Here is a 55,502-nt window from a genome sequence, read left to right as displayed (position 1 = left end):
CCTGGTTCCCCCGCTTCCCCTTTGAGCCCCGACCCCGCCGATCCCCGCACCGTGTCAGAACGGCACGTCCCCCGATCGCCCGCCTTCGGGCGCCGACACCCTGTCGTCCGCGTGGAAAGCGGTCGGCACCACGTACTCCCATCCCTCTCGCCAGTCGAACGGCGCGTCCACCAGTTCCTCCAGCTCGCGGCCGCCGAGGAGGTGGTCCAGCGCCCATCTGTTGGCGGAGTGGGAGATCACCAGGACACGATGACCGTCCCAGGCGGCCGCGAGGTCACCGAGGAAGTCACGGGTCTGCTCCACCACCTGGCGGTAGCTCTGCCCACCCGGCCACGGGATGTCGATGTGACGTGACCGCTCGTCGGCGAGCCGGATGACCGGCATGCCGTTGAGTTCGCCGTAATCGCACTCGCGGAGCCGCGCGTCTTGATGGATCGGGATGTCGGAGCCACCGAGGGCGATCTCGGCGGTCTCGACGGCGCGCCCCAGATCGGAGACGAACACGACCGAGATCGCGTCATCACGACGGCGTTCCCCGAGTTCACGGGCGAATTCACGACCGCGCGGCGAGAGCGCGCCGGGAAGCCAGCCGGTGGCGATTCCCGCCTCGTTGTCGGTGCTGATCGAGTGCGTCTCGTAGACGAGCTCCACCGCCATCGCGAGACCTCCAAGATCTCCCGTCCGCCACACCGCCGGCGACGGACCAACTGATCACGACTTCACACACCACGAAATCATCCGGGCAAGGACCGGCGAGAGACCTTCCGGGCGTCCGTTTCCGGACACTTCCATATCCGGCGCCGCGCCCGTACGACCGATCCGAGCGACGTGTCCGAGCCGCCCTCCAGCGCTTCTTGACATCTTATATGCCAACTTGGCTATATTGCTGAAGTGGCAACCACATTCGAAGTACTTGCCGAGCCCCGGCGCAGGGAGATCCTCGATCTGCTCCGTACCGGCGAGCGTCCCGTGGGCGACCTGGTGGAGCGGCTCGCGCTGACCCAACCGACGGTGTCGAAACACCTGAGGATCCTGCGCGAGGCGGGCCTGGTCGAGGTCAGGCACGACGCGCAGCGCCGGTGGTATCGGCTGCGGCCCGAACCGCTCGCCGAGATGGCCGCCTGGCTTGAGCCCTACCGGAGCATGTGGAACGAGAGCCTGGACTCGCTCGAACGCCGCCTCGACGCCATGCCGGAAGAGATCTAACGAGACCCAAGAAAGGGCGACATAGTGGAAGAGCGATTGGCGACCCTGCAAACCGTCGGCGACCAGCCGGTGCTGCGCTTCGAACGACGGCTGGCCCACTCCCCCGGGAAGGTCTGGAAAGCCGTCACCGACCCGGCCGAGATGGCCCACTGGTTTCCGGCGGCGGTGGAGAGCGAACCGTCCGTCGGTGCGGCGATGCGCTTCACCTTCGAGGGCGAGGGCGACCCCACTCACGGCCGGGTCCTGGAGTTCGACCCTCCGAAGGTGTACGCGTTCCGCTGGAACCAGGACGTGCTGCGCTTCGAGCTTCTCCCCGACGGGCCCGGCTGCCTGCTCGTCCTCACCCACACGCTGGGGGGCGGCTGGACCGGCAGGCTGACCGCGGGCCGCACCGCGGCGGGCTGGGACCTCTGCCTGGCCGCGCTGCTGTCCAGGCTGGACGACGAGCCCTTCGAGCGGCCTCCGGGCTGGAGGAGCCGGATCGCGGACTACGTCGAGATCTTCGGCCTGGCCGAGGGGGAGACAAGAAAGAGCGGAGACGACCACCTCGTCAGGTTCGCGCGCGACCTGATCTGGAAGCCCGTCGAGGAGGTGTGGAACATCCTCGTCGCGGGGGAGACACCCCGCCCTGGCGCGGAGCCCCCGGCGTGGTTCACGAACCCGCATGTGCCCGCGGGTTCTGTCACGCAGGTCGGAGCGCCGCGCGCCCTGGAGTACGAGTGGCTCCATGAGGGCGAGTCCGCGGGACGGGTGCGCTGGGAGTTGGCGCACGACCCCGCGCAAGGCACCCGGGTCGAGCTGACACAGACGCTTCCCGCCCGACTGGCCGATCTCCGCGCGACGGCGCTCGCCGCCTGGCAGGCGCACCTGGAGGCGTTCTTCGCCACCGTCCAGGGCGAGACCCCCCACCCGCCGCAGGGCCGCGTCGAGGAGCTGCGGAAACTGTACGAGCACCGCCTGGGCTGACATCCGGACGTGGCACGGGACACCGGAGGCGGGGGGAACCGCCGCCGCGCCGTGGTGAGGCGTCCAAGCTCATGGACCGTCTTCGAGCCCGGGACCCCTCACGGGAACCCACCCGCACCCGGCGTCCCGCGTCGAGCGCCCGACGCCGGGCGGTTCACAACAGCCGTCTCTGCACGACGTCGGCGATGACCGTGGTCACGACCTTGCCGACCTCTCCCTCCTCGGGCGGGGCGCCCGCCCGCCCGGCGAACATCAGGTGCCCGGCCCCGACCAGTGAGAGCGCGAGCGAGTCGACGTCCGCGTCGGCCGCGATGCGGCCCAGCTCGCACTCGTCGGCGAGGTAGGAGGCGATCATGGCCACGGCCTCCGCCATGACCGGGACTCCGTTGGGTGGCCCGGCCTGGCGCAGCCGGGCGCGCAGTTCGTCGCGGAAGACGACGAGGCCGACGATCGACACGGCGACCGGGTCGAACAGTTCCCTCAGCGCGCCGGTGAGGTTGCCGGCCACGGTGCCGGTCCCGGCGGAGTCGCGCAGAGCGGCGGCCTGGGCGCCGATCCTGGCGATGCGCTCTCGCACGAGTTCGGCGAGGAAGTCGTCGAAGTCGGCGAAGTGCCGGTGCAGGACCCCCTTGGCGACGTCCGCCTCTGTGGTGACCGCGCGGCTGGTCAGCGCGTTCGGCCCGTCCCTGAGCAGGACGCGCTCGGCGGCGTCGAACAGGTGCCTGCGCGCGTCGCGGATGTGCACCCCGGTCGGCACAGCGTGCCCCTCCCTCTCTTGACGGCCTTCACCCGATTGACGAGTGGGCATGTGCCCACTAAAGTGGGCGCATGCCCATTTTATCGCGGGAACAGCCCCGCCCTTCCGGTAAAGAGTCCCACAAGGCCAGGCGGATGGCGGAGTCGTTCGGAGTGGACGCCGAACGCTACGACCGGACCCGGCCCCGCTACCCCGACGCCCTGGTGGAGCGGATCGTCGCCGCCGGCCCCGGACCCGACGTCCTCGACGTCGGCTGCGGCACCGGTATCGCGGCCCGGCAGTTCCAGGCCGCGGGCTGCCGGGTGCTCGGGGTCGAGCCCGACGCGCGGATGGCCGAATTCGCCCGGGGCACCGGGGTCGAGGTGGAGGTGTCGACGTTCGAGGCCTGGGAAGACGTCGGCCGGACGTTCGACGCGGTGGTCGCGGGCCAGACCTGGCACTGGGTGGACCCGGTAGCCGGCGCGGCCAAGGCGGCGCGGGTGCTGCGGCCCGGGGGCAGGCTGACGGTGTTCTCCCACGTGTTCGATCTCCCGCCCGCTCTCGCGAAGGCCTTCGCCACGGCCTACCGGCGGGTGGCACCCGACTCGCCGCTCGACCTCCAGTCGCAGAAGCGCCCCTCGGACCCCTACCAGGCGCTGTTCCCCAGGTTCGCCGACGGGGTGAGGGAGGCGGGCGGGTTCGGCGAGCCGGAACGGTGGCGATTCGAGGAGGAGCACTCCTACACGCGCGACGAGTGGCTGGACCTGGCGCCCACCAGCGGCGCCCTCACGGTGCTTCCGGCGGACAGTCTGGCCGAGGTGCTGGAGGCCGTCGGAGCCGCCATCGACGCGATCGGGGGCGGCTTCTCCGTGCCCTACACCACGCTGGCGATCACCGTGACGCGCACCGGCGCTGCCTGATCCGGCTTGCAGGACGGGCCGGGACGCTGCCCGGCCGCCGGAGCCGGCACGGGATTGACACGAAAACCAGGAAAAATTAGGAAAATGGGGAACGCCCCGGCTCTCTCTCCCCCCCCGAAGCCGCCTGTGAACGCGTTCGCCGAAGCACATTCACCGGCGGGGCGAGGTGTCAGCGTCCGGAACCCTCGGCGATCCTCGGCAGATCCCGCCAGGCGGCGCCCGGGGGCGGGGCGGTCGCGCAGACGACGTAGCGGTGCGGGGTCAGGGCCGACATGCGGCCGGGCAGCAGGCTCAGGCAGGCCGAGTGCAGCGCCTCCGGAGTGGTCTTCGCCGACGTGAAGCACACCAGCCGATGCCCGAACCGTTCGTCGGCTTCCGCGGTGACGACCGTTTCCGCGAGGCGGGCCGCCGCGTCGCCGCCGGCCGTCCGCGCGAGCGCGTCCCTCACCAGGCGTTCGACCTCGGGGAGGTGGATCCAGCATCCGTCGGCCAAGAGCCAGCCTTCGTCCCGGGAAACCGGGACGACGCCGGTGAGGGCGGTCAGCTCGGTCAGCGGCACGTCCCGATCGCCCGCCTCGATGAGCAGCCGTGCGATCCCCTCGCCGAGGGCCCGCGCGTCGTCGCGGGGCAGACAGCGCGGGTCGGCCCACAGGGTGACGTCGAGTTCGCCGTGCAGCCGGTGGACCCAGAGCGAGGCGCGTGTGGGCAGGGTGGCCGGTGGAAGCCAGACCGAGTGAACATCCTGACCGGTACGGCCGACCCGCGCCCCCCTGCCGGGGACGCTCATGTCGTTGAACACGAGATCCCTGGCGAAGAAGAGACCGCGCTCCCGCTGGACGTCCTCCATCACCCGGATGAGGGCGTCCGAGTCGAAGCGGCTGTTCCGGTACGCGGCCATCGTCGCCGAGCGCGCGCCGCGCAACACGGCGTCGAAGCCGTCCTCGCCGATATCCACCGGGATCAGCGCGTCCTGGGCGAGCGGTCCGACGTACTCTCGCAACTCCGGCCGGAAGCGGTTCGCCGAGATGGACAGCACGACGACAGTCCGCAGGCGGGCCCGCACTCCGGCGAGTGCCGCCAGGGCCGCGAGCACCGCCGCCGACGGGCTCGCCCCGGTACGCGCGGAGATCCGCCCCAGCGCCCCGGCCGCCGGGACCGAGCGCACCCGCAGCCGGGGAAGCAACCAGTCCGTCTCGCCGTCCACGGCGACCGTGAGCGTGGACCGGGGCACCTCGCGCAGGTGGCCCTCCCAGTAGCGCAGCGCCGCCTGTGCCCGCCGTAGACCGGCCGGGGTGCGCTCGGCCGCCGCGACGTCGAGCGGCTGCGGCGCGGTCACCGGCGCGAGCGGTTTGCCGAGGAGGAGTTCGTCCCACTCTGTGAGCAGTACCGCCAGCCCGGCCGCGTCCGTCGCGCTGTGCGTGGTCACCAGGACGACCTGCCGGGGCACGCCGCCGGAGGTGATCACGGCGATCCGGAGCGGGATCTCCTCGGCCGGCGCGAAGCGCGTCCCGTGCAGCCGGCGCGCGACCTCCTCCGCGAGGTCGGCGTCGGGCGTCTCGGCGCGGATCCGAGCCGGTCCCCCGCCCTCGGCTCTCGCCGCACCATGCGCTCTCCCGTCCTGTGCTCCCTTCGTACCCCGTGCCCCTCCGCTCTCCGCGCCCTCCGGCCCGCCGGCCCATCCGCTCTCCGCGTCCTTCTCGCTCACCGGAGCGTCCGCCCGGTTTCCGGCGGCGTCCGCTCCGGCCGAGGGGGCGCCGGTCTCGTGGACCTCGACGGTCACGCCTCCCTCGGCCAGAACCCGCTGGAGGCCGTCATGGAAGGTCGTGCGCAGGGACTCGTGCCGGGTCACCAGCCCGATCACCGCCTTGGTGATCGCGGCGAGCGTCGTACCCGGCTGGAGCGCCCGCACGACGCGGTAGTTCATGTGCTCGGGCGGGTCGGTGAGCATGCAGCGGACCATGTTGGCCTGCCCCGTCGTCAACGGACCGTGGCGCGCCCTCAAGCCGGAGAAACGTACGGCGAAGGAGTGCTCCGGGAGGTCGGGCCGGCGCGGGAGCCTGAACCGTTCCTGCCCGGACGAGAGCGGTCGTGCCACGGGGAGCCGCCAAACCGGAAAGTCCGTTATTGAAAAGTTTACTTACAGTTGCGGAGGTGACGTCAGTGAATCATGTCCGCGGGAAAGGCGGCAACCCCCCGCGGGTCGCCACCGGCCCCCCCGTTCCACGCCCGCGACGAGCGAACGGAGGTTCCGCCGCCCCTCACTGTCACGCCGGAAACATGAATGTCAGGGAAGGATCTCGGCCAGCCACGCCGACTGCGCGGCCAGGTGGTGCGCCTGGCCGCCCTCGTGGCCGTTCCACTCGTACACCAGGACCTCCTTCGTGCCGCCGTAGTGGTTCACGCAGGCGTAGACGCCGGAGGACGGGCAGATCTCGTCGCGCAGGGCGACCCCGAAGTGCGCCGGGCAGCGCGCGTCCCTGGCGAGGATCGCGACGTCGAAGTAGGCGAGCGTGGCGAAGGCCTGGTCGACGAGACGGTGATGCGTGTGGCACCACGTCACCAGCTCCGGGAACGGCCCGTCCGTGGCGACCTGCGTCGATCGCTTGATGTGACACAGGAACGGCACGTTGGGCATGGTGGCCGCCACGTCCGTGCGCAGCGAGGCGGCGACGAGGGCGAGCGCGCCTCCCTGGCTCGTGCCGGTGGTCACCAGTCGGGCCGGGTCGGCGCCGGGCAACTGGGCCGCGGCCTCCACCGCGCGGACCGCGTCGGCGAACAGCCGCCGGTAGTAGTAGTGGTCCCGGTCGGGCAGCCCGTCGGTGAGGAAGCCCGGTACGTGCGGTCGCCCGGAAGCCCCCAGGTCGGCGGTGTCACCCGTCCGCCACGCGCTGCCCTGGCCCCGGGTGTCCATGATCAGGTGCGGGTGCCCGGCCGATGACCAGTACAGCCACTCGTGCGGCAGTCCCCGGCCACCGCCGTAGCCGACGTACTCGACGATGGTCGGCAGGAGCTCCACCCGGTCGCGCGGAACCAGGTACCACGCTTTGATCGGGTGCCCGCCGAATCCCGCGAAGGTGACGTCGTAGACGTCGACCGTGCGCAGCGGGGTGTCCCGCACGAGTTTCGCCTCCACGTTCAGCGGAAACTCCTGCGCGGCGGCCAGCGTGGCCGCCCAGAAATCATGGAGATCCGCCGGGGGGACGAGCTTCGGGCGGTAGTTTTCGAGTTGCTCCACAGCTATCTCGGTGAACATCTCGGGGTTGCTCAAGGTCGGCTCCGGGTGGCTTGGATCACATCGATTCGGGCGGCCGTCGAGAAACGCGTCCTCCGACGAGCCGCAGGCCCAGCCACCATAGCGGCCGGACGAGAAAGCCCGGCAGGTGGCGTCGAACAGGGGTCGCGCCGGATTCGTCGTGGAACGGGATCAGCAGGAGCGCGAGCGCGGGGAGGGTGAGGACGGAGGTCATGATCACCGGGTCCATACCCGGATGCTGCCCGCCCCAGCCCTGCGGTCATGAACGTCGGCAGGGCGGCGAACCGCCGTTGGATGGCCATGCCATCATGAGCAAATATGAAAAATGCGTCATTTTGGAATGATGTTGACCGTCACCTGATCCGCTACGGCGCGACGTTCACCCCGAAGGTCATCGAACGGGCGGCGGGATCGTACGTCTACGACGACGCCGGGACGGCGATCCTCGACTTCACCTCGGGTCAGATGAGCTCGATCCTCGGGCACTCCCACCCCGACGTGGTCGCGGCGGTCTCACGGTCGATCTCCTCGCTGGATCACCTGTACAGCGGCATGCTGAGCCCGCCCGTCGTCGACCTGGCCGGCCGTCTCGCGTCGACGCTTCCCGAAGGCCTGAGCAAGACCCTGCTGCTGAGCACCGGCGCGGAGGCCAACGAGGCCGCGATCAAGATGGCCAAGCTCTACACCGGCGGGTACGAGATCGTCTCCTTCGACCGGTCGTGGCACGGCATGACCTCGGGTGCCTCCTCCGCCACCTTCTCCGCCGGTCGCCGGGGATACGGCCCGCCCATGCCGGGCAACCTCACGCTCCCCACGCCGAACGCGTACCGATCCCCCTTCCGTCACGCGGACGGGTCGTACGACTGGGAGGCCGAGCTCGAGTACGGGTTCGCCCTCGTCGACCAGCAGTCGTCGGGAAGCCTGGCCGCGTGCCTGGTCGAGCCGATCCTGTCCTCCGGCGGGATCATCGAGCTCCCTGCCGGATATCTGCGGCGGCTGAAGGAGATGTGCGCAGAACGCGGGATGCTGCTGATCGCGGACGAGGCCCAGACCGGACTCGGACGCACCGGCGAGATGTACGCCTTCGAACGCGACGGCGTCGTCCCGGATCTCCTGACGCTCTCCAAGACCTTGGGGGCGGGCCTGCCGGTGGCGGTCGTCGTCACGTCGGCGCGGATCGAGGAGGTCTGTCACGAACGCGGGTTCCTGTTCTTCACCACCCACGTCTCGGACCCGCTCGCGGCGACCGTCGCGCTGACCGTGCTCGACGTCATCGAACGCGACGGCCTCGTGGCGCGGGCAGCGGTCCTGGGCAAGCAGCTCAACGAGCGGTTGCTGGACCTGCGTGACCGCTTCGAGGTGGTCGGCGACGTCCGCGGCCGCGGGCTTCTGCAGGGCCTGGAGCTGGTGACGGACCGGCCGAGCAAAACCCCGGCGGAGGCGCTCGGAAAAGTCGTGACCACGGCGTGCCTGGAGCGCGGGCTGCACGTCAACATCGTCCAGCTGCCGGGGATGGGGGGAATCTTCCGGCTCGCACCACCGCTCACGATCAGCGACTCGGAACTGCACGCCGGACTGGACATCCTCCAGGCGGCCCTGAAAGCGGTCGTCTCAGAAAACGGCGGGTGACCACAGATCACAACATATCTGGATAGGCGCTGATTCGCCGATGTGCCAGGGCTCACCGGAGACGACCGTGCCCGACGAGCACGACGGGCGCGTCCCCCGCCCCGGGGTGTGGATAACGTGACGCCCATGAGTCGGGGGCATCATGGATGAGCTGAGGGCCGAGGAGATCGCGCCGGTGGATGCCGTGCTCTCGGGCGACGATCGGGCGTTCACCGAGCTTGTCGAGCGTCATCGGCGGGAACTGCGGGTGCACTGCTATCGGATGCTCGGCTCCTTCGAGGAGTCGGAAGATCTGGTGCAGGAGACGTTTCTGCGGGCGTGGCGCGGACGCGGGACCTTCCGCGGCCGTTCCACCGTCCGCGCGTGGCTCTACCGGATCGCGACGAACGCGTGCCTGGACTTCCTCGACCGGCACCCCCGCCGTCCGCGACCTCGGGACGCGGGACCGGCACGGCCGCCGCAGCCGGGCTCGCCGCCGTCCGAGGTCCGATGGTTGCAGCCCTACCCGGATGAGCTACTGGAGCCGGCCGCGTCCGACGGCATGGAGCCGGACGCGGCCGCGGTCGGCAAGGAGACCGTCGAGCTGGCGTTCCTCGCCGCCATCCAGCATCTGCCGCCCAGGCAGCGGGCCGCGCTGATCCTGCGCGACGTGCTCGGCTGGTCCGCGAAAGAGACCGCCGCGCAGCTTGAGATGAGTGTCGACTCGGTCAAGAGCGCCCTGAAACGAGCACGATCGACCCTGAGGACCCACCTTCCGGAGCGACGTCTCGAATGGGCGCCGTCGACGGCTCCGACCGCTCGGGAACGAGAACTGCTGCGACGCTTCATGGACGCCCACGACAAGGCCGACCCCGCCGCCCTGGCGAAGCTGCTGAGCGAGGACGCGCGGATGACGATGCCTCCGCTCCCGTTCTGGTTCTCCGGCCGCGACGCGATCGAGTCCTTCGCCGCACACGCCTTCGGCCCGGATTCACCGCTGTATCGAGGACGGTGGCGCAGCATCCCCACGCGGGCGAACCGGCAGCCGGCTGTGGCGGGCTACATCCGGCTGCCGGGTGAGTCCGTCTACCGGGCTCAGGCGCTCAATGTGCTGAGGATCGCGAACGGTGAGATCTCCGAGATCACCGTCTTCGAACCGCACCTGCTGGCCGCGTTCGGACTGCCGCCGACGCTGCCCCCGACGCCGCCTCCCGGCGGCGCGCCCTCGGACGGTGACCCCTTTTGGGAGCCTCACCCGTCTTAACGGTGGACGACCTCGATGAGCGGGGTCGACCACCGTTGGGGAGCACACTCGATGACGATCGACGAAGACGTGACGCGTTTCTCGGAGGGACCGTCCGGCATGACCACCTACGTGTTGATACCCGGCGCCGCGGCCGACCCGTGGTACTGGCACCTGACGGCCGCCGAACTGCGGGCGCGCGGTCATGACGTGGTCACGCCCGACCTCCCCTGCGACGATGATTCGGCCGGGTTCTCCGAGTACGCCGACGCGGTGGTCGATGCCGTCGGCGACCGTACCGACCTCGTCGTGGTCGCCCACTCCTTCGGCGGATTCACCGCGCCGCTGGTGTGTGAGCGGATACCGGTCGAACTGCTGGTGCTGGTCTCGGCCATGATCCCGGTGCCGGGCGAGCCGCCGGGTGACTGGTGGGGCAGCACCGGCTGGGAGCAGGCAAGGCGAGAGCAGGACGAACAGGACGGCCGGGCACCGGACGACGAGATCGCCCTGTTCCTTCACGACGTCCCGCCCGATCTGGCCGCGGAGGCCCTGAGAAGGAGGCGCGACCAGTCGGCCACCCCCTTCGACGCCCCGTGGCCGCTCGCCGCCTGGCCGGCGGTGCGGACGGTGTTCCTCCTGTGCCGTGACGACCGCTATCTGCCCGCCGATTTCATGCGCCGCGTCGTCAAGGAGCGCCTCGGCCTGGTCCCCGACGAGATCGACGGGGGCCACAACGTCGCGCTCAGCCGCCCCGCGGAACTCGCCGACAGGCTGGCGGACTATCGCCGGACGTGAGCCGTGCCGGTGTCACCGTGACACCGGCACGGTAGCGAAGGCCACGGTGTCCGATCACGCGGCCGGCGCCCGCCCGGGGCAGGTCGCCTTCCCCCGAATCCGGAAAGGGACAGGCTCTCAGCGGCGGACCGCGGTGAACAGGGCGTAGCTGATCTGCGGGATCCGCCCGAAGCGCCGGTAGATCTCCCCGCAGACGGTGAGCTGCTCGGCGATCTCGCCCCCGAGCCGCATCGCGGAGGCCGGGAGGAGGTCGTCCACGAGCCGGAAAGACCTCCCGACGTTTACCCCTATGTCATGGAATATCTCGATCTTCAACCCGGCCCGGTCCATCTCCTCGTAGAACTCCTCGATGGTGGGCACGAAGTGCACGTGGAAGCCGCGGGAGAGGTCCTCCATGGCCTCGGCGGCGTCGCCGGTGAGAGAGTCGAGCAGATACCACTCCCCTACCACGAACCGCCCGCCGGGACGCAGCACCCGGGCGATCTCGCCGAGGGCCGCCGCCGGGTTCTCCATGTGGAGAAGCGACTCGATGGCGTACGCGGCGTCGAAGGAGGCGTCGTCGAAGGGGAGCCACATCGCGTCGGCGAGCTGGAAGTCCGCCCGCCCCTGCCCCTGACCCGCCTCGGGGCGGGCCTCGGCCAGGTGCACCTGGTACTCGCTCAGGGTGACCCCGGTGACGTGCACGTCGCGCGCGGTGGCGATGCGTACGGCGGGCCTGCCGGTGCCGGACCCCACGTCCAGGACGCGCTCCCCGGGAACGACCTCCAGGCGCTCGGCCACCAGGTCGGTGAGGTGATCCGTCGCCTGGGCGGCGGGCGCCTCGTCGTGCTCGTCCATCCAGTAACCGACGTGCAGATTGCCGCCGAACGCGTCGGCGCGGGAGTCGGTGAGCGGGTCGCGCGTCTCGCCGGTCACCTCGGGCGAGAATTTTTCCTGACGGGTCAATGGCCAACCTGTCTCTCGGGGACGGTCTGCGTGAAACTCCGTACCGGGAAGGCTCCACGAAAGACGCGCCTGCCCGGGAACATGCCGCCGGGTGAGACCGCACGGTCACCCGCGACATTTCCTGGAAATCCAGGACTAACGTGCACCATGCGATGTTCTCGGCTCCACCGCACTTCACTTCGTGCGGTCGCCAGATTACTCAGGCCGCACTTCGGCGGGCGCCGGGCCGCCACCGCCTTTTCGGTAAACCTTCGGCCAGGAGACACCTACCTCGCGCGGACGCCGAGGAGACTCCCTTCGACGCCCCTCGCACCGGGAAGCCCACCCCTCCCACCCGGCCGGTTCTTCCCGCGACACCGGCCACCGTCCCCGTCCGGCCGGCTCTCCCGGGACACCGGCGTCGGGCTCAACCGGCCTTGCCGTCCGTTCCCGCCGCCTCCAGGAGCACCAGTGCCAGCCTGTCGGCGGCGTCGACGCGGCCGAGGGCTCCGGCGGCCCCGGCCATCGCGGCGCGGGCCCCGGGGTCGCGCAGCAGGGCGTCGAGCTCGGCCAGGAGGTGGTCGGCGGTGGGACCGTCCTCCAGGAGAGCACGGGCGGCGCCCGCCTCGGCGAGGTAGCGGGCGTTCTGGCGCTGCTCGTCGGCGGCCGAGGGCACCAGGGGGATGAGAACGGACGGCTTGCCCACCGCGGTCAGCTCGGCGACCGTGCCCGCCCCGCTGCGGGAGACCACGACATCGGCCGCGGCGAACACGTCGGCCAGCTCGGCGCCGACGTAGGGCACCGGACGGTAGCGGTCGCGCAACCCCACGGGAAGCCCCGCGGCGGTCCGGGTGAGCTGCGCGATCCAGCCGGGGCCGCACTGGTGGATCACCTGCGCGCGGGCGAGCAGGTCGGGCAGGATCGCCTCGACCATGGTGTTGATCTGGCGGCTCCCCTGGGCGCCGCCGGTCACGTAGACCAGGGGCAGGTCGGAGGAGAGCCCGAAGTGGCGCCGTCCCGCGTCGACGTTGCCACGCAGCAGGTGCGGACGGACCGGGTTGCCGGTGACGACGGCCCGGTCGCGCACCCCCGCGGGCAGGTGCTCGATCGAGGAGGGATGGGTCAACGCGATCCGCCGCGCGAAACGCGACAGGATGCGGTTGGCCAGGCCGAGGGAGGTGATCTGCTCGTGCATGACCAACGGCCGGCCCAGCACCCGCGAGGCGACTCCCAGCGGCACGCACACGTACCCGCCGGTCGACAGCACCACGTCGGGGCGATGGCGGGCGGCGATACCGAACGCCTGGAACACGCCGACCGGGATCCGGAACATGTCCGCGAGGTTGGTCGCCAGCTCTCGCGGGTTGGGCGAGCGCCTGAGCTTCCCCGCCGTGATGGCGCGGAACGGGATGCCGTGCTCCGCCGCGACGCGGGACTCCAGGCCGGCCTCCGTACCGACCCAGAGCACGTCCAGGTCGAGCCCTCGCGCGGCGGCGTGGTCGCGCAGGGCCTCGACGGTGGTCAGCGCGGGGTAGGTGTGACCACCGGTCCCGCCTCCGGTGACGAGCAACCGCAGGGTCCGGCGATTTCCGGCCTCCATATGTGTATCCATCCTTCCGATGTCACGATGTTCCGTGCCCGCCCCTGCCCGGTACCCTCTCAGGTCCGTGCTCGATCCGCGCCCGGTCCACGTTCAGGGCCGCGCCGGAGTGCTCAGGGGCCCCGGGCACGGTACCCGAGGTCCCCGCGAAGATCCACTTTGCCCTTCGTCACCGCACGGTCGCGCCCCGTGGTTTCCGACACGCCCGTCATCCGGGAGCGTCGCCCGAACGGCCATCAGAATTCGTGGTGATGAGTACGGTATGTGACATGGATCTGACGGGTGAGCATTTCTCCGGGGCGTCGGAGCGTCTCGGTGACGCGTTGAAGGTGCTCCGGCAACAGGCCGGGGCCGGCGCGGAGGCACTGAACTATTTCGGCGACCTCACGGAGGAGTTGCACCCGATCGGATCCTGGTTACGTCGACCGGCCCAGGCCGGAGAGTGGCCGCACCACATCATGCCTCCCGTCTACGGTCTGCTGTTCGCGCAGGCGTGGTCGCTGGCGTTTCCCGGCGAGACGCCCTCGGTCTTCCCCGACGGGGCGGAGCGCACGGAGTCGGGGTGGATCGTGCACCGGGCCACGATCTGGTTCGGCGACACGTACGTTCCCGGCGGGCTCGACGTGAAGGCTCCGCTGATCGTGATCGGCGGGCTGGCGGTGGAAGGGCTTCTCGACGACGGCGACGCCTCGGAGAGCTACCTCGCGGTCACCGGCGACCTGCGTGCCCGCGCGATCCACAGCGCGGCCGACCACCTGGTGCTCGGCACGGTCGCGGCGGGAGTGATCTTCTGCTCGGGCAACGACGGGGTCCTCGTCGTGGGCGGGGACATCGTGACGGACCTGTTCGTTCCCGCCGAGCACGCGTACGAGCACTACGGCCTGCTGCGGGCCGGAGTCATCGGTGCCGGTGACCGTGCCGACATCGTGGCCGAACGGCTCGCGCCGTGGCTGCCCTCGGGGTACGTCCGTCTCGGCGGGTACGGTGCGCCGGTGGACGGATGGCGTGTGCTGCAGGAGGCGGCCGCCGGGCGCTCGCCGGTGCTCGCCCAGCCCCGGCCGGTGATACTCCCGCCCCCGGCGCTCCTTCTTTCCGCCCTGGCCGCGCCCACCGGGGTGGAGGAGCTCGACCTGTCGGGCAGCCGTCTGCACCGCATCCCCGAGGACATCTCGGCCCTCACCTCTCTGACCCGGCTGGACCTGGAGCACACACCGCTGACCGGCCTGGACGGCATCGAGGGCCTCCGCACCCTGGAACACCTGTCGATCAGGAACACGCCCGTGCGGTCGCTCGCCCCGCTTCAGGCGCTGAAGGACCTCCGCCACCTCGACGTCTCCTACTGCGACGACGTCCAGGACTGGGGTGTGCTCCTCGACCTGCCCGCGCTCGGCACCCTTGTCGCGCACGGCTGCGCCCTCCCCTCCCACGTACGCGCCCAGCTCGTCACCAGGCTCGGAGAGCGGATCATCGGGCAGGGGCCGGGCCCGATCGGCTGACCGGCGCCCGGCCCGGGAGCGGAGCCGTGCGCGGACGCGCCGGCGGCCGCCACCGGCTCGCGGCGTGCGGCGGGACGGGCGAATCCGCCCCGGGGAACAGCGGGAAGTGTCCCGTCGATTGAATTTCCCCGTGAGGAACGGGGATCCAGGTCTTGCATGACAGGCTCCGTCCACCTAACGTCACGTGTCACGTTAGGAAACTTTCCTAATAAAGAGCCACGATCTGCCCCTGTCCCCCCACGCAAGGAGCGATGATGCGGCGCACCACCCCAGCCCTGGTGCTGACCGGGCTACTGACGTTACTGTTCACCCTGATCGTCCCCTCCGTCGCCCACGCGGACACCGCGACGTTCACCAAGGCGCAGGATTGGGGCAGCGGCTACAGCGGCCAGTACACGGTCAAGAACACCGGAACCGCCACACTGAACGGCTGGACGGTCTCCTTCGACCTCCCGTCGGGCACGAGTCTCGGAACATACTGGGACTCCCTGATGACCAGCAGCGGCAGCCGGTACACCTTCAAGAACCGGGAGTACAACGGCACCCTCGCCCCAGGGGCGAGCACCACCTTCGGCTTCATCGCCTCCGGTTCCGGCTCGCCGGTCAACTGCACACTCAACGGCGCCCCCTGCGGCGGCGGGCAGAACCCCGGTGACACCACGCCGCCGAGCGTGCCGTCCTCCCTTCGCAGCACCGGCACGACCTCCTCCTCCATCAGCCTGGCCTGGAACGCCTCGACCGACAACAGCGGCACGGTCAAGGACTACCGGGTCTACGAGGGTTCCGCCGTGGTCGCCACCGTGACCGGCACGACCGCCACGATCTCCGGACTGGCGGCCTCGACGACCCACACCTACACCGTCACCGCCCGCGACGCCGCGAACAACGAGTCGGCGAAGAGCGCGTCCGTCACGGCGACGACCCAGGCGGGCGGCGGTGGCGGCACGCCGGTCGCGGCCAACGGGCAACTGCGCGTCTGCGGCACCAAACTGTGCAACAAGAACGGCAAGCAGATCCAGCTGCGCGGCATGAGCACCCACGGCCTGCAGTGGTACCGCCAGTGCGTCACCACCGGCTCGCTGACCGCGCTGGCGACCGACTGGAAGGCCGACGTCGTCCGTCTGTCCACGTACGTGCAGGAGGACGGCTACGAGACGAACCCGCGGGCGTTCACCGACCTCGCGCACACGCTCATCGAGCAGGTCAGCGCGCAGGGCATGTACGTCATCGTGGACTGGCACATCCTCACTCCCGGAGACCCCAACTACAACCTCGCCCGAGCCAGGACCTTCTTCACCGAGATCGCCCAGCGGCACGCCGCCAAGCCGAACGTCATCTACGAGGTCGCCAACGAGCCGAACGGCGTGAGCTGGGGCGCCATCAAGAGCTACGCCGAGCAGATCATCCCGGTGATCCGGGCGCAGGACCCCGACGGGATCGTCCTGGTCGGCACCCGCGCCTGGTCGTCGCTCGGGGTGTCCGAGGGCGCCTCGGAGACCGAGGTGACGGGCAACCCGGTCAACGCCACGAACATCATGTACACCTTCCACTTCTACGCGGCCTCGCACGGCACCGAGTACCTCAACACGCTCTCCCGCGCGGCCGACCGCATCCCCATGTTCGTCACCGAGTTCGGCACGCAGAACTACGCCGGGGAGGACGCCAACGACTTCACCATGTCCCAGCGCTATCTCGACCTCATGGCGAGCAAGAAGATCAGCTGGGTGAACTGGAACTTCTCCGACGACCACCGCTCCGGCGCGGTCTTCAAGACCGGTACGTGCAACGCCGGAGGCCCCTGGACCGGCACCGCCCCCTTGAAGGAGGCCGGCGTCTGGATCCGTGACCGGATCCGCACCGCCGACGACTTCTGACCGGACAGGACCAGGAGGAACCCGCGGGAACCCGGATGTTCGGAGGGAGGCCGACCCCGAGCCGGTCTCCCTTCTCACGGACGGGCGACGAGCTTCTCACGGACGGGCGACGAGGGTGAGCGCCTACGCGACCCCGGCGGGTGAGCGGTCGGTGGCGATGCGCAGGGCGAGTCCGCCGAGCACGGCGCCCATCAGGTAGCGCTGCACGCGCATCCAGGTGGGCCGCCCGCCGAGGAAGCTCGCGACCGAGCCCGCGGTCAGCACGATCAGCGCGTTGACCGAGAGAGCGACGACGATCTGGGTGGCTCCCAGCAGCAGGCTCTGCGTGCCGACGTCACCGCGTGCGGGATCGACGAACTGCGGCAGCAGGGACACGTACAGGATGGCGATCTTGGGGTTGAGCAGGTTGGTGACCAGCCCCATGGAGAACAGTCGTCGCGGCGGATCCGCGGGAAGGGCGCCGGGCGCGAAGACCGGCCGGGCGCCGGGCCGGATCGTCCTCCAGGCCAGCCACAGCAGGTACGCGGCGCCCGCGAGCTTGATCCCGGCGTAGAGGGCGGGCACCATCGCGAAGATCGCGGTGATCCCGGCCACCGCCGCGAGCAGGTAGACCAGGAAGCCCGCCGCGACACCCGCCAGCGAGATCATTCCGGCCAGACGCCCCTGCGTCACCGACCGCGACACCAGATAGATCATGTTGGGGCCGGGGGTGAGCACCAGGCCGAGGGCGACCGCGGCGATGCCCGCGAGGGCACTGACAGAGATCATGACCCCATCATCGAGGACCTTCACCGCCAAAAGAATGGCCAATTCCCGCAATTGGCATCAAGACGGCGTTGCGAGCCCATCCTTGACGCACAAAGCTATTTGCAATAGCTTAAAAGCTATGGGAAATAGCAACGGGGCGGGCACGGAATTCCTGGACGTGGCGGGCGGACGGCTTGCCTACGAGGTCGGCGGACCGCAGGACGGGCCGCTGGTGGTGTGCGCGCACGGGATGGGCGACACCCGCCGGGCGTTCCGGTTCCTGGCGCCACGACTGGCGGAGGCGGGTTACCGGGTCGCCGCGGTCGACGTACGCGGCCACGGCGAGTCCAGCACGGGCTGGCCCGACTACAGCCCTCAGTCGGTCGGCGCCGACCTGCTGGCTCTGGTCCGTCACCTGGGCGGCCCCGCCGTCCTGGTCGGCAGCTCCTCCAGCGCGGGAGCGGTGGCGTGGACCACGGCGACCGCCGCCGAGGGTGAGGTGAGCGCCGTGGTCATGCTCGCGCCCTTCGTCGGGCGGCCACAGCTCAGCCTGATACTGCGGCTGGTGCAGGACCTCGTCATGGCGAGCCCGCTCCTGTGGGGGATGTACTACCGCTCGCTCTACCCCACGGCCAGGCCCGCCGACTTCTCCGGCTACCTGCGCGATCTGAGGGCCACGCTGCGCGAGCCCGGCAGGATGGCCGCCGTCTCGGGGGTGGTCGCCCCCTCCGAGGGCCACTGGACCGACTGCGCCCCCCGCATGACCTGCCCGGCGCTGATCGTCATGGGATCGAAGGACCCCGACTTCCCCGACCCCGCCACCGAGGCGCACCTGGCGCAGGAGGTGCTGCGGCCGTACGCCGCCACCGCCGAGGTCGCGATGATCGAGGGTGCCGGCCACTACCCGCACGCTGAGATGCCGGAGGCCACCTTCGCCGCCCTGGCGGGCTTCCTGACCGGAGCGGTCCGTGCCTAGGGCCGGCCTGACCTCCGGCGCGGTGGTGGACGCGGCGCTGGCCCTGATCGACGAGGAGGGACCCGGCGCGCTGACGCTCGCCGCGGTCGCCGCCCGCACGGGAGTGGCCGCCCCCTCGCTCTACAAGCACATCCGGGGCCTGCCCGAGCTGCGCAAGCTCGTCGGCCTGCGCGTGATGGACGACATGACGGAAAGGCTCGGCGCGGCGGCCATGGGCCGGAGCCGCGACGAGGCGACGGCGGCCCTGATGCGCGCCTGGCGGAGTTACGTGGTCGACTTCCCGCACCGCTACGCGGTCTTCCCCGACAACCCGCTGATCGATCCCGAACTCGTCGACACCGGGACCCGCCTGATGGAGGTGATCCTCGCCGTGCTGCGCGGCTACGGCCTGGAGGGGGCGGAGGCGATCCACGCCACCCGCTGTCTGCGCGCGGCCGTGCACGGCTTCGCCTCCGTCGAGGCGGCCGGCGGTTTCGGCCTGGGGGAGAACCTGGACACCAGCTACGAGATGCTGATCGCCATGGTCGTCTCGGGCCTGCCCCGGCCGCCCACGCCCTGAACGCCGCGCGAGACCGCCATGACCCGCTCCGGCCGCGCGAAGAGCGATGCCCCCGGGCCCCGGCCTCGCGGAAACCCTCCTGCTCAGGCCGCGCGGAAACCCGCACACCCGGACCTCCACCTCGCGGAGGCGACGCCTCCCGCTCCGGCCGTCGCGGGAACGACGGGCTCAGGCTTCGAGGAGGCGGATGTCGCGGGACGTCGCCTCAGGGGCGACGAAGTCGAGCATGCGCGCCCCCTCCACCTCCAGATCCGCCCGCTCCCGCTCGCTCACCGGTGCGAAGAGCTCGACCTCCATGATCGCCTCGCCCCGTTTTCGCGTCACCTTCCACATGCCCCGTACGAAACCGTCGACCAGCACCGTCGCCTTGATGATGCCGTTGACGGTGAAGATCCGCCCGCGGTACTCCTCCTCCGCGATCCGGGTCCTGGTCCGCTGGGCGAACGACAGCAGCGTGTTGTCGAACTCCGACAGGTAACGCACCGGGGCGGGAGTTTCGGGGTCCGGGCGCGACGCCTCCGGCAGGTCGAACACCTCCGCGCCGTCCTCGGTCGTGAAGGTCCGCAGGCCCATTCCCCGGACGATCTCCCCCAGCCGGGTCATGCCCGACCACTGCTGGACGTCCATCACCGTGGCGGGACCGTAGGCGGCGAGGTAACGGCGGATCGCCTCCTCCGCGGAGACACGGCTGGGCCGCTCGTCCTGGGAACGGCCCAGCCACGCCTCGGCGGTGGTGTGGGCGGCCTGCCCGCCCACCCCCCAGATCCCCCTCGGCGGGACCTGGACCAGAGCCAGTGTGTTGCGCACCCCGGCGACCAGGTCGGAGGCGGGAGCCTCCGGCCACCGCTCCCGCAGGAGCGCGCCGAGCTCGCGGAAGGTGAGGGGGCGCTCCTCCACCAGCTTCCTCCCCGCGGCGGCGAGCTCGTCCAGGTCCACCTCCGCCAGGCCCCTGCCGTGCGCGGGACCGCGCAGGCCCCGCGCCAACATGGGGCCGAGCAGCGGGCGCAACGCCAGGCAGTCGTCGGCGGTGACCAGGTGGATGGTGGAACGCATCAGCGACAGCCGCACCACCAGGCGCTCGTTGATCAGCCGGGCGAGATCGTCGTGGGCGAACCCCGACAGGCGGGTCCACAACCCGATGTAGGGAGGATTCGGCGCCTGGGCCTGCATGCCGTACAGATGCCGGACCGCCTCCAGTGCGGACAGCTCCGCACGGGCCAGCAGCAACTGCCGCTCCAGCGTGGCCCGGTTGAGCGCGCGCCGGCTGAGCACCTCGGGCATGCGTGTCCTCTCGTGACGCGTCACGATGTCGCGGCCCCGGGGTCCGGCGACCCGTGGCGACCCGTGATGTCCGTTCGCGGATCCGCGCCAGGATATCGCCGGCATCCGACAAAACATCCCGGGTGATCAGAGGGTCGGCGGCACCCACACGTACGGCGTCGTCGTCGTGATCGCCTCCAGGCCCAGCCTGGCGAGGATCGGGCAGCTGTCGCCGGAGGCGTCCACCTGCACCAGACGGAAGCCCCGCGCCACCGCCAGCTCCGCCCGGTACGACACCATCGCCCGGTAAACGCCCCTGCCCCGCCACTCCTTCAGGGTCGAGCCGCCCCAGAGCGAGGCGAAGTCGGTGCCCTCGTGAAAGCGCGCCCACGCCGCGCACACCACCTGTCCGTCCGCCTCGGCGACCACCACCGCGCACGGATCCCCGGGCCCGGCGAGGTCGCGCTCCAGCATGCCGGGCAGCCAGCCGTGGTCCGCGTCCCAGACCGTCTCCTCCAGCTCGCGGATGCGCTCCAGGTCGTCCCGCCCCGTCACCTCGCGCAGCCGTATCCCCGCGGGCGCCGCCTTGGTGTCGGCCAGCTCACCGGCCTCGCCGACGAACACCGTCTCCCGTTCCCCCGGCTCGAACCCGGCCGCCGCGAGCCGCTCGGGCAGGTCCGCGGGCAGGTCGTAGCCGTGGTACTTCCACTCGACCTCGCGTCCGACCCGGGTGAAGAAGTCCCGCTGCCTCGCGATGAAGGCGTCCAGTTCGGCGCCCGCCAGACCACCCAGGTCCCGATATGTCAGGAAACCCTGGCCGTGACCGTTCGACACGGTCCTCAGCAGCGGCCCGATCCGCTCGGCAGTGCGACCCGGCATCGGCCTGGCCCGCAGCTGCTCGTCGTACGCCCTGAGATAGGCGGAAGCCCGTGATGAAATGTTCATTGCGAACAGCCAACCACACACTCATCGCCCTCGACATGCCCATGGGCCTGGACACGGTCTGCGGGTTCCTGTTTCATCTCGACTCCTTTACAGCGTAGATTCCGACAGGCGGCCGCTAGGATCCGCATGGTGAGCGTGCCAGCCGTCCCCGCCTCGCCCGGCCCGTCCATCGAGCCCGCGCGAGATCCCTATCGGGTGTATCTCGACTCCCTGACCAGCGCGGAGTCCCGCCGCACCATGCGCGGCTGCCTCGACAGGCTCGCCGCGCTCGTCTCCGGCGACGAGGTCTCCTCGGGCGCCGGTCAGCCCTGGCACCTGCTGCGCTACGAGCACACCGTGCGCATCCGCGCCCTGATGACCGAGCGCGGCTGGTCTCCGTCGTACGTCAACAAGCACCTGGTCGCGCTGCGCAGGGTGCTGCGCGAGGCCTGGCGGCTCGGCCTGATGACCGCCGAGGAATACCAGCGCGCCGCCGACCTGCCGACCGTCGAGCACACCCGCCTGCCCGCGGGCCGGCACGTGCCGCCCGAGGTGGTGGGCGCCGCGCTCGCCGCGTGCGACCGCGACGACTCACCGGCGGGGGTCCGCGACGCCGCCCTGCTCGCGGCGCTCTACTCCACCGGTTGCCGCCGCGCCGAGATCGCCGGGCTCGCGCTCACCGACTACGACCCCGGGTCGCGCTCGCTGCGGGTGCGCGGCAAGCGCGACAAGGAGCGGCTGGTCTACCTGACCACGGAGGCCCTCGCCAGGATGGAACGCTGGCTCGCGGTGCGAGGCCGCCCCGCCGGCGCCCTGTTCTGCCCCATCAGCAGGCTCGGGCGACTGCGGACCAGGAACGGCGGGCCCGCCCCCATGACGGGGCAGGCCGTCGCCGACATCCTGGCCAGGCGCCTGGCCGAGGCGGGGGCCTCGGCGCGCACCCCGCACGACTTCCGGCGCACCTTCATCGGCGAGTTGCTCGACGCCGGGGTGGACCTGGCCACCGCGCAGGCTCTCGTCGGCCACTCCTCCCCCGCCACCACCGCGCGCTACGACCGCCGCCCGGAACGGCGTCGCCGCGAGGCCGTCGACAGGATCACCCTTCCCGCGCCCAAGCCTCTCTGACCACCGGCGAAGGTCCGCCTCCGGAGAACGGCCCCCCTCGTCCGGCCCTCGGCCACGGACCGGGCGAAAGCCGGTCCGCACCGGTTCTCGCCCGGTCGAAGGCCCGTCGAAGACCGGTCCGCGTCCGTCCGGGGGCCGGCACGGCCGCCGCCGGCACCCCCTCTCACGGCACCGTGGCCGAGATCTGATCCCGACACGTTTCACCGGGCGCGCCGTAACTGTCGGTGGCGACCCCTACTATGAGCCACCTCAAGGAGGGATAGCCGCTCATGGTGGACGCACTGCGGGTTTCGCTGCTGGTCACGACCGATCTGCCGCCCGATACCGACCTGAAGGAGTTCGGGCGCCTGCTGGCTGATTCCGTGCTCACGCTCCAGCGGGACGAGGCGACATATCCCGCGCTCCTGCGTGGCGGGGTGTTCTGGCTGGACCGGCCGCTGCCGCCGTCCGACGACGGGCTCCCCCACGCGGCGGCCGAGGAGTTGCGGTTCGCGGCGCTGCTGGGCCATCTGTCGGTGGCGCGCCCACCGGGTTCGGCGAGGGAGACGGTCGCCGACGCGGGCCGGGCGATCACCGCGGCCGTCGCCGCCCGGTACGGCGACCTGGGCAGCCCGCCCGCCGTGATGGCGATCCGCAGCGAGGACGTGCGTGAGCGGACCCCCCGTTCGGCCATCCTCGTGGGATCGGAGACGGCCGTGGCTCCCTTGCCCGAGGCGGTGCCGTCCCTGAGCGCCCCCGCCTGAGCGGAGTGCCCGGCAGGCCGTCCGGCCGGGAAAGTATCACCCCGCTCAGGAAGAGCCTCGAGGAGCTTTGACCTGCGGATCTTCGAGGCCCGCGGCCGCGTGGGACACGCCGGTGGCCTCAAAGCGGAATAACCAGCGGCAGACGTCGGTTAGAGTGATCGTGCCGATGTGGTTTGTGTCCCCCGGGCCGCAAATTACCGCCTTCACGGAATACCGTTCGGCTGGAGCCGTGTTGTGCCTCTCGCCGAGGAGGCGACCGCCACATCGGCACCAAACGTCACGCCCCGCGGGCCCCTCCGGCCCGCGGGGCGTTTCTTTTCCCGCCTGCTCCCTTCGCGCCTGGTGAGCGGTTTCGTCGGACTCGTCACGGAAAGGCACGACGGTGTTGGAGGAGGGCTACAAACCTGTGAGCTCCGCTTGTGTGGGTGCGTACAACCGTTGACCGTCGGGCCACCGCCTAGTGTTGGGTAACCCGTCCCATGAGGAGAGCCCGTGCTCTATCGCCTGACCAAGATCGTCAGCGCTCCGATGCTGCACCTGCTCTGGCCGACCACGGTCACCGGACACGAGCACGTCCCCGTCTCGGGTCCGGCCATCATGGCCTCCAACCATCTGTCGATCCTCGACTCGACCTTCCTGCCGCTGGTGCTCAAGCGCCAGGTGCGCTTCGTCGCCAAGGCCGAGTACTTCACCGGCAATCCCGTCACCGCCATGTGGATGCGCGCCACCGGCCAGATCAGCATCGACCGGCAGAGCCCCACCTCGGCCCAGGACATGCTGGACGCGGCGGCGGAGGTGCTCAGGAAGGGTGAGCTGTTCGGCATCTATCCGGAGGGCACCCGCTCCCCCGACGGACGCCTCTACCGGGGCAAGGTCGGCGTCGCCTGGCTGGCCCTGGCCACCGGCGCGCCGGTGGTCCCGGTGGCGATGGAGGGCACCGGGGAGGTTCTGCCGATCGGAGCGGCCAGACCCAGGCTGGGCCGGGTGAAGGTACGCATCGGCAAGCCGATGACCTTCAGCGGCTCGGAGACGAGCGCGCGTGACCGGCGCAGGGTGACCGACGAGATCATGTTCGCGATCCAGGAGCTTTCCGGCCAAGAGTACGCGGCAAGCTACGCACCCAGCCGTTCACAGACCAAATGATCTTTTATGGGTATATGTCGCGTTAGCGCACGCTAGGCTGCGGCCCTTGGGCGAAAAGATCTGGGGGGATCAGGTGGCACGGGGCAGAACGATCGCGATCACGTCGGCAGCCGTCGTCCTGGTGGCGGGGGCCGCGGGGGGCGGCGCCTGGTGGTACCTGCACACCAGGGGAACCCCCCAGGAGACCGCGGAGCGGTTCGTCGGCGCCTGGCAGCGCGGCGACCTGGCGGGCATGCGCGCCGAGCTGGGAGCGCCGGACCCGGCGTTCCCCGCGGTGTACGAGAACATGCGCAAGGCCCTGGCGGTGCAGAGCACCGCGGTGCGGCTCGACGGGGTACGCGAGACCGGGGACGGCACGGGACAGGCCGCATACACCGCCACCCTGAAGCTCAAGGACATCGGCGAGTGGAGTTACTCCGGCAGCGTCGACCTCGCGGTCGTCGACCGGCACTGGCGGGTCAGGTGGTCGCCCAAGGCCGTCCACCCCGACCTGACCGCGAACACCGCCTTCGCGCTGAAGACGAAGTGGCCGGAGCGAGCCGCGATCACCTCGGCGAACGGCGGGCGCATCGACGGCTCCGACGCGGGCGGCTCGGTGCAGCAGATCGTCGGCTACCTGGAGAAGGCCACCGCGAAGAGCGTCGCGAAGCTGGGCGTGCCCTACAAGGTGGGCGACGCGGTCGGCGCGAGCGGACTGCAGCACACCTTCCAGAAGCGCCTGGCCGGCACCCCGGACACCGAGATCGAACTCGTCGGCCCGGACAAGAAGACGGTCAAGGCGCTCGACACGATCAAGGGCGAGGCGGGCGAGGATCTGGAGACCAGCCTGGACACGCGGGTCCAGCGGGCCGCCGTCGAAGCGGTCCGCGACCTGAAGAAGACCGCCGCGCTGGTCGCGATCAGACCCTCCTCCGGCGAGATCCTCGCGGTGGTGAACAACGTGGGCGGCTTCAACCGTGCCCTGGACGGCAACTACCCTCCCGGCTCGACGTTCAAGGCGGTCACCGCCGTGGGACTGCTGGCCGAGGGAATGAGCCCTCGCGACCGGGTCACCTGCCCCAAGGACGTCACGGTCGGCGGTCTGCCGATCCGCAACTCCAACCACGCCGCCTACGGTTCGGTGTCGCTGTCCGACTCCTTCGCCTACTCCTGCAACACCACCATCGCCCCGCTGACCAAGGAGCGGCTGAGCGCCGACAAGTTGCTGAGCACCGCGGAGCTGTTCGGTTTCAACAAGCCGCTCAACATCGGCGTCGCGGCCGCCAAGGGCAGCTTTCCCAAGGCCGAGAGCGACGCCGAACTGGCCGCGGAGTCGTTCGGCCAGGGCCGGATCACCGCCAGCCCGCTGATGATGGCCTCGGTCGCCGCCGCGCTCGCCGACGGCACCTGGCGTCCGCCGACCCTGGTCCCCTCGATCAAGCAGGAAGTGCAGCCGCAGGCCCTTCCCGAGGAGGTCATGCCGAGCATGCATCAGATGATGTCCGCGGTCGTCACCAAGGGCACCGCCAAGGACGCGGGCCTGCCCCGGGGCACCCGGGGAAAGACCGGGACCGCCGAGTACGGCGAGCGGGGCGACCTGAAGACGCATGCCTGGTTCATGGGTTTCCGCGGCGAGGTCGCCTTCGCGGTGATCGTCGAGGAGGGCTCGGGCGGCGGCGCGGTCGCCGCCCCGGTGGCCGCCGACTTCCTGCGCGCTCTCGGCTGATCTCGCGCGAGCCGTCCGTTGCCGGACCTCCGGCCGCACCCCGCCCGGCAGCGCCGCCGATCCGGCCGTTCGCGCCTACCCGCCGGAGCCGTACTCCGCCTTCGCGAACCCGCCGCTTGAGCACACGCCGCGACCGGCCGCCGACCGGGCCTACGCGCCGCCCGCCGTCTTCGCTCCGAACGCCCGGAGTGCTCCGAGCGTTCGGGCGATCGCGACATCGACCGGCGGACGAAGGTGGCGACCACCATCACAACGGGAGCGCCGCGACCGCCTCGTGACGTAGCACCATGATGAGAAGCGTGGCGATCAGTGTCGCGATCAGCAGCCAGCTGAACATGATGATCACCGTCGAGCGGCGGAGACGCCAGGAGGACCGCCTCCGCCCTTTCCTCGCGCCACGCCTGCGGCCGCCGCCCTCCTTGCGCTGGACGCGCTCGTTGAACGACTCCAGCCGCGCGGCGAGTCGTGGATCCTCGTCGATGAGGTGCCGCTCGATCTGCAGCAGCATGCGCTCCTCGTCTTGTGACCAGGCCATGCATCACCTCCCCGGAACGCAAGCCGTGTGCGGACGTTCTGCCCAATCGTGAAGATCATTATCCTTTCCGAGAGCTTCGATTTACCCGTTCTTTTCGTGGACGCAATCTGAGCACGCGATCATGCCCTCTCACGGGGGCGATACGGCGCCCGCAGAGGTGTCGGGCGATTCCCAGCCTTCTCCGCGATCTCGACATTCCACCGCCCTGACCTTCTCCTTCGCATCACCCGGCGGGCCGCTTGACGCCGCGTCCACGTCCCCGGCGGCGAGGATGGTGCGCCGGTGAGCGAGAGCGCTTGGCCGGGCCTCCCACCGACCTCGCGAGAAGGGTGGCGATCTTCGTGCCGGATCGTCACGCGGTGCGGGGACATCACCGGCACGGCCCGCGTCGAACGGCCGCCCGACGCGGGCCGTGCCGGATCGCGCCGAGCCCGGTTCAGTCGAGCGGGGCCGTCACCGTTCCCGCGCCGACCGTCTTGCCGCCCTCACGGATCGCGAAGCCGAGACCGGCCTCCAGCGCCACCGGCCTGCCGAGCTCCACGGTCACCTCGACCGTCTCACCGGGCAGCGCGAGGCCGGCGTCCCCCAGGTCCATCCGGCCCGGTACGTCGGTCGTCCGCAGGTAGAACTGCGGCCGGTAACCCGTCGCCACGGCGCCACTGCGCCCGCCCTCCTGCCCGGTCAGGAGGTAGACGCGGGCGGTGAAGGCGCGGTGGGCGCTCTGGGAGCCGGGTGCGGCCAGCACCTGACCGCGCCGTACCTGCTCGCGCCGGACCCCGCGCAGCAGAAGCGCGGCGTTGTCACCGGCCTCGCCCCGCTCCATGGTCTTGCCGAAGGTCTCGACCCCGGTGACGACGGCGGTGAAACCCTCGCCGAGCCCGACGGCCTGGACGCTGTCGCCGACCTTGACCGTTCCGCGCTCGATCGCCCCGGTGACGACCGTGCCCCGCCCGGTGACGGTGAGCACGTTCTCCACCGGGAGCAGGAACGGGGCGTCGGTGTAGCGGACCGGCAGCGGGACGTGGTCGTCGACCGCCTGGAGCAGTGCCTCGACCGACGCCGTCCACTCCGGGTCTCCCTCCAGTGCCCGCAGCCCGGAGACCCTGACGACGGGCACGTCCAGGTAGCCGTGCTCGGCGAGCAGGTCCCGCAGCTCCAGCTCGACGAGGTCGGCCAGCTCCGGGTCGGCCCCGTCGGACTTGTTGAGCGCGACCACGACGTGCTCGACACCCACCCGCCGCGCGAGCAGCACGTGCTCGCGGGTCTGCGGCATGATTCCGTCCAGCGCGGACACCACCAGGATCGCCCCGTCGAGCTGCGCCGCTCCCGTGATCATGTTCTTCACGTAGTCGGCGTGGCCCGGCATGTCCACGTGCGCGTAGTGCCGCGTGGCCGTCTCGTACTCGACGTGGGAGATGTTGATCGTGATGCCCCGCGTCGCCTCCTCGGGAGCGCGGTCGATCCGGTCGAACGGCACGTACCTCGCGCCGCCCCGCTCGCTGAGCACCTTGGTGATGGCCGCGGTGAGCGTGGTCTTGCCGTGGTCGACGTGTCCCATCGTGCCGATGTTGAGGTGCGGCTTGTTCCGCACGTAGGCCTGCTTGGCCATGACTGTTCTTTCCCTTGATGCTCGCCTGTGGTGGCGACCCGTGCTCGGCCGACCCCTCCCCGCCGGGTCACCCGGGACTCACGGGAAGGGGTCAGCGCTCCGCGCCGTCGAGCCGCGGTGCGGCGGACATCGGGGCACGCTCCGGCGCGCCCGCGGTGGCGGGCGTCGCGAGGGTGGCGTGCCGGAACATGCGTTCATGGTCGGGTACGGCCGGATGGGACCGCAACCGGATTTCCGGCCCGGTGCGCGGCGAGCGGGCACGGCGGCCGGAGCACGGGACTTCGACATACGACCCGGCATCCCGCGGGCCCCACCACGACATCCGGACACGCTCCGTGTCCGGTGGGACACCGAACGTGGATGATTGATGCCGGTAAAGGGTATTAAACCGCCTTGAATGCCTAATCGAAGGCATCGTCCATCAAGCACAACGGGGGAAACGATGACGGACGCCAAGGAAGCCAAGGATTCCAGGAACAAGGCCGCGAAGAGCTCGGGGAAGAGCAAGAAGGCCACGATCAAGGCGACACGAGCGGCGAAGGAGGCGAGGAAACACTCCGGGCAGCCCGAGGTCAGGGTGCCGGAGGCGGAGCCCGCCCACCCGGGTGGGCGGTCGGTCCAGTAGCCGAGGGCGTGAGACCGTGATCGGGTGTCGGGGGTTCCACCCCGACACCCGATCACGGTTTGGCGCGATGTCCGCCGACGGTCCGCGGACGATTCTCGCCCATGAGCGACGATTCCATCCCGTCGCGGGAGTCACCTCTTCCACCGGCGCCAAAACCTCCGGCCCGGTGGCGACACCTCATCGGCAGACGGCTTTCCCGATGACTTCCGGTGACTCAAGACGACGTCAGGAGACGAAGATGTCCGCGCAGAAGCCCGCACAACCGCTCGACCACGCCTTCACCGCGCCCATCGAGAAGGACGGAGCCTTCGCCACCTTCGTGACCGTGCCGGACTCCGCCCAACTCCTCGGCACGAGGCGGGCTGTGAAGGTCGGCGGGACGATCGACGGCCACCCGTTCACCGCCACCCTCATGCCGTCGGGCGACGGTCCGCACTGGCTTCCCATCAGGGCCGCGCTGTGCAAGCTCATCGGCAAGGACCAGGCCGGCGCCGAGGTGACGTTCCACCTCGACCGGCGGTTCAGCTGACCCCGGGCGGAGCGGCGGACCCCGTGCCGCCCTGAGATGAGGTGCCCGAGTCCTGGTCGCGAGTCCGGGCCGGCCTCCCGTGACGCGCCGACTGATCGGCCGATGCCGCGGTGCCGACGGGCGTGCGTCGTCCCGGCGGGGGGGACCGGCTCCTCGGCCTGCTCCGGGCTCAGGGCAGTGACGCGGGCAGCCCGAAGGCGGCGAAGTGGCCGGGGTCGACGAACGAGGTGATGTCGGCGATCCGATCGCCGCGCAGAGTGAACACGTTGATCGACCAGGCGAGGTGCGCGGCGGCGCCCTCGTCCCAGAGGTAGCAGCCCACTCCCGGCTGGCCGTTCGCGCCGACCGGGAGGTGCCGCCAGCTTCCGCACGTCGTCAGCGGGACCCGTACGGCGAAGTCGGTGACCGCCTCCAGACCGCGGTACCAGTGCGCCATCGGCGGCATCGACCAGGTGACGTCCTCGGTCAGCAGCGCGACCAGGGCGTCGGTGTCGCCGCGTTCCAGCGCGGAGGAGTAGTCGGCGACGATCTCCCGTACGCGGGCGTCGCCGATCTTCCGCAATGTCGGCTGCTGCGTGCGGGGGAAGACCTTGTCCGCGACGACCCTGCGCGCTCGCGCCAGGGCGCTGTTCACCGACGTGGTGGTGGTGTCCATCGTGAGGGCGATCTCCGCGGCGGAGAAGCCGAGGACCTCGAACAGCAGCAGTGCCGCCCGCTGGTTGCCCGGCAGGTGCTGCAGGGCCGCGACGAAGGCGAGCTCGACGGCTTCGCGCTGCTCGTAGCGGGTGTCCGGGCCCACGGGGGCGTCGGTGAGACCGGCGTCGGGGTAGGGGCTCAGCCAGGCGACGTCGGTCAGCGGGGGGTCGCCGAGCACGGCGCGGTCGCTGGCGGGGCCGAGGTCGACGGGCAGTGCCCGCCTGCCCCGGGCGCCGACGATGTCCAGGCAGGTGCGGGTGGCCACGGTGTAGAGCCACGAGCGCAGCGAGCTTCGGCCCTCGAAGCGAGCGAGTCCCCGCCAGGCACGCAGCAGGGCGTCCTGCAGGGCGTCGTCGGCGTCGTGGGTGGAGCCGAGCATGCGGTAGCAGTGGGCGTGCAGTTCGCGGCGCAACGGCTCCACGAGACGGGTGAACGCCGCGTCGTCCCCGGCACGCGCCCGGACCAGGTCGGTGTCCCCGTCGATGTCCCCGTCGGTGTCCCCGTCGGTGTCCCCGCCGCGAGCCGGATCGCTGCCCCCGTCGCGGCTCGGGGCGAGGTCCTCGTCCCGGGCACGCGTCCGCGCCGGATCGGCCTCCCCGGCACCCTCCACCGTCATGTCCGCGAACCGCGAAGAAATTTCCCTCACGAGCGACGATTCTGCCCCACGCTCGGAGTCTTCACTTCGACCGAGCACCACAGCACCGTTCCAGACTGTTCCAGGAGATCGCGATGAGCCGCACCACCGTCACCACCGGGTCCCTCAAGGTCCCCGGCGCCACACTCCACTACGAGGTGCGGGGGCAGGGCCCTCTCGTGGCGCTCGTCGGCGCCCCGATGCACGCCGATCACTTCGCGCCGCTGGCCGGCCTGCTCGCCACCGACCACACCGTGCTCACCACCGACCCGCGTGGCGTCAACCGAAGCTCCCTCGACACCCCCGGCCAGGACTCGACCCCGCAACTGCGCGCCGACGACCTCTCCCTGCTCCTCGCCCACCTCGACGCCGGCCCTGCCGCGGTCTTCGGCTCCAGCGGCGGCGCCGTCACCGCGCTGGCGCTCGCCGTCACCCATCCCGAGCGGGTGCGTACCGTGATCGCGCACGAGCCCCCGCTGAACCGTCTGCTCGACAACCCCGACGAGCGCGACGCGGCGGTCGAGGACATCATCGCCACCTACGTCTCCGGCGACGTCGCGGGTGCCTGGACCAAGTTCATGATCAATGCGAACATCCCGCTGCCCGACTTCGAGGAGTCCGCCGACGGCCCCGCGCAGGCTCCGGCCGAGCCCGATCCGCAGCAGGCGGCGGACGAGCGCTTCTGGTTCCTGCACGAGATGCGCGGAACCACCCGCTGGCAGCCCGACATCGCCGCACTGCGGGCCGGGTCGCCCCGCATCGTGGTCGGCATCGGGAAGGAGTCGGCAGGCCAGCTCTGCGACCACGCGTCGACAGCGCTCGCCTCCGCGCTCGGCACGGAGCCGACGTACTTCCCCGGTGGCCACATCGCCTTCCTCGACGACCCCGAGGGATTCGTCCCCCGGCTGCGCGAGGTCCTGCGGGGCGACTGAACGACGATCGAACGACGACGGCCGTGAACACGCGTGGCCACGTACATCGCATGCGACGGATCCCACCGACGGGGGCGGGATCCGTCACGGCGAGAAGATCAGGCGAGGTTCAGCTGCCAGGAGACGCCGAAGCGGTCGTTGGTCCAGCCGAAGCGCTTGCTGAAGCCGTAGGAACCGAGCGGCATCAGCGGTTCGCCGTTCTCCGACAGCGCCGCGTACAGGCGCTCGATCTCCGCGTCCGACTCGCACTGCACGTACAGCGAGACCGACGGGGTGAAGCCGAAGGCGTGCTCCACGTTGCTGTCGATGGCCATGTACTGCCCGCCCGCCATCGTGAACGTGGCGTGCATCACGCTGCCCTCCGCGCCGGGACCCTCGGGGCCGTAACGGAGGAGGTTGAGAATCTCGGCGTCGTCGAAGAGCGACGTGTAGAACGTCATCGCTTCCTCGGCCGCGCCCTGGAACATCAGGAAAGTGGTGATCTTCTGCGACATCGGGGCTCCCATCAGAGGGGGAATGGATGAGAATGTCCGCCGTTACGGGAACGTCCCGCTCGACGACGGCTTCGATGCCGGACCCGGCGGCCAGGAACATCGAACACGTACTCGGCAAATATTTCAGGCTCTGCTTATATAAGTCAAACTCGATACACTGGAGTGTCGGCCACGCCCACCGCGCGACAGAGCAAGCGCCCATCGAAACCGGATTACATTCAACAAAAAGGAACCCTTGCTCCTCATCGCTCGACGACTTCGTCCCCGGGTCGCTTCAGGGCGGGGAGGCGTCGGCGGAGGCGACGAGGCGGGCGGCCAATGCCCTGACCTCGTCGCGCAGCTCGGCGGGGGCGATCACGGTGAACGGTCGGCCGAAGCCGGCGAGCATCCGCGCCATCCCGTCCAGCCGCTCGGCCCTGGTGGACAGTAAGATCCCGCCGGAGGTCTCGGCCAACGTCGCCGTGGCGGCGGGGATCCACGCGGCGGCCACCGTAAGGGTGGTCTCCAGCAGCACTTCGACCTCGTGCCGGTACGGCACCGCCGACAGCGATCCGACCACGTGGGCCACCGGGTCGAAGCCGTCGGGAACCTGGAAGCCCCGCTCGGTACACGCGGCGCCCGCCACCCGATCCACCCGGAACGTCCTGATCTCCCCGCTGCCGTGGTCAAGCCCGGCGACGTACCATCGGCCGGAGTGGAAGACGATGCCGTACGGGTCCAGATCGCGCTCGGAGGCGTCACCGCGCCAGGAACGGTAGGCCAGCCGGACGGTGACCCGGCGCCGGGCGGCGCCGGCGAGGGCGAGCAGCGGTCCCGCCCTCGGAGCGCTCACCCTCGGCTCCGCGTTCCCGGTGTGCCCCAGCGTCTCCGACACCGCCTCGACGCGCTCGCGCAGCGGGCGCGGGAGCACCCTCTGGATCTTGGCCAGCGCGCTCTCGGTCGCGGCCTCCCCCACCGCCAGCCCGGTCAGCCGCCCGGCCAGCAGCCCCAGCACCACGGCCGTGGCCTCGTCGTCGGTGAGCATGAGCGGCGGGAGCTTGTAGCCGGGCAGTAGCCGGTAGCCGCCGTACCGGCCCCGCTCGGCCTGGACCGGCACCCCGAGCTCCGACAGTCTCACCGCGTAGCGGCGGACCGTGCGCTCGTCCACCTCCAGCCGTGCGGCGAGGTCGGAGCCGGTCAGGCCGGGGGTGGCCTGCAGCAACTCCAGCAACGCGAGCACCCGGGCTGCGGTCATCCGTAAATCCCCCTCGAAAATCAGGACGGATACTGTCCGGATTCGATCCTAGGGTGAAACCAGGCGAACAGAGGAGAGACACTATGAGCACCTACGTCCTGGTCCCCGGTTTCTGGCTCGGCGCGTGGGCCTGGGAGAAGGTCACCGGGCCGCTGCGCGAGGCCGGACACGACGTCCACCCGGTCACGCTCACCGGCCTGGGTGACAGGGTTCACCTGGCGGGCCCCGAGGTCGACCTGGAGACCCACATCCAGGACATCGTCAACACCGTCGTCTTCGCGGATCTGACCGAGGTGATCCTCGTCGCCCACAGCGGGGCCGGCGCCCCGGTCACCGGTGCGGCCGACCGGATTCCCGAGCGCGTCGCCCGGATCGTCTACGTCGACAGCGGACCGATGGCGGACGGGATGTCCCAGCTGGACCTCCAGGAGCCCGAGTGGCGGGCGTTCGTCGAGAGGCGGGTCACCGAGCGGGGCGAGGGAGTGCACTACCCGTTCCCCTCCTGGGAGGAGCACGAGCGTGCCGGCGCCGGCCTGGAAGGACTCGGTCAGGCCGAGCGCGAGTGGCTCGCCGCCCGCGCGACCCCGCAGCCGTACGGGACCATGACCCAGCCCCTGATGCTCAAGGGGGGCGCGGACGAGTTGCCCAAGACGCTTGTCACGTGCTCGTTCCCGCTGGAGCAGGTGCACACCATGATCGCCTCCGGTCATCCCTTCTTCGCCGCGCTCGCCGGGCCCGAGTGGAGCTTCGTCGCGGTGCCGACCGGTCACTGGCCGATGGTCTCCAGGCCGCGGGAGACCGCCGCCGCGCTGGCCGCGCCGGCGGGCTGAGAGGGGACAGGCTCCGGCGGAGAACCTCGGAGAGCACGGCGCCAGGGCCACCGCGATGCCCTGGCGGACCGGCCGGGCCCCGGCGAGCCCGGGAGGGCCGGACATCCCGGAGTTCTCGGAAGGGCGGAGCACCGGGACATTTGTCATGACTGGCTGTGGATCGATGGATCTGCCTCGAACAACGCACGCTCCGTAGCGTCGTCCACATGACAGACGACACGAATGACGCGAATGACACGGTGTCACTCAAGGACGTGACCAAACGCTTCGGGGCGGTACGCGCCGTGGACGGTCTCAGCCTCGGCATCCCCGCCGGGCGCACCGTCGCCCTCCTCGGTCCCAACGGCGCGGGAAAGTCGACCACGATCGCGCTGCTGCTCGGGTTGCTGACCCCCGACTCCGGGACGGTGCGCGTCCTCGGGGGCACCCCCGAGGACGCGGTCCGGAGCGGGCGGCTGGCGGCGATGCCCCAGGAGGGCGGCCTCGTCTCCCGGACCACGGTCCGCGAGCTGGTCGGATTCGTCTCGGGGACCTATCGGGCGCCGCTCCCCCTGCGGGAGGTGCTGTCGATCGCCGGGCTGGAAGGGCTCGCCGATCGCAGGCTGGAGCGGTTGTCTGGCGGCCAGGCACAGCGGGTCCGCTTCGCGCTCGCGCTGGCCGGAGACCCCGAGCTGATCCTGCTCGACGAGCCGACCGCGGCGCTGGACGTACGGGCCAGGCGGGAGTTCTGGGAGAGCATGCGCGCCTTCACCGCGCGCGGCAGGACGATCCTGTTCTCCACCCACTACCTGGAGGAGGCCGACGAGTACGCCGACCGGATCGTGGTGGTCGACAAAGGCCGGATCGTGGCCGACGGCACCAGCGGGGAGATCAAGCGGCTGGTCGCGCTGTCCACGGTCAGCGTCACCGCCGGCGAGGACGGCGTCTTCCTGGAACGCCTGCCCGGGGTCGTCTCCGTCGAGATCCGAGGGGAGCGGGCCCACCTGCGTACCCGCGACGCCGACGCCACCGTCGTGGCACTGGCGGCGGCGGGAGGCGTACGAGACCTCGAGGTCGTCCCCGCCGCGCTCGAGGACGCCTTCCTCGCACTGACAGGACAGGCGGGCCAGACGGAGCGGGCAACGGAAGCGTCGGAGGTGCAGGTCTGATGTTCGGCTACATCCGCCTGGAGGTCACCAGAATCCTCCGCGACCCCGGATACGTGATCATGGGTTTCGCGATGCCCGTGACGATGTACCTCGTCTTCACCAACCTCGGCGTGGCGGGCGACGACCGCGTCTGGGCCGCCCTCTACATGATGGTCAACATGGCCGCCTTCGGGGCGATCGGCTCGGCCTTCAACAACGGCGCCGGCATCGCCGAGGACAGGACCGCAGGCTGGCTGCGGCAGCTGCGGACCACTCCCCTCGCCCCGGTACGGGTGGTCGCGGGCAAGGCCGCGACCGGCGTGCTCATGGTGCTGCCCGCGATCACCGGGGCGTGCCTGTCGGCGGCGCTGCTCAACGGGGTACGGCTGGAGGTCTGGCAGTGGATCTCGATCGTGCTCCTGCTCTGGGTGGGTTCCCTGCCCTTCACGCTGCTCGGCATGGCCCTCGGCTACCTGTTCAGCGGCCAGACCGCCGCCGTGTTCACCATCGCGGCCAACATGACGATGGCGATCGTCGGAGGGCTGTGGCTGCCCACCGAGGGCTTCCCCTCCTGGCTGAGGGTCGTCGCGCAGTGGACGCCGAGCTTCGGCTACGCCGACCTGCCGCGCAAGGTCGCCTTCGGCGAGACGCCCGGGGCCGGCACGGCGCTGATCCTGACCGGCTGGCTGGTCGTCTTCGGAATCCTGGCGGTGTACGGCTACCGCCGGGCAGGGCGCGTGCGATGAGCCGCGTGATAGGAGTGACCCGATGAGCGGGAAGGCGGAGCGGCCCCGGGAGGTGCGGGTGAAGGGGCCACAGGCTGCGGAGGTGACGGGCGGGAAAAAGGCCAGGAAGGGGCGGGAGAAGATGGCGGGGAGGGAGGGTTCACAAAGAAGGGGAGGTGGACCTGGAGAGTTCGCCTTCTACCCGTGGCTGATGCTCGCCTACCCCCCGATCAGTGACCTCGCGGCGGGCCACGTGCGGCCGACGGTGCCGGCCGCGCTGGGCGTCGCCGTCTTCGCCGTCCTGTACGTGCTGTGCGTCCGGCTGGCCTTCCACAACGGGCGGCGCGCGGCGACCGTGGCGCTGGCCGGGCTGCTCACGGTGGCCTTCCTGCTGCTGGCGGGCTTCGCGCACAACTGGTTCTACCTCGCGCCGCTGATGACCATCGCCTGCGGGGTCGTACTGCGCGGCCGATCCGTCTACGTCATCCTCACCGCGCTCACACTCGCACTGGTGGCGGTGATGTGGCGCGCGGGTGCGAGCTGGCAGAGCATCTCCCTGGCCAGCTGGGGGACGACCACCGGCGGCCTCGTGGTCAGTGTCGTCCTGAAGCTGTTCTCCGTGATCGCCGAACTCCAGGAGACCCGCGAGGAGCTGGCCCGGGTCGCGGTGGCCGAGGAGCGGCTGCGCTTCTCCCGCGACCTGCACGACCTGCTCGGGCACACCCTGTCGGTGATGGTGGTCAAGGCGGAGGCCGTACGACGGCTCGCCCCCCGCGACGCCGAGGCCGCGGCGCGGCAGGCGGCCGACATCGAGGCCGTCGGCAGGGAGGCGCTCACCGAGGTGAGGGCCGCGGTCACCGGCTATCGGGGCCGAGGGCTGGAGGCGGAGCTGGCCTCGGCGCGCACGGCTCTGGCCGACGCGGGTATCACCGCCACCGTCACCGTCACCGGGGAACGGCGGGCACCGGAGGCCGACGCCCTGCTGGGCTGGGCCGTGCGGGAAGGGGTGACCAACGTGGTCCGCCACAGCGCCGCGGGCACCTGTGAGATCCTCCTGGAGGGAACGACGCTGGAGATCCGTGACGACGGCCGGGGACGCGGCGGGAGCCCGGCGGGCAACGGCCTGCGCGGCCTGACCGAGCGGGTCGTCGCACTCGGCGGGACGCTGGAGACCCATGACCGCGACGGCTTCCTGCTGAGGGTGACGCTGCCATGATCAAAGTGCTGCTCGCCGAGGACCAGGGCATGATGCGCAGCGCGCTCGCCCTGCTTCTCGACCTGGAGGACGACATCGAGGTGGTCGCCACGGTCACCAGGGGCGACGAGGTCGTGCCGGTCGCGCTCACCGTGCGACCCGACGTCGCCCTGCTGGACATCGAGATGCCGGGGGCGAGTGGCCTGGAGGCCGCGGCCGGGCTGCGGGACGGGTTGCCGGGCTGCAAAGTGCTGATCCTGACCACCTTCGGCAGGCCGGGCTACCTGCGGCGGGCGATGGAGGCGGGCGCCGCAGGGTTCATGGTCAAGGACGGTCCCGTCGAGGATCTCGCCGCGGCGATCCGCCGGGTCCTGGCCGGCGAGAAGGTGATCGACCCCGTACTGGCCGCCGCCGCGCTGAGCACCGGTACCAGCCCGCTCACCGATCGCGAACGGGACGTGCTCGCCGCGGCGGCCGACGGCGCGGCGATCTCCGACATCTCACGGCGGCTGCACCTGTCGGAGAGCACCGTGCGCAACTACCTGTCCGCCGCGATCGGCAAGACCGGCACCCGCAACCGCATCGAGGCCGCCCGCACCGCCCGGCACAACGGCTGGCTCTAGACCACCCGCCTCACCTCCCCCGAAACGGACCGGCCACGAGGGAGACCCGGCGCCGTGCGCAACGGAGGCGCGCACGGCGCCGGAGGGTGCCCAGATCAAAGAACGGGGGCCGGGGCCGGGACGGGCCCGGTGTCGCCCGCTGTGTCGTCCTCGGTGAGCCAGTCGCGCATCATCGCGTAGGTCTTCTCCGCGATCAGCTTCTGGCCCGCGGCGTTGGGGTGGAAGAAGTCCCACTTGCTCAGGTGTCCGGTCGTGAAGCGCTGCCTGAAGACCTCGTTGCCGTCGAACCTGCAGGCGGGGCCGTACGCCGCGCAGACCCTGGCGAGCGCGGCGTTGTAGTCGGCCACCCTGGCGCGCACGCGGTCACGGCGCGCCTGGTCGGCCACCGAGGTCGAGGTGGGCCGCGCCAGCATGGTGGGGCAGATCCGGCCCACCGCCCAGAACCCGCGCGCAACCGGGTTCTTCCTGCCGATCTGCCACAGCCGCTTGAGGTCGGGGATGCTCGCCACGAACACCCGGCCGCCGGGCCGCCCGGCACGGAACAGCGCCAGGGCCTCGGCCACCCGCCTCTCGTAGACGGCCACGGGGGTCATCAGCCGTTCGGCGGACACGCAGGCGTCCTGGGCGCCGATCAGCACCGTCACGTAGTCGGCACGCCGGCTGACCGCCCGGGCCACCTGCCCGGCGAGGTCGGCGCTGGTGGAACCGGGGACGGCGAGGTTCACTTTGCTCCCGGCGACCACGTCCGCGGCCCGCAGCCTCACGTACTGACTCTGGACGCTCGGATGGTCACCGGTGGACCAGGAGCGTGAGGCGCAGGTGAGATACCAGCCGCAGGCGTTGAACCCCGCGCTGATGGAGTCGCCGAGCGCGGCCATGACCACCGGCCGCCAGGGCTCCGCCGTCCGGGTGGCTCCGGCCGGGGGCGCCCAGGCGGTCATGAGGGCGGCCAGCCCTGTGAGTGCTGTCACAGTCGTGCGAAGCATGACACCTCCGCTGAGAGATCGCGTCTGCTTCGGATGTATCACCGCAGGCCAGGACGGTAGAGTCTGTTGACCGAGTGCCTTGGTTTTCTTGACAGCGCGTGGCGGATGTGCTGGCGGGCATACTGCCGTCGAACACGTTCAGTTCCCCGCATAGAGTGGCGGAGGTGAGTGTAGCGCTCGGATCAACCCGTCCTCTCGTGGTGACGACCACCCCCATCGACGACCCCGGTGACCTGTTCACCCGACTGCCCGAGGCCGCCCCCTACGCCTGGGTGAGACGCGGAGAGGGCCTCGTCGCCTGGGGCGAGGCCGTCCGCCTGACCGTGCCGCCCGGTCCGGGCCGTTTCGACTGGGCCCGCGAACGGCTGTCGGGCCTCTTCGGTGAGGCGCACGTCGACGACGACGTGACGGCGCCCGGCTCGGGTCCCGTCGCCTTCGGCTCCTTCACCTTCGATCCGGAGGCGCGCGGCTCGGTTCTCGTCGTCCCCCAGACCATCCTCGCCCGCCGCGACGGCCGCGCCTGGCTGACCACCGTCGGCGAGCGGCGGCTCGACGCGGTCACCCCACTCCGCGCCCCTGGCAGGATCCGTTACGGCGACGGCAGCCTGACCGCGCCCGAGTGGGAGCACGCCGTGGCCAGGGCCGTCCGGCGTATCAGGTCGGGCCGGCTGGAGAAGACCGTGCTCGCCCGCGACCTGACCGCCGTCGCGGAGCGTCCGATCGACGTCCGGCTGCTGCTCGCCCGCCTGTCCGGACGCTACCCGGAGTGCTACACCTTCTCCTGCGCGGGGCTGGTCGGCGCCACGCCCGAACTACTGGTCCGGCGCGCCGGGGAGACCGTCGAGTCCCTGGTGCTCGCCGGCACGATCCCGCGGGGCGCCGACGAGGCCGACGACGTGGCGCGCGGCACGGCCCTGTTCGCCTCGGAGAAGAACCGCTACGAGCACGCCTGCGCGGTCGCCTCGGTGCGCGAGGCGCTCGACCCGCTCTGCGCCGAACTGAAGATCCCCGAGGAGCCCGAACTCCTGGTGCTCTCCAACGTCCAGCACCTGGCCAGCCCGGTGCGGGGACGGCTGTCGGACGGGGCCTCGGTCCTTGACGTGGTGGCGGCCATGCACCCGACCGCCGCCGTCGGCGGCACTCCCACGGGAGCGGCTCTCGGCGTCATCCGCGAACTGGAGGGCATGAACCGCGCCGGGTACGCGGGCCCGGTGGGCTGGATCGACGCGCGGGGCGACGGTGAGTGGGGCATCGCGCTGCGCTGCGCCCAGATCGAGGGCCCCACCGCCCGGCTGTTCGCCGGCTGCGGCATCATGGGCGACTCCGATCCCGCCTCCGAGCTCGCCGAGGCCGAGGCCAAGTTCCGGGTGATGCGATACGCCCTGGAGGGCTGAGGCCGATCCGGCGTCCTCCTCCCGTCCTGGAGAGGCGGGCCGTTCCTCCCTGCCGTCTCCCGGCTCCGAGGGCGGGCCGATCCCCCTTTCCCGCGCCCTCCCCCGGGAGAGCGTGGGCGGTCACGGCGGGTGACGCCCACCCTCCTTTTCTGGAGACACCAGGGAGACGTCCCGGCTATCCCCGCCCTGCTTCGCCGCTACCCGGTGAATAGGCGTACTCTCACAAGTGCAATACGTCGGATATTTCCAGCAAGAAACCGATATTTCTCCAGGTCGGCGTCCTCTCGTCGCCGTATGGCCGGTCAACTCGTCAGGGAGAGGAAAACATGGCCCTACTGACCACCGCCCGCCTCACGGTGCGTGACTGGAGTCCCGACGACGCCGCCGAGGCCCTCGCCATCTACGGTGCCCCCGAGGTCACCCGATGGCTCTCCCCCGCGATGACGCAGCTCGAGGGCGAGCAGGCGATGCGGGCCACGCTGGAGTCGTGGGACCGTAACCGCAGCACCCTCACGCCACCGCTGGGCCGGTGGGCGATCGTCCGCAACTCCGACCAGCGGGTCGTCGGCGGCCTCTCCCTGCGCTACCTGCCTCCCGACGAGGAGGACATCGAGATCGGCTGGCAGCTCTCCCCCGACGCCTGGGGAAAGGGCTACGCCACCGAGGCCGGCCGCGCCCTGGCCGCCTGGGCGTTCTCCATCGGCGCCCACGAGCTGGTCGCGGTCGTCCGGGTGAACAACGACCGCGGCGCAGCGACGGCCAAGCGCATCGGCATGCAGTGGGTCGGGGAGACGGACAAGTACTACGAGACCCGTCTCAACGTCTACCGGCTCTGGCCCAGCGACCTCTCCCCCGCCGACAAGGATCCGCTCCGCCCCTGAGGCTCCGACACCAGGAGCCCCATGGGAAATGCGGGAACTCCCGAGGCGCGCGATGCCGCTGTTACTACGCTGGGTCGATGACCGAACAAACGATCTCTGCGGATGGAACGGCGACGAGCCTCGATCTTGAGGCCGTCCTGGCCTCGGGGTGGGCTGTTCCCGAGTCCTTCGACGCCAAGGAGTTCCGCCGAGCCGAGGCGTTCTGGCAGGCACGGCGCGCGGAGGATGAGCGACTCCTGCGGGTCCGCGCCACGGCGGCCCGCCTTGTCGAGTCCTGGACCGGGCACACGCCGCGTGACGTCGGCTCCTTCGGGATCCAGCTCAACCTGGAGACCAGTGATCTGGATCTGGGAATCGGCTACCCGGTCGCCGGCCGCGAGGAGCTGACAGCGGCGCTCGCCCCGCATGCGGCGTTCAAGGGCGAGCGTCTCACCCGGTTCACCACCACCCGACTGGTGTTCTCCTTCGAGGTCGACGGCGTCGAGATCGACCTGTCGGCGCTGACCGAGGAGGACTTCGTGGTCGCGTGCCGCATGCTCGACGAGATCGACACCGGCATGAGCCGACGGGAACGGATCGCCCACACCTGGGTCAAACACCTGCTGCGCGCCACCGGCCGGACGCGGGAGTACGCGGCCTGGAAGCTGGCCACATACTCCCGATACTGCCCCGAGTTCAACTGGGTGCCGATCTCTGAGCCTGCCTGACCTGCAGCGGCTCAGGTCCCACACGGATCAGCCGCGTTGATCAATGTCCAGCCTGTCGTGGCCGCCCACCGGCTGTGCTCGTGGACGAGCCGGTCGGCGGCCTGCGATGGCAACGCCGCGACGACTCCTGGCACGGTGGCGGCCATGCGGCTGCGCAGCACCTCGACCTGCTCGTCCAGCATCGCGTCCAGCCGGATGATGAGCTGCCTCAGCTGCACCGGGCCGGGATGCTCGTCGATGAGGTCGAGCATGCGGGTGAAGACGGCGTACGCGGCGTCCTTGATGACGACCCGGGCCGCACGAACCTCGCGGCGTGGCTCACCGTCCAGCACCTTCTCCAGGGACTTCAGCGTGTAGTCCAGCGCGAAGTTCCGGTCGACCCACAGCTGTGCCCGCTCGGAGCAGACGCCGATACGCGGGTCGGCGAAACGAGCGTCGATGCGGCCCATCGACGGGCGCACCGTCCCCGCCAGGCCTGCACTCTGAAGCATGCGAGTGTATGCGGCACCCACCAGCGGCTCCATCGACACCAGCATGTAGGAGATGCCGGTGTAGAACGGCCGACCGGCACTGTGCTCGGCGACGAACGACGGATTACGGACACCGTCGACGATCTCCTCAGCACTCAAGTGCGGCATCGGACGCAACAGCAGATCCGTCCGCCCCTGGAAGGCGTGCGTGGCGTGCAGCTCTTCCAGGCTCATCAGCTGATCGAAAGTGATGTACGTGAAGCGCGTCGGCACGCCGAGCGCCGACAAGGTGCGGATCGCGACCGCGTTCTGCTCGCCGGTGGTTTCCTTGTTGAATCTCCGCAGGATGGAGGTGACGCCGGACTCCACCCCGAACAGCATGCGGCGTAGCCCGTCGCGGACGAGAGCCCGCCACATCTCGGCCCGCTCAATGTGCCACTCCCGGTCGTGGCCGGGGTGGACGACCTGGTCGATGCGGCACGACGTCTCCCACTTGAAACCCGCTTTGGTGATCTCGGCGGCGACGGCTAGTGCCCGCGGAACGGCGTCGTCGCCGTGTCCGATGGCCTCCTCGTCCACCAGGTACAGGGTGCGGGAGAGGTCGGGGTGGCGGTCGAACTCCTCCTTCAGCGCCTCCAGCATCCACGGCAGCTGCTCAGGGGCGCCGCCCGCCCACATCCCTTTATGGCCGCGCGGGCAGAACGAGCACTGGCTGGTACAGCCGCGGGTCGTCTCCAACTGCATCACCCCCTGGTGGGCGAAGGTGTCCTGCAGCAGGTCCAGCTCGGGGAAGAAGTCGTCGGCGTCGCGGTTGGGCACCGCCGCGGTGCGGCGCCAGCCGACGGCCATCGCGCCGCCGCGCGCCGCGCCGACGTAGCCGATGCCGTGAACCTGGTCGCGCTCGAGGTCGCCGTGCCAGTGCGCGATGACGTCGCGGATGGTCGGCTCGCCGGCGGCGCGGGCAACGAGCAGCTCCGGATACTTCTCCAGCAGCAGCGCCTCGTTGCGGACGGTCAGGCTGCCGCCAGCCAGGATCAGCGGCACCTTGCCCTGGACGGCGTCCAGCAGGCGGATCATCAGATCGTGCTGGCCGAACGTCGCGCTGATGCCGAGGATGTCGGGCTGCTTGGTGCTGACCGCGTTGATGACGTCGTCCAGGGTGACGCTGAGCTGCATGTCCATCAGGTCGACCCGGCCTGACAGAGTGGAGCGGGCTGCCCGCGCCAGATCGGAGATCGCCAGCGGGAAGCGTGGCAACGGGAAATACTCCGGCCGGTACAGGGCGGCGAGCAGGATACGGGGCCGGGTCAGCCGGGTTACGGCGGCCGGGGCCAGGACGGCGTGGCTGATCCACGCGCCGGGGGTGTCCAGGTGCACGTGTTGGGTGGCCCAGTCGGGCCAGACGCGTGTTTCGTGCGGCTGCCCGGACAGGTCGGCCAGCAGCCACGCGCCGGGCCGGCCGGTGCTGACAGCGAGTAGGCGCCGCTCCAGCGTGCCGGTGAGCACGACGTTACGGCCGGGCAGGAGGCTGACGATGGTGTCGCGCAGCGCGTTGGGCTGGCTGCGGGGGATGTCGTGGATCGCCTGCTGCTGGGCGGGGGTCAGTGAGGTGAGCCTGAGCCGGCCGATGGCCTCCAGGAGCAGGCTGTGGCTGGCGCTGATGGTGGGGGGCATGCGAAGCCTCCGTACTGAGATACGTGGATGAGGGCATGACGAACCCGCCCTGTGGCGCCTCAGGGGGCGCTCAGGGCTGCGCGGTGAAAAAAGGGGTTAGGGCGTGCCGGTGGGCAGGGTGATGGTCGCGGTCATCGCCGCGTGGTCGCTGAGCCCCGAGGTGCGGGGCTCGTGCACGTAGCGGCAGTCGATGACCGCGCCGACCGGGGAGCAGAACAGGTGATCGAATCGGTAGCCTTCGCCGCTGCGGCGCCCGTACCAGGAGTAATCGTCCAGGTCGGGGTGGTGGCGGCGGAACGCGTCGCCGTATCCGGCGGCGGCGAACGCGTCGTAGAAGGTGTACTCCCAGTTGCCGAACACCGCGTGATGCGGCTTGTGGCCCCGCTCGACGACGTTGAGGTCTCCAGCGATGACGATCGGGCCGGTCACCGCGAGGTCGTCGGCCAGGGCGGGCAGCAGTTCCGTCACCGCGTCTTGAAACAGGCGTTTGTCGACGTTGCGGCGCTGCTGGGGACCGCGGGAGGGCACGTACAGGCCGACCACGCCGATGCTGGATCCGTCGTCGAGGTGGAGGCGGATGGCGGCGCACCGGTGCGGCAGATGGCCGGGACGAATCTGCGGGGCCGGTTCCTGTTTGCCGATGCGGGAGGCGACGACCGTCAGATAGTCCGCGCCGCCGTCGCCCAGATGCACGCTGAACCCGTGCTCGCCCAGCGCTTGAGTTATGGCGTGTGCTCCAGGCGTGACCTCCGTCAGCACGACGACGTCGGCGTCCTGGGCGGCGAGCCAGTCGGCTTGCCGCCGGGACCGGGCGGGGTTGGCGTGCTGCACGTTGAGCGTCAGGACGCGCACCTGGCCGGGGCGGGCATAGTGCTCTCCCGCCTGCAGGATGCTGAGCTGCTGGCGGTCGTCGCCGCTCATTGGCGTTCCCTCACCGTCTCGTCGGTGAAGACCTCCCCATGGGCGTCGAGGCGGGCCTGCACCTGCCCCATGATCGTGCGGGCTTGGTCGATCACCTCGGGGTGCGGGGGCGCGCCCAGCGCAGACAGGTTCATCGCCACCTGCTCCGCAGTGGTGAATCCGACAAGCACAGCCGCCTGATCATAGCGATCCAGGCACGCCCACAGGGCGATATGGATCAGGTCCTCGCGGCGCCACCCGACCAGGCCGCGCAGCTCGTTCAGCCCCTCGGCGATGACCTCGACCGCCGCAGGGGTGAACCACCGCTTGCGCGAGCGGTGGTCGCCGGGACCGATCAGCGGCATGGCCGCAGGGTCGTAGGCGCCGGTCAGCAGGCCCTGCGCCAGCGGTTTGTTGATCAGCACGCCGACCTTGTGCTTCTCGGCGAACGCGAAGATGCCCTCGGAGCGGGCCGCCGGGGACAGCAGGTGGTCGCGGACCGCGAGCAGGTCCGGGCGCACCGTGTCGAACACCGCCTGAAACCGGGCGATCTTGTCGCCGCGTTGGTCGGCGGCGACGGTGAGGCGGTCGCGGGCGAACCGGTGCGGACCTCGCATGCCGACTGCGTGGATCAGCCCTTCGCGCTGGAAGGAACGCATCGCCTCCACCGCAGGCTCCAGCCACCGGTCACCTTCACCGAAGTCGGAGTGGTGCAGGAAGTAGGCGTCGAGGTGGCCGGTGCGCAGGTTGTTCAGGGTCTGCTCCAGCTGGTGGCGCATGTGCCAGGGGTCGAAGCCGTGCGGTGCGGTGCCGGCGAAGTAGCCGACCTTGGACACCAGCACGATTTCCTCGCGCGGCACCTGCGCGACCAGGTCGCCGAGCAGGCGTTCAGAGCGGCCGTGCCCGTAGACGTCGGCAGTGTCGAACAGGCGGGCGCCCATCTGCCACGCGGTTTCCAGGCCGGCGGCGGCCACCTCCGGTGAGGTGCTGGTGGACCAGCCCATCGGCAGGCCGAGGTTTTCGGCCGGTCCGCCGATGCCCCAGCAGCCGATGCCGACAGCGGGCACGGTGATGCCGCACCGGCCGAGGGTGCGCTTCGGCAGAGACACAGGGACCGATGTCGTCACAGGAATTCTCCTTCGGTGTGCGGCACCAGTGGCGCCTGGTAGTAGCGGATCTCCTCCACCGTGGCCAGACCGGCCGCGCGCAGATCGGCCAGCAGCTCAGTGTGGGTGGTGGGGACGATGGCGCGGGCCACTTCGGCGTCATGGCGGGCGCCTGCGGCGAGCGCCGCAGCGATCAGCGGCCCGGCCAGGGCTGCCCGGTCGGCGCCAGGGTGGATCAGCACGTCGGCCAGCAGCGCCTCCGCCGGTTCTGCGGGGGCGGAGTGGATGAGCGGATAGACCAGGGCCGCGGCCTGCAGACCGGAGCCGTCGCCGTCGACGACGAGCAGGCCATCGGCGACGAATCGCTCGTCGCTGCTCCACCGCGGGTAGGTGTCTTGTGCGACGGCGAACCCGTGACCGGGGTGAACCGTGTGGTAGAGGCGGCCCAGTGCTGCGGCGTCGCCAGGACCCGCCGGCCGCACCAGCGTGTGGTCTTCATCCAGCGTGGCGAGGTCGCCAGCGATGGGGGCTTTCAGCAGCGCCGCAGTGGAGTGTGGGCACCACCCGGCGCGAGTGTAGAACGTGCAGCCGTGCTCGCGGGTCGCGGGGATCTCCGCGGTGAGCACGACCATCCCCTGGGGGAGGGAATCGGCGGCGTACTTCAGCAGTAAGGTGCCCAGCCCTTGCCGTTGCCATTCGGGGGCGACGGCGGGCCCCCACAGCCTGGCCGGTGCGCCTGGCGCGGCGGGGTGGCGCAGCGCCGCCGCCCCGGCCAGGCCGCCGGTGGCTGAGCGCGCCACGACCATGATCGTGGGGAAGGCGCCTCCCGGGGGGTGCAGCCGCGACCGCACCAGTGCAGCGGTCACCGGCCGCTGATCGGGCCAGCCTCGCATGGCGGCGTAGCCGAGGGCGGCGAGTTCCTCATCGAGGGCCGTTCCCGGCCGGTAGACGGAGATGCTGATCGGCAGTGTCACAGCCGACTCCTTGGGTGGGTGGCGGCCACGCCGACACATATGCTGCCTCGCCCGGCCCAGAACGCCGGGTGCAGGGCCAACGCGAGTGTCGGTGCAGCCGCATGGGTGGACAGGAGCACTTGGGCGAATTCGGTGTAGAAGGTGTCGCGCAGCTGGGTGGAGGTGGTGAACGGGGCGGGCCGCGATGAGCCGCGCAGTCGTTGCCGGGCCAGCCGTAGCCGTTCGCCCGGCGGGCCGGGCCATCCGGCGGCGGTGGCCAGCGCCTGAACGGCGCGGCCGGGCAGGTCGTATTCCAGCCGTCCTGCGGGGCCGGCGATGCGGGTGGTGTACAGCAGCATGCCGTCGTCGGTCAGCAGGTTGGCCAAGCGGGCGAGCGCCGTGTCCCAGTCGTCCGGGGTGGGCAGCAGGGACAACAACCCATCCGTGATGATCATGTCGAAGGGGCCGGACACGTTGGCCAGTTCCGGCGCCTTCGCCCACATGGTCGTCACGTTCCGGCCGCACCAATCGGCCCAGGCGTTGACGAGCGTCAGCGGCGTCCGGCAGATGTCGGTCACCACGATCCGCGCGTCGGGGAGCAGTTCGGTGAGCAGGCGCGGCATGGTCTCATCGGAGGAGCCGCGCACCAACGCCCGTTTCGGCCTCCGGCCGGTGAGGGCCTTGCGGTAGAAGTCCTCGTGCCAGCGGGGGTTGCCTTTCAGCCCGGCCTGCCGGAAGAGCCGCCACGTGGAGTGGTAGCCGAAGCAGCCCCGGGTGCAGTGCCCGCGGGCGGCCGTCCACACGTCGCCGAAGGTCAGCGGAGCCGCCGTCATGGAGTGTCCTGCGGGGTTGCCTGCGCGATGAAGTGCAGCAGGCGGGCGATGCGCCGGTAGGGGTCGCGGCGTCCAGCTTCCCATTCGGCGTCAAGGAGCGTGTCGAAGCTGTCGCCGACCGGGATGTCGCCCAGGTGGTCGGTGAAGGCCCGCACCCCGTACCAGGCCGCGGTGGAGGCTCCGGCGCTCGCCAGCATCGCGTCGATGTCGGCGGCGGTATGCGCCCGGCTGGTCACTCCGAGGTTGCCTGTCTCGGCGTGGGCGTTCATCACCGCCAGCGCGTCAGCCCATCGTCCTTCCAGGCCCGGTCGCATGGCCAGCGCGTCACGGTTCTTCATCAGTAGCGACACCAGGCCGCCGGGCCGGGCCGCTGCCACCAGGTCGGCCACGAACGGCTCAGGGGTCTCGACGTACATCAGCACGCCGTGGCACAGCACCAGGTCGTAGCCGCCGTCGACCAGGTCCGCCGCTTCGTGGCCGCTGCCTTCCACCAGCCGGACGCGCTGCCGCACCTGAGCGGATTCGCCCTCCAGTCGTTGCCGGGCTTGGGCGAGCATCGCCGGGTCGGGGTCGAGCACCGTCACCTGGTGGCCGATGCGGGCGAGCTGGGCGGCCTGGTGGCCATCCCCGCCGCCGACGTCCAGGACCTGCTGCGAGCCGGCGGGCAGGTGGGTGCGCAGGGCGCGGGCGACCAGTGCGTGCCGTACCGCGCCGCGCAGCGTAGCCATGTGCCGCGCGTACCCGGCCGACAGGTCCTCGCCGGACGTCGAAAACCAGCTGTTGGTCAACGTGTCTCCTTGGGTGACAGTAGGGATGTGAACAACGACGGGTGCTCCAGCACCAGCCGGATCGACAGGTAGCGGGTCTGCAGGAGCTGCCGCAGCGCACGAACCGCCGGGGTGTCGGGCAGGGTGCCGGCGCGGACGGCGCCGCGCAGGGCCAGCAGTTTCGGCAGCCACTCCTCGACCGTGGTGAGGCTGACCGGGTCACGGCCGAGCCAGGCACGAAACCGGTCGGCGGTCATGACTTCCCACACCACCGCGTCCCGCCATGTCTCGTCGGGGCCTTCGACAGTGGTCAGGTGCGGCAACCTGCACAGCCCTGAGCGTGGCAGGGGCGGCGGCAGGGGACTGGTCACGCACGCCCCGTGCAGGCCGCGGCGACGCCGTACCTCGTGCAGATGCTCGCCGAACGCCATGGCCAGGCCCGCCTGCGCCAAGGCGGCGCCGGCGGGGACGACCGTCACGGCGTCGAGCCAGGAGCGGCGGGCGACGGTCAGCGCCACCCGTACTGCATCAGCCGGGTCGGGGATGGCGTACCAGACGCGGCGCCGGTCCGTGCTGCTGGTGACCAGGCCCGGCTCGAACATCGCTCCTGCGTCAGCGGCGGTGAAGTAGCGCTCCCCCTGCTCGGTGGTCCTCATGTGAGCTTCGGACCGAACCGCGAGTAGTAGCGCTCCAGCAGGCCGCACGACTCCAGCACCCGGTCGGAGGCGGCGACGTTGTGCCCCGCAGTGAAGCCGTGGCCGGGGGTGGCGAGGGTGGCCGCCCCCACCAGAAGGCTGGCGAGGATCAGGTCGGAGTAGGCGTTCGGCAGCGACTCGGCGTGGTGGAAGTTCACCGGGTATCCGTCACCGACGATCGTCGCGCAGGCTCCGGAAGTCAGGCGCATGCGGATGCCCAGCACGCCGACGTCGCTGATCTCTACGGCTTCCTCGGCGAGCTCGGCGATCGCGAACTCCCGGTCCCTGGAAGTCGTCGCCACCAGGTAGCAGTCACCGCCGATGGCGGCGGCGTGCTCACCGCGCACACTGGTGCGGCCGGTACTGCCGACGATCAGCTTCGGCCGGTGCTCGCGCAGCAGCGTGCTCAGGCAGCGGCCGGTGACGAAGCCCTGCTCGTGGGCGGCGATGAGGCGCACCAGCTGCCGGTCGTGGACGGCGACCCGCATCCGCCGCGACCGCAGCACCTGAGCAATCTGCTCGCCGATGCGCCCATGCCCGATGACCAGCGCGGGCTGTCCCTCAAGCTTCTCCTCGGGCAGCAACCGCAAGGCGTTGCGGATCGCCGCGTCGGCGACGCCGTAGGACTCCACCGTGGCCTTCATCCTGGACTGGGCGACGGAGAAGATCGGCAGCGGCAGCTGCCGCCACGGCTCCAGCCGCGTGATGCCGGAGATTGTCTGCTCGACCAGGCCGGTGGTGAAGTGCGGCAGCAGGTCGGGGCGGTGCTTCAGCAGCACCGGCAGCGTGTAGCCGCCGTCGTCGACCAGCAGCCCCTGGCGGCCGAGGAGGGTGGCGCGCTGGGCGTGGTCGTCCAACGCGTCCGCGGCCCGCATCCATGGCCACACCGCGATGCCCTGCCAGGTCAGGTGGGCGTCCACCCGGGCGGTGTGCCGGTACGGATAGCCCTTGTCCAAGACGGTGATGGCCTCCGGCGCAACCCCCATCGCCTGCACCGCCTCCACCAGCACGAGGAAGTCGCGCATGTGATGCACCGTCAGGACCGGCGCCACCTGCGCCAGACATCCCGGAGGCGCGAACAGCGGCAGCTCAGCCGTGAGCGGCATCTGGTCGCGTAGCGCGCTCATCTCAGTCGCGGTGAACGGCACTCGCCGTACAGCGGCCAGGATGTCCCTCACCTGGTCGGGCAGCAGGCCGGTTGTCTCCTCCAGCACCATCGTCACGACGAGCGTGCCAGCCGCGGCGGCTTTCGGCTGCACCGGCGCACCGGCCAGCAGCCGCACGCGTCCCCCGGCGCCGACCTGTAGCCGCCGATCCAGCCGGTCGCCCGTCGCTTCGCTGACGTCGGCGACCTTGCCGATCGCCTCGGTGATCGCTGCGAAGACCATCGGCGTGTCCGCCGGATCGCCTTGGAGCTCGATGGACTCGGCGCGCGCCAGCGGGATCATGAGCGCCTGCCGACGGCTACCACGAACGCAAGGATGATCATGCGGGGCTCCTTCCCGGAAAAGCGCGGGGAGCAGGTAACAACCACACCGGATGCTCCTGTTGCGCTTCGCACTTACCTGGTTACATTCTGATCTCAGACAAGCGGGTGTCCGGGGCGCGCGACAGGGCCTCGCCGTAGTCTCGTTGTAATCCCCCTCCCTTCAAGGGACACGATGTGAGCAGCGATCAGCCTCTGATTCGCCACCCTCTGACCTATCTGCGGGAGTGCCGAGGGTGGACTCTCTCCGACGTCGCCGAATTGGTGCGGCGCCGGTCAGGCCTGAACATGGCCACCCACCGCCAGAAGGTCTACAGGTGGGAGCACTACCAGGTCGTGCCTGAGCTCGCCGCGCAACTCGCCATCGCCGCAGAGGTGGGGGTTGACGCCCAGACGGTGTTGAATCTTGGGTGGCCGTCGTGGTTGCTGACGGTTGACGGGACCGAGCCGCTGGACCAGGCGTGGATACCTGAGACGGCGAAACAAATCATGGTGGGGTGCATGGGTGCGGACACCGACCGGCGAGGATTCCTCCTGCTGTCGGGGAAAAAAACTGCCGAACTGGCAGACGCCTGGGCCGCTGTACCCACAGAGAAGATCATTGACGCCAGTGGCGGCGGCACCGTGGATACCGAGGTGGCAACCTGGGTCGAGAATCGTATCCACCAGCTGTGGCACCTGGATGACCTCGTCGGCGGTGACTATTGCCTGCACCTCGCCCAGGCCGATCTACGGCTGATAGCCCGGCTGTTGCAGGGTGGCCGCTACCGTTCAGAGATCAAGCGGCGCCTCTATGGTGCGGCCGGGGAGCTGCTGCGCTTCGCCGGCTGGTGCGCGTTCGACGGCGACCGGCACGCCGCCGCGGCACGGTACTGGCACGCCGGGCTGCGTACCTCCGCCGCTGGGGGCGATACCCTGACCGGCGCCTACATTCTGTCGCTCATGGCTATGCAGCACACCTATGCCGGAGACGGTCGGGCGGCGATCAACCTGTTGCACACCGCCCGCGAACGCATCGGCCCCGGAGCGCCCCGCACGGTGCATGCCATGCTCGACGCGTGGCAGGTCCGCGCCCACGCAGTCGTAGGCGAGTCCCGCCAAGCCGTCGAGGTGCTGTTCCGCGCCGATGACCACTGGGGCCACCGCGACCCGGACGAGGATCCGCCGTGGATTTACTGGATGCGTCAGCCTTCCCACACGATCGAGGTCGGCGCGGGCTTCGTACAGCTCGGTCGTCCGGATATCGCGGTGCGCCTCCTGGAGGAGGGCATGGCCTGTCGAGGCATCGACTACACCCGTGACACCGTGCTCGGCCTGACCGCCATCGCCGACGCACAGCTCGACCAGGACGACCTCGACGGCGCCCTCGACACGGCGCGGCGCGCCGTCGAACTCGTCACCGACGTCGATTCCAGCCGTGTCGCCGACCAGCTCAACGCCTTCGCCCTGCGACTTCCCGCCGGAGAGGCCCATGCCGAGGAGTTCCGCACCTGCCTGGACGCGTTGTCGCGTAACTAAGGAGTTACCGAATCCAACCTGCGGACCACCGTCCGAGGGCGGACACAACACTGCACCTCGTGGTCGCCGTACCTTCTCTTCGCTGCACCCCAGGCCTGTTCTCGGTCGCACAGGTACTCAGATGGTGGTGGCCTCGCCGTCAAGGCTCAGGACGTACGCAATCCGGTCGGCTGCCGCGTCGATGTCGGTCGCGTCGGCGAGACGCTCCATTTCGTCGGACCTGCCTGAGGCAGCAAGACGATCGCCCTGCCACCACCAGTACCAGGCCAAGCGAACCGGCCCACCTTCGAACTGTGGCGCCTGGCGGTCCTTCACCAGAACGACCAGCTGAGACAGTCCGGCGAAAAACGCTCGGGCCAACGCCTGATCTTCGAGTCCGGTGGCTTCGCTGTAATCGGGTGGCCGGGAGAAACGCAGAATCGCGGTGGCGACCCGCTTAACGGTCAGACCGCGCTTCTGAGCAGCTTCAACAAGCTGTTCGACCAGCGCTGCAGGAGTGGGAGGATCCTGTGGGATATCGGCATCTTGCGACTGTGGAGATGTCATGTGTCGGCTTCCATGGATGATGGGTCGGCTGTGCACAGGAAGGCCATTCCTCACTGTTCCCTCAGCGTGACGGTGGGTGACCGGACAGCGCATCGACACTGCGAGACATCTACCGACAACTACTTCCCGAGAACACGTCGGAAGTTGTCGAAAGATGGCAACATGGCAATGTGGTCAACGAACGCCTTCGCCGAGCGCTTCACCGCGCGGGACACGACATCGCGAGCCTCGCCGAGGCCGCTGACGTATCAACCAAAACCGTCGAACGCTGGCTGAGCGGCGAGTCTGTGCCGTACCCGAAGACGCGTTACCGCGTGGCCGCGATTCTTCGAGAAGAGGAAAGTTATCTCTGGCCCGACGCGGTCAACGGTGCCTCGTTGGCCGGTGCCGAACTTGTGGCCACTTATCCCCGGCGCAGCGATGTCCCCCGCCACCTGTGGACCGAACTACTGCGCGGCGCCGATCGCACGATCGACCTGCTCGCGTACGCGGGTCTGTTCCTCACCGAGGAACACCCCGACTGGATGCCCACCCTCATCGCCAAGGCGAACGCGGGTGCCCGCGTAAGGCTGCTCCTGGGAGATGCCAGGGGCAGACAACTCGGTTACCGCGACGCCGAGCACCGTATCGGAGGCGGCGTCGCCGGGCGGGTCGCGGCGGTGATGGCCCACTACACGCAGAACATGCCTCCCTCGGTGGAGATCCGTCTGCACGACACCCCGCTGTACAACTCGATCTACAGATTCGACGACGAGATGCTGATCAACGTGCACGTCTACGGGATTCTGGCGGCGTACACACCGACGCTGCACATTCGCCGTATCGACGGCGCTTACTACAACACATATCTGGAGTCCTACGAGCGGGTATGGGCGGGTGCGCGGCCCGTGGAGGAGAGTGACCTGTGAGCAAGCGCAGCCGCAGGATCGACCACTGGCAGGACCCTGACGCTCCCAAGCCGACCAGCCGCAAGCCGTCCGCGAGCGTGTTCGTCCGAAACGACGAAGGCGCCGTGCTGTTGCTAAAGCGCACCGACAACGATCTGTGGACCATCCCCACGGGCGGCCTCAAGAAAGGTGAGACCGTCGCGCAGTGCGCCATCCGCGAGTGCGAGGAGGAGACCGGTCTGAAAGTCGAGATCACCGGTCTCGTCGGCGTCTTCTCCTCTCCGGACCACGTGATCGTTTACATGCATGGGGACAGGGTCGACGAGGTGCGGCAACCGGTCAATGTCTGCCTGCGGGCTCGCGTGGTTGGGGGCACGATGGAGCCAGACCCCCGCGAGGCGCGGGAGGTGCGCTGGGTGGCCCCCGCCGACCTGGGGGACCATCCCGTCCATCCTGCCCTACGGCGCCGCATCGAGATCGGACTGAGCGACCAAGCGCCGTTCGTGGAGTAGAAAACCGGGACTCAACCCCGCGCGTCCACGCCGGTCTCCCGGGAGGCGCCCGCCGTCGGCGGGATCAGCGTGCCGAGCACGGCGGCGGCGTCGAGGAGGGCTCTGGAGCGGGCGTCGACGCTCGCGTCCCTGGCGGCCAGCGTGGCCATCACCTCGTCCCAGCGGCGGGTGCGCCGCAGCTCCGGCATCAGGGCCCGGAGCGGGGCGACGCGGTGGCCGGCCAGGCGTAGCTGATGGACGATCCGCGCGTCCCGGACATCGTCCGGGAAGTATCGCCGCGGTCCTCCCGGGGAGGCCCGGCGGGGGACGACGAGGCCCTCCGCGTCCCAGTGCCGCAATGTCGAGGGGCGTACGCCGAGCGCGACGGCGAGTTCGGAGACGCTCATGACGTCCGAGGGGCGTACGTCGCCGATCGTCTCTCCGGAGATCGTCGCGGCGGCCTCCCTCGCCAGCCTGAGCTCCCGCCGTTCCGTGTCGAGCCTGGCGTGCGCCGCGTCGAGCAGGGCGAGCACCTCCGAGGCGGGGCGCGTGTGCGCCGCGCGCATGATCCTCCTGGCCTCGATGGGCCCCGTGGCCTCGGCGAGGGCCCGATAGGCGAGCGCGGAACGCAGATGGACCTCGCCGTAGATCCGGTATCCCGTGCCGGTGCGCGCCGCCGGGGGCAGAACGCCGTCGCGTTCGAGATTGCGCACCTGCTGGACGGAGCATCCGGCCTGTCGCGCGACATCAACCGTCCGCATATTTCCTGATTTGCGACTTTTCACCCCTCTACCTCGGAATGTTCGGGGAAAAGTCTCCACAACCACATGAATGAAACGCTACAACGCATGAGCATCGACGAGATCATCGAGTTCCTCACCGGCCTCGACGGGGTTCTCACCCTCAGGCCCGCGCCCGGTGACGGTTCACCCGAGATCAGCTGGGGTGACGCGTTCTTCTACTACGCGCCCGACGGCGAGGTCCCGAAGGCGACCCAGCCCTTCGCTACCATCGTGACGAAGGACTATCCGGACGACGAACTGTCGCGTCTGAACCGTCCCGGCGTCTTCCGCCTGAACCTCTTCGCGGGAAAGGACGCCTTCGTCGGCCGGAGGGGCCGCCGGCCGCGTGACACGGCCACGGACGAAGCAGAGTCCGAGGCCGAGGCCGACCCCAGCGTGATCGACTCGGTGATGGCACACCCCGTCTACGGCCCGCTGGGCTGGCTGGCCGTGGTGAATCCGGGGCCGCGGACCGAGGCGGCGGTCCTGGAGTTGCTGCGCACGGCCCACGGCCTGGCCCGCTCGCGCCACCGGCGGCGCGCCGGATCGGCATCGCCCTGATCACTGATCTCCGCCACGCCGATCACTGATCTCCGCCACGCCGTTTTCCGGCCCCTCGACGGCCCCTCCCTCGCCGGCGCCCCAGACCCGCCGTTCCCCTGTCCTCCGAAACGCATGGGAACCTCCGGAACGCGTGGAGAAAGAGTGCCGCGAACGGGAAAGGACCCGCCGGGAGAGGCGGGGAGCGCCCGGGGTGACTCAGTCCCGCTCCCTGGCTCCGACCACGGATCGCGTGCCCCACATGAACTCCCCTGTCCCGGACTGAACCACTGAG

Annotated in this window: 55 protein-coding genes and 1 pseudogene; 30 read left to right on the top strand and 26 right to left on the bottom strand. The window is 70.4% G+C overall.

The features are described from left to right. Positions 1-54: 54 nt before the first annotated feature. A complete protein-coding gene (locus ABT352_RS24475) occupies positions 55-657 on the bottom strand; it encodes a histidine phosphatase family protein (protein ID WP_350947234.1) in 603 nt (200 codons plus the stop codon). A gap of 234 nt (positions 658-891) precedes the next feature. On the opposite strand from ABT352_RS24475, the gene ABT352_RS24470 reads away from it, so the two are divergent. Both ABT352_RS24470 and ABT352_RS24465 read left to right on the top strand, forming a co-directional pair. Then, a complete protein-coding gene (locus ABT352_RS24470) occupies positions 892-1,206 on the top strand; it encodes an ArsR/SmtB family transcription factor (RefSeq protein ID WP_350947233.1) in 315 nt (104 codons plus the stop codon). A gap of 36 nt (positions 1,207-1,242) precedes the next feature. Next, positions 1,243-2,172, top strand: a complete 930-nt coding sequence (locus ABT352_RS24465) for an SRPBCC family protein (RefSeq protein WP_350947232.1) — start codon at positions 1,243-1,245, stop codon at positions 2,170-2,172. A 154-nt stretch (positions 2,173-2,326) separates the two neighbouring features. Here ABT352_RS24465 and ABT352_RS24460 read toward each other — a convergent pair whose 3' ends face one another. Further along, positions 2,327-2,929: a TetR/AcrR family transcriptional regulator gene (locus ABT352_RS24460; RefSeq protein ID WP_350947231.1), complete on the bottom strand. Its 603-nt coding sequence runs from the start codon at positions 2,927-2,929 to the stop codon at positions 2,327-2,329. A gap of 71 nt (positions 2,930-3,000) precedes the next feature. On the opposite strand from ABT352_RS24460, the gene ABT352_RS24455 reads away from it, so the two are divergent. Continuing rightward, positions 3,001-3,828 carry a class I SAM-dependent methyltransferase gene (locus tag ABT352_RS24455; protein WP_350947230.1) on the top strand — a complete coding sequence of 276 codons (828 nt, stop codon included), beginning with the start codon at positions 3,001-3,003 and terminating at the stop codon, positions 3,826-3,828. A gap of 169 nt (positions 3,829-3,997) precedes the next feature. Here the strand turns inward: ABT352_RS24455 and ABT352_RS24450 are convergent, their stop codons facing one another. The 3 genes from ABT352_RS24450 to ABT352_RS24440 form a co-directional block, all read right to left on the bottom strand. After that, positions 3,998-5,830 carry a condensation domain-containing protein gene (locus ABT352_RS24450; RefSeq protein WP_350947229.1) on the bottom strand — a complete coding sequence of 611 codons (1,833 nt, stop codon included), beginning with the start codon at positions 5,828-5,830 and terminating at the stop codon, positions 3,998-4,000. 282 nt (positions 5,831-6,112) lie between these two features. Beyond that, on the bottom strand, positions 6,113-7,096 hold the full coding sequence (locus ABT352_RS24445) for an acetylxylan esterase (RefSeq protein ID WP_350947228.1): 984 nt from the start codon (positions 7,094-7,096) through the stop codon (positions 6,113-6,115). Between the two features lie 22 nt (positions 7,097-7,118). Beyond that, positions 7,119-7,310 (bottom strand): hypothetical protein, encoded by a 192-nt coding sequence (locus tag ABT352_RS24440; RefSeq protein ID WP_350947227.1) that lies wholly within the window; start codon positions 7,308-7,310, stop codon positions 7,119-7,121. A gap of 89 nt (positions 7,311-7,399) precedes the next feature. Here ABT352_RS24440 and ABT352_RS24435 point away from each other — a divergent pair, with 89 nt between their 5' ends. The 3 genes from ABT352_RS24435 (at position 7,400) to ABT352_RS24425 (ending at position 10,727) form a co-directional block, all read left to right on the top strand. Next, positions 7,400-8,710: an aspartate aminotransferase family protein gene (locus tag ABT352_RS24435; protein WP_350947226.1), complete on the top strand. Its 1,311-nt coding sequence runs from the start codon at positions 7,400-7,402 to the stop codon at positions 8,708-8,710. Between the two features lie 142 nt (positions 8,711-8,852). After that, positions 8,853-9,953 carry an RNA polymerase subunit sigma-70 gene (locus tag ABT352_RS24430; protein WP_350947225.1) on the top strand — a complete coding sequence of 367 codons (1,101 nt, stop codon included), beginning with the start codon at positions 8,853-8,855 and terminating at the stop codon, positions 9,951-9,953. A gap of 51 nt (positions 9,954-10,004) precedes the next feature. Beyond that, complete coding sequence (locus ABT352_RS24425; RefSeq protein ID WP_350947224.1) at positions 10,005-10,727, top strand: alpha/beta hydrolase; 723 nt, start codon at positions 10,005-10,007, stop codon at positions 10,725-10,727. Positions 10,728-10,844: 117 nt separating this feature from the next. Here the strand turns inward: ABT352_RS24425 and ABT352_RS24420 are convergent, their stop codons facing one another. Together ABT352_RS24420 and ABT352_RS24415 are read right to left on the bottom strand one after the other, a co-directional pair. Further along, complete coding sequence (locus ABT352_RS24420) at positions 10,845-11,642, bottom strand: SAM-dependent methyltransferase (RefSeq protein WP_350947223.1); 798 nt, start codon at positions 11,640-11,642, stop codon at positions 10,845-10,847. 436 nt (positions 11,643-12,078) lie between these two features. Then, positions 12,079-13,251, bottom strand: coding sequence for a UDP-N-acetylglucosamine--N-acetylmuramyl-(pentapeptide) pyrophosphoryl-undecaprenol N-acetylglucosamine transferase (locus tag ABT352_RS24415; protein ID WP_350947222.1), 1,173 nt, complete (start codon positions 13,249-13,251; stop codon positions 12,079-12,081). 269 nt (positions 13,252-13,520) lie between these two features. Between ABT352_RS24415 and ABT352_RS24410 the strand changes: the two genes are divergently transcribed. From ABT352_RS24410 to ABT352_RS24400, 3 genes and pseudogenes are all read left to right on the top strand, one after another. Then, positions 13,521-14,747: a leucine-rich repeat domain-containing protein gene (locus tag ABT352_RS24410; protein WP_350947221.1), complete on the top strand. Its 1,227-nt coding sequence runs from the start codon at positions 13,521-13,523 to the stop codon at positions 14,745-14,747. A 251-nt stretch (positions 14,748-14,998) separates the two neighbouring features. After that, positions 14,999-15,367, top strand: a pseudogene (locus ABT352_RS40785) (cellulose binding domain-containing protein); the annotation flags it as partial. 51 nt (positions 15,368-15,418) lie between these two features. After that, complete coding sequence (locus ABT352_RS24400) at positions 15,419-16,621, top strand: cellulase family glycosylhydrolase (protein WP_502992891.1); 1,203 nt, start codon at positions 15,419-15,421, stop codon at positions 16,619-16,621. A 123-nt stretch (positions 16,622-16,744) separates the two neighbouring features. On the opposite strand, the gene ABT352_RS24395 is transcribed toward ABT352_RS24400, so the two are convergent. Further along, positions 16,745-17,389, bottom strand: coding sequence for a LysE family translocator (locus tag ABT352_RS24395; RefSeq protein WP_350947220.1), 645 nt, complete (start codon positions 17,387-17,389; stop codon positions 16,745-16,747). A gap of 118 nt (positions 17,390-17,507) precedes the next feature. Between ABT352_RS24395 and ABT352_RS24390 the strand changes: the two genes are divergently transcribed. Together ABT352_RS24390 and ABT352_RS24385 are read left to right on the top strand one after the other, a co-directional pair. Continuing rightward, complete coding sequence (locus ABT352_RS24390; protein ID WP_350947219.1) at positions 17,508-18,344, top strand: alpha/beta fold hydrolase; 837 nt, start codon at positions 17,508-17,510, stop codon at positions 18,342-18,344. Further along, on the top strand, positions 18,337-18,903 hold the full coding sequence (locus ABT352_RS24385; RefSeq protein WP_350947218.1) for a TetR/AcrR family transcriptional regulator: 567 nt from the start codon (positions 18,337-18,339) through the stop codon (positions 18,901-18,903). The genes ABT352_RS24390 and ABT352_RS24385 overlap by 8 nt, the downstream gene beginning before the upstream one ends. 168 nt (positions 18,904-19,071) lie before the next feature. Here the strand turns inward: ABT352_RS24385 and ABT352_RS24380 are convergent, their stop codons facing one another. Continuing rightward, positions 19,072-20,184, bottom strand: a complete 1,113-nt coding sequence (locus ABT352_RS24380; RefSeq protein WP_350947217.1) for a winged helix DNA-binding domain-containing protein — start codon at positions 20,182-20,184, stop codon at positions 19,072-19,074. 126 nt (positions 20,185-20,310) lie between these two features. Next, entirely contained in the window at positions 20,311-21,108 is a 798-nt protein-coding gene (locus tag ABT352_RS24375) for a GNAT family N-acetyltransferase (protein ID WP_350947216.1), read from the bottom strand. 129 nt (positions 21,109-21,237) lie between these two features. Between ABT352_RS24375 and ABT352_RS24370 the strand changes: the two genes are divergently transcribed. The 4 genes from ABT352_RS24370 to ABT352_RS24355 all read left to right on the top strand — a co-directional run bounded on the left by ABT352_RS24370 (position 21,238) and on the right by ABT352_RS24355 (position 25,803). Next, complete coding sequence (locus tag ABT352_RS24370) at positions 21,238-22,212, top strand: tyrosine-type recombinase/integrase (RefSeq protein ID WP_350947215.1); 975 nt, start codon at positions 21,238-21,240, stop codon at positions 22,210-22,212. 269 nt (positions 22,213-22,481) lie between these two features. Beyond that, positions 22,482-22,955, top strand: a complete 474-nt coding sequence (locus ABT352_RS24365; RefSeq protein ID WP_350947214.1) for a hypothetical protein — start codon at positions 22,482-22,484, stop codon at positions 22,953-22,955. Positions 22,956-23,447: 492 nt separating this feature from the next. Then, on the top strand, positions 23,448-24,098 hold the full coding sequence (locus ABT352_RS24360; protein WP_350947213.1) for a lysophospholipid acyltransferase family protein: 651 nt from the start codon (positions 23,448-23,450) through the stop codon (positions 24,096-24,098). A gap of 46 nt (positions 24,099-24,144) precedes the next feature. Then, a complete protein-coding gene (locus ABT352_RS24355) occupies positions 24,145-25,803 on the top strand; it encodes a penicillin-binding transpeptidase domain-containing protein (RefSeq protein ID WP_350947212.1) in 1,659 nt (552 codons plus the stop codon). A gap of 247 nt (positions 25,804-26,050) precedes the next feature. Here the strand turns inward: ABT352_RS24355 and ABT352_RS24350 are convergent, their stop codons facing one another. Next, positions 26,051-26,338 (bottom strand): DUF3040 domain-containing protein, encoded by a 288-nt coding sequence (locus ABT352_RS24350; protein WP_350947211.1) that lies wholly within the window; start codon positions 26,336-26,338, stop codon positions 26,051-26,053. A 436-nt stretch (positions 26,339-26,774) separates the two neighbouring features. Next, complete coding sequence (gene tuf, locus ABT352_RS24345; RefSeq protein ID WP_350947210.1) at positions 26,775-27,947, bottom strand: elongation factor Tu; 1,173 nt, start codon at positions 27,945-27,947, stop codon at positions 26,775-26,777. A 442-nt stretch (positions 27,948-28,389) separates the two neighbouring features. Here tuf and ABT352_RS24340 point away from each other — a divergent pair, with 442 nt between their 5' ends. After that, on the top strand, positions 28,390-28,572 hold the full coding sequence (locus tag ABT352_RS24340; RefSeq protein WP_350947209.1) for a hypothetical protein: 183 nt from the start codon (positions 28,390-28,392) through the stop codon (positions 28,570-28,572). A 238-nt stretch (positions 28,573-28,810) separates the two neighbouring features. Beyond that, entirely contained in the window at positions 28,811-29,101 is a 291-nt protein-coding gene (locus ABT352_RS24335; RefSeq protein WP_350947208.1) for a DUF1905 domain-containing protein, read from the top strand. 169 nt (positions 29,102-29,270) lie between these two features. On the opposite strand, the gene ABT352_RS24330 is transcribed toward ABT352_RS24335, so the two are convergent. Next, a complete protein-coding gene (locus ABT352_RS24330; RefSeq protein WP_350947207.1) occupies positions 29,271-30,443 on the bottom strand; it encodes a sigma-70 family RNA polymerase sigma factor in 1,173 nt (390 codons plus the stop codon). Positions 30,444-30,526: 83 nt separating this feature from the next. On the opposite strand from ABT352_RS24330, the gene ABT352_RS24325 reads away from it, so the two are divergent. Continuing rightward, positions 30,527-31,363: an alpha/beta fold hydrolase gene (locus tag ABT352_RS24325; RefSeq protein WP_350947206.1), complete on the top strand. Its 837-nt coding sequence runs from the start codon at positions 30,527-30,529 to the stop codon at positions 31,361-31,363. A 98-nt stretch (positions 31,364-31,461) separates the two neighbouring features. Here the strand turns inward: ABT352_RS24325 and ABT352_RS24320 are convergent, their stop codons facing one another. After that, a complete protein-coding gene (locus tag ABT352_RS24320; protein ID WP_350947205.1) occupies positions 31,462-31,857 on the bottom strand; it encodes a VOC family protein in 396 nt (131 codons plus the stop codon). 274 nt (positions 31,858-32,131) lie between these two features. Beyond that, a complete protein-coding gene (locus tag ABT352_RS24315; protein ID WP_350947204.1) occupies positions 32,132-33,091 on the bottom strand; it encodes a helix-turn-helix transcriptional regulator in 960 nt (319 codons plus the stop codon). An 83-nt stretch (positions 33,092-33,174) separates the two neighbouring features. Here ABT352_RS24315 and ABT352_RS24310 point away from each other — a divergent pair, with 83 nt between their 5' ends. From ABT352_RS24310 to ABT352_RS24290, 5 genes are all read left to right on the top strand, one after another. Next, positions 33,175-33,921 (top strand): alpha/beta fold hydrolase, encoded by a 747-nt coding sequence (locus ABT352_RS24310; RefSeq protein WP_350947203.1) that lies wholly within the window; start codon positions 33,175-33,177, stop codon positions 33,919-33,921. A 206-nt stretch (positions 33,922-34,127) separates the two neighbouring features. Next, a complete protein-coding gene (locus ABT352_RS24305) occupies positions 34,128-35,069 on the top strand; it encodes an ABC transporter ATP-binding protein (protein ID WP_350947202.1) in 942 nt (313 codons plus the stop codon). Then, positions 35,069-35,794: an ABC transporter permease gene (locus ABT352_RS24300; RefSeq protein WP_350947201.1), complete on the top strand. Its 726-nt coding sequence runs from the start codon at positions 35,069-35,071 to the stop codon at positions 35,792-35,794. Before ABT352_RS24305 ends, ABT352_RS24300 begins: the two co-directional genes overlap by 1 nt. Before the next feature lie 22 nt (positions 35,795-35,816). Beyond that, on the top strand, positions 35,817-36,989 hold the full coding sequence (locus ABT352_RS24295) for a sensor histidine kinase (protein ID WP_350947200.1): 1,173 nt from the start codon (positions 35,817-35,819) through the stop codon (positions 36,987-36,989). Then, positions 36,986-37,591, top strand: coding sequence for a response regulator (locus ABT352_RS24290; protein WP_350947199.1), 606 nt, complete (start codon positions 36,986-36,988; stop codon positions 37,589-37,591). The genes ABT352_RS24295 and ABT352_RS24290 overlap by 4 nt, the downstream gene beginning before the upstream one ends. 95 nt (positions 37,592-37,686) lie before the next feature. Here the strand turns inward: ABT352_RS24290 and ABT352_RS24285 are convergent, their stop codons facing one another. Continuing rightward, on the bottom strand, positions 37,687-38,562 hold the full coding sequence (locus ABT352_RS24285; protein WP_350947198.1) for an SGNH/GDSL hydrolase family protein: 876 nt from the start codon (positions 38,560-38,562) through the stop codon (positions 37,687-37,689). Between the two features lie 179 nt (positions 38,563-38,741). Between ABT352_RS24285 and ABT352_RS24280 the strand changes: the two genes are divergently transcribed. The 3 genes from ABT352_RS24280 to ABT352_RS24270 all read left to right on the top strand — a co-directional run bounded on the left by ABT352_RS24280 (position 38,742) and on the right by ABT352_RS24270 (position 41,559). Then, positions 38,742-39,971, top strand: coding sequence for an isochorismate synthase (locus ABT352_RS24280; RefSeq protein ID WP_350947197.1), 1,230 nt, complete (start codon positions 38,742-38,744; stop codon positions 39,969-39,971). Between the two features lie 326 nt (positions 39,972-40,297). Next, complete coding sequence (locus ABT352_RS24275; protein WP_350947196.1) at positions 40,298-40,852, top strand: GNAT family N-acetyltransferase; 555 nt, start codon at positions 40,298-40,300, stop codon at positions 40,850-40,852. Positions 40,853-40,929: 77 nt separating this feature from the next. Beyond that, positions 40,930-41,559 carry a hypothetical protein gene (locus ABT352_RS24270; protein WP_350947195.1) on the top strand — a complete coding sequence of 210 codons (630 nt, stop codon included), beginning with the start codon at positions 40,930-40,932 and terminating at the stop codon, positions 41,557-41,559. Positions 41,560-41,570: 11 nt separating this feature from the next. Here ABT352_RS24270 and ABT352_RS24265 read toward each other — a convergent pair whose 3' ends face one another. The 8 genes from ABT352_RS24265 to ABT352_RS24230 all read right to left on the bottom strand — a co-directional run bounded on the left by ABT352_RS24265 (position 41,571) and on the right by ABT352_RS24230 (position 50,405). After that, complete coding sequence (locus tag ABT352_RS24265) at positions 41,571-43,703, bottom strand: B12-binding domain-containing radical SAM protein (RefSeq protein ID WP_350947194.1); 2,133 nt, start codon at positions 43,701-43,703, stop codon at positions 41,571-41,573. A 96-nt stretch (positions 43,704-43,799) separates the two neighbouring features. Then, positions 43,800-44,624 (bottom strand): endonuclease/exonuclease/phosphatase family protein, encoded by an 825-nt coding sequence (locus ABT352_RS24260; protein WP_350947193.1) that lies wholly within the window; start codon positions 44,622-44,624, stop codon positions 43,800-43,802. Next, on the bottom strand, positions 44,621-45,730 hold the full coding sequence (locus tag ABT352_RS24255; RefSeq protein ID WP_350947192.1) for an aldo/keto reductase: 1,110 nt from the start codon (positions 45,728-45,730) through the stop codon (positions 44,621-44,623). Before ABT352_RS24255 ends, ABT352_RS24260 begins: the two co-directional genes overlap by 4 nt. Then, positions 45,727-46,683, bottom strand: coding sequence for a GNAT family N-acetyltransferase (locus ABT352_RS24250; protein WP_350947191.1), 957 nt, complete (start codon positions 46,681-46,683; stop codon positions 45,727-45,729). Before ABT352_RS24250 ends, ABT352_RS24255 begins: the two co-directional genes overlap by 4 nt. Further along, positions 46,680-47,495: a class I SAM-dependent methyltransferase gene (locus ABT352_RS24245; protein WP_350947190.1), complete on the bottom strand. Its 816-nt coding sequence runs from the start codon at positions 47,493-47,495 to the stop codon at positions 46,680-46,682. Before ABT352_RS24245 ends, ABT352_RS24250 begins: the two co-directional genes overlap by 4 nt. Continuing rightward, complete coding sequence (locus ABT352_RS24240) at positions 47,492-48,283, bottom strand: methyltransferase domain-containing protein (protein ID WP_350947189.1); 792 nt, start codon at positions 48,281-48,283, stop codon at positions 47,492-47,494. The genes ABT352_RS24245 and ABT352_RS24240 overlap by 4 nt, the downstream gene beginning before the upstream one ends. Then, positions 48,280-48,918, bottom strand: a complete 639-nt coding sequence (locus ABT352_RS24235; protein ID WP_350947188.1) for a hypothetical protein — start codon at positions 48,916-48,918, stop codon at positions 48,280-48,282. The genes ABT352_RS24240 and ABT352_RS24235 overlap by 4 nt, the downstream gene beginning before the upstream one ends. Continuing rightward, the gene (locus ABT352_RS24230; protein ID WP_350947187.1) at positions 48,915-50,405 is read right to left on the bottom strand and encodes a Rossmann-fold NAD(P)-binding domain-containing protein; all 1,491 of its coding nucleotides are present in this window, start codon (positions 50,403-50,405) and stop codon (positions 48,915-48,917) included. Before ABT352_RS24230 ends, ABT352_RS24235 begins: the two co-directional genes overlap by 4 nt. A 215-nt stretch (positions 50,406-50,620) precedes the next feature. Here ABT352_RS24230 and ABT352_RS24225 point away from each other — a divergent pair, with 215 nt between their 5' ends. Next, complete coding sequence (locus tag ABT352_RS24225) at positions 50,621-51,961, top strand: NsdA family TPR-like regulatory protein (protein WP_350947186.1); 1,341 nt, start codon at positions 50,621-50,623, stop codon at positions 51,959-51,961. A gap of 117 nt (positions 51,962-52,078) precedes the next feature. Here ABT352_RS24225 and ABT352_RS24220 read toward each other — a convergent pair whose 3' ends face one another. Continuing rightward, positions 52,079-52,507: a hypothetical protein gene (locus ABT352_RS24220; RefSeq protein ID WP_350947185.1), complete on the bottom strand. Its 429-nt coding sequence runs from the start codon at positions 52,505-52,507 to the stop codon at positions 52,079-52,081. A gap of 170 nt (positions 52,508-52,677) precedes the next feature. Between ABT352_RS24220 and ABT352_RS24215 the strand changes: the two genes are divergently transcribed. Both ABT352_RS24215 and ABT352_RS24210 read left to right on the top strand, forming a co-directional pair. Further along, positions 52,678-53,415, top strand: a complete 738-nt coding sequence (locus ABT352_RS24215; protein ID WP_350947184.1) for a helix-turn-helix domain-containing protein — start codon at positions 52,678-52,680, stop codon at positions 53,413-53,415. Further along, the gene (locus tag ABT352_RS24210) at positions 53,412-53,906 is read left to right on the top strand and encodes an NUDIX domain-containing protein (RefSeq protein WP_350947183.1); all 495 of its coding nucleotides are present in this window, start codon (positions 53,412-53,414) and stop codon (positions 53,904-53,906) included. Before ABT352_RS24215 ends, ABT352_RS24210 begins: the two co-directional genes overlap by 4 nt. An 11-nt stretch (positions 53,907-53,917) precedes the next feature. On the opposite strand, the gene ABT352_RS24205 is transcribed toward ABT352_RS24210, so the two are convergent. After that, positions 53,918-54,646 (bottom strand): MerR family transcriptional regulator, encoded by a 729-nt coding sequence (locus ABT352_RS24205; RefSeq protein WP_350947182.1) that lies wholly within the window; start codon positions 54,644-54,646, stop codon positions 53,918-53,920. A gap of 87 nt (positions 54,647-54,733) precedes the next feature. Between ABT352_RS24205 and ABT352_RS24200 the strand changes: the two genes are divergently transcribed. Beyond that, a complete protein-coding gene (locus ABT352_RS24200; protein WP_350947181.1) occupies positions 54,734-55,228 on the top strand; it encodes a DUF6194 family protein in 495 nt (164 codons plus the stop codon). Positions 55,229-55,502: the final 274 nt, after the last annotated feature.

The organism is Streptosporangium sp. NPDC000563 (genome assembly GCF_040299985.1).
Lineage (GTDB): Bacteria > Actinomycetota > Actinomycetes > Streptosporangiales > Streptosporangiaceae > Streptosporangium.
Note: the sequence above shows the minus strand (reverse complement) of the source record. Positions and strands in the feature narration are given on the sequence as shown.

What these genes read in the sequence shown, in the direction of transcription:
- ABT352_RS24475 (WP_350947234.1), bottom strand. Translation starts at nt 657, where the DNA reads ATGGCGGTGGAGCTCGTCTACGAGACGCACTCGATCAGCACCGACAAC.
- ABT352_RS24455 (WP_350947230.1), top strand. Translation starts at nt 3,001, where the DNA reads ATGCCCATTTTATCGCGGGAACAGCCCCGCCCTTCCGGTAAAGAGTCC.
- ABT352_RS24440 (WP_350947227.1), bottom strand. Translation starts at nt 7,310, where the DNA reads ATGGACCCGGTGATCATGACCTCCGTCCTCACCCTCCCCGCGCTCGCG.
- ABT352_RS24435 (WP_350947226.1), top strand. Translation starts at nt 7,400, where the DNA reads ATGAAAAATGCGTCATTTTGGAATGATGTTGACCGTCACCTGATCCGC.
- ABT352_RS24430 (WP_350947225.1), top strand. Translation starts at nt 8,853, where the DNA reads ATGGATGAGCTGAGGGCCGAGGAGATCGCGCCGGTGGATGCCGTGCTC.
- ABT352_RS24425 (WP_350947224.1), top strand. Translation starts at nt 10,005, where the DNA reads ATGACGATCGACGAAGACGTGACGCGTTTCTCGGAGGGACCGTCCGGC.
- ABT352_RS24415 (WP_350947222.1), bottom strand. Translation starts at nt 13,251, where the DNA reads ATGGAGGCCGGAAATCGCCGGACCCTGCGGTTGCTCGTCACCGGAGGC.
- ABT352_RS24410 (WP_350947221.1), top strand. Translation starts at nt 13,521, where the DNA reads ATGGATCTGACGGGTGAGCATTTCTCCGGGGCGTCGGAGCGTCTCGGT.
- ABT352_RS24395 (WP_350947220.1), bottom strand. Translation starts at nt 17,389, where the DNA reads ATGATCTCTGTCAGTGCCCTCGCGGGCATCGCCGCGGTCGCCCTCGGC.
- ABT352_RS24390 (WP_350947219.1), top strand. Translation starts at nt 17,508, where the DNA reads ATGGGAAATAGCAACGGGGCGGGCACGGAATTCCTGGACGTGGCGGGC.
- ABT352_RS24380 (WP_350947217.1), bottom strand. Translation starts at nt 20,184, where the DNA reads ATGCCCGAGGTGCTCAGCCGGCGCGCGCTCAACCGGGCCACGCTGGAG.
- ABT352_RS24375 (WP_350947216.1), bottom strand. Translation starts at nt 21,108, where the DNA reads ATGAACATTTCATCACGGGCTTCCGCCTATCTCAGGGCGTACGACGAG.
- ABT352_RS24365 (WP_350947214.1), top strand. Translation starts at nt 22,482, where the DNA reads ATGGTGGACGCACTGCGGGTTTCGCTGCTGGTCACGACCGATCTGCCG.
- ABT352_RS24350 (WP_350947211.1), bottom strand. Translation starts at nt 26,338, where the DNA reads ATGGCCTGGTCACAAGACGAGGAGCGCATGCTGCTGCAGATCGAGCGG.
- tuf (WP_350947210.1), bottom strand. Translation starts at nt 27,947, where the DNA reads ATGGCCAAGCAGGCCTACGTGCGGAACAAGCCGCACCTCAACATCGGC.
- ABT352_RS24340 (WP_350947209.1), top strand. Translation starts at nt 28,390, where the DNA reads ATGACGGACGCCAAGGAAGCCAAGGATTCCAGGAACAAGGCCGCGAAG.
- ABT352_RS24335 (WP_350947208.1), top strand. Translation starts at nt 28,811, where the DNA reads ATGTCCGCGCAGAAGCCCGCACAACCGCTCGACCACGCCTTCACCGCG.
- ABT352_RS24325 (WP_350947206.1), top strand. Translation starts at nt 30,527, where the DNA reads ATGAGCCGCACCACCGTCACCACCGGGTCCCTCAAGGTCCCCGGCGCC.
- ABT352_RS24320 (WP_350947205.1), bottom strand. Translation starts at nt 31,857, where the DNA reads ATGTCGCAGAAGATCACCACTTTCCTGATGTTCCAGGGCGCGGCCGAG.
- ABT352_RS24315 (WP_350947204.1), bottom strand. Translation starts at nt 33,091, where the DNA reads ATGACCGCAGCCCGGGTGCTCGCGTTGCTGGAGTTGCTGCAGGCCACC.
- ABT352_RS24310 (WP_350947203.1), top strand. Translation starts at nt 33,175, where the DNA reads ATGAGCACCTACGTCCTGGTCCCCGGTTTCTGGCTCGGCGCGTGGGCC.
- ABT352_RS24305 (WP_350947202.1), top strand. Translation starts at nt 34,128, where the DNA reads ATGACAGACGACACGAATGACGCGAATGACACGGTGTCACTCAAGGAC.
- ABT352_RS24300 (WP_350947201.1), top strand. Translation starts at nt 35,069, where the DNA reads ATGTTCGGCTACATCCGCCTGGAGGTCACCAGAATCCTCCGCGACCCC.
- ABT352_RS24295 (WP_350947200.1), top strand. Translation starts at nt 35,817, where the DNA reads ATGAGCGGGAAGGCGGAGCGGCCCCGGGAGGTGCGGGTGAAGGGGCCA.
- ABT352_RS24290 (WP_350947199.1), top strand. Translation starts at nt 36,986, where the DNA reads ATGATCAAAGTGCTGCTCGCCGAGGACCAGGGCATGATGCGCAGCGCG.
- ABT352_RS24275 (WP_350947196.1), top strand. Translation starts at nt 40,298, where the DNA reads ATGGCCCTACTGACCACCGCCCGCCTCACGGTGCGTGACTGGAGTCCC.
- ABT352_RS24270 (WP_350947195.1), top strand. Translation starts at nt 40,930, where the DNA reads ATGACCGAACAAACGATCTCTGCGGATGGAACGGCGACGAGCCTCGAT.
- ABT352_RS24265 (WP_350947194.1), bottom strand. Translation starts at nt 43,703, where the DNA reads ATGCCCCCCACCATCAGCGCCAGCCACAGCCTGCTCCTGGAGGCCATC.
- ABT352_RS24260 (WP_350947193.1), bottom strand. Translation starts at nt 44,624, where the DNA reads ATGAGCGGCGACGACCGCCAGCAGCTCAGCATCCTGCAGGCGGGAGAG.
- ABT352_RS24245 (WP_350947190.1), bottom strand. Translation starts at nt 47,495, where the DNA reads ATGACGGCGGCTCCGCTGACCTTCGGCGACGTGTGGACGGCCGCCCGC.
- ABT352_RS24235 (WP_350947188.1), bottom strand. Translation starts at nt 48,918, where the DNA reads ATGAGGACCACCGAGCAGGGGGAGCGCTACTTCACCGCCGCTGACGCA.
- ABT352_RS24230 (WP_350947187.1), bottom strand. Translation starts at nt 50,405, where the DNA reads ATGATCCCGCTGGCGCGCGCCGAGTCCATCGAGCTCCAAGGCGATCCG.
- ABT352_RS24220 (WP_350947185.1), bottom strand. Translation starts at nt 52,507, where the DNA reads ATGACATCTCCACAGTCGCAAGATGCCGATATCCCACAGGATCCTCCC.
- ABT352_RS24205 (WP_350947182.1), bottom strand. Translation starts at nt 54,646, where the DNA reads ATGCGGACGGTTGATGTCGCGCGACAGGCCGGATGCTCCGTCCAGCAG.
- ABT352_RS24200 (WP_350947181.1), top strand. Translation starts at nt 54,734, where the DNA reads ATGAGCATCGACGAGATCATCGAGTTCCTCACCGGCCTCGACGGGGTT.